This is a genomic window from Streptomyces sp. NPDC059003, from assembly GCF_042740445.1.
Taxonomy (GTDB): Bacteria; Actinomycetota; Actinomycetes; order Streptomycetales; family Streptomycetaceae; genus Streptomyces.
Window position 1 is genome coordinate 114,879 of sequence record NZ_JBHYJH010000005.1, and the last position, 57,671, is coordinate 172,549.

General features: G+C 69.3%; 51 protein-coding genes (1 of these 51 only partly in view). 16 read left to right on the forward strand and 35 right to left on the reverse strand.

What is annotated here, in order from left to right; translation table 11 throughout:
* Positions 1–139 precede the first annotated feature (139 nt).
* From ACFWZ5_RS04745 to ACFWZ5_RS04755, 3 genes are all read left to right on the forward strand, one after another.
* On the forward strand, positions 140–1,963 hold the full coding sequence (locus ACFWZ5_RS04745; RefSeq protein ID WP_384890340.1) for an albusnodin/ikarugamycin family macrolactam cyclase: 1,824 nt from the start codon (positions 140–142) through the stop codon (positions 1,961–1,963).
* A 220-nt stretch (positions 1,964–2,183) separates the two neighbouring features.
* Positions 2,184–2,687, forward strand: a complete 504-nt coding sequence (locus ACFWZ5_RS04750) for a lasso peptide biosynthesis B2 protein (protein WP_384890342.1) — start codon at positions 2,184–2,186, stop codon at positions 2,685–2,687.
* A 13-nt stretch (positions 2,688–2,700) separates the two neighbouring features.
* Complete coding sequence (locus tag ACFWZ5_RS04755; RefSeq protein ID WP_384890450.1) at positions 2,701–3,255, forward strand: GNAT family N-acetyltransferase; 555 nt, start codon at positions 2,701–2,703, stop codon at positions 3,253–3,255.
* Between the two features lie 92 nt (positions 3,256–3,347).
* On the opposite strand, the gene ACFWZ5_RS04760 is transcribed toward ACFWZ5_RS04755, so the two are convergent.
* The gene (locus tag ACFWZ5_RS04760; protein WP_384890344.1) at positions 3,348–4,244 is read right to left on the reverse strand and encodes a glycosyltransferase family 4 protein; all 897 of its coding nucleotides are present in this window, start codon (positions 4,242–4,244) and stop codon (positions 3,348–3,350) included.
* A gap of 181 nt (positions 4,245–4,425) precedes the next feature.
* On the opposite strand from ACFWZ5_RS04760, the gene ACFWZ5_RS04765 reads away from it, so the two are divergent.
* The 6 genes from ACFWZ5_RS04765 to ACFWZ5_RS04790 all read left to right on the forward strand — a co-directional run bounded on the left by ACFWZ5_RS04765 (position 4,426) and on the right by ACFWZ5_RS04790 (position 12,271).
* Positions 4,426–5,880: a hypothetical protein gene (locus tag ACFWZ5_RS04765; protein ID WP_384890346.1), complete on the forward strand. Its 1,455-nt coding sequence runs from the start codon at positions 4,426–4,428 to the stop codon at positions 5,878–5,880.
* Positions 5,877–7,793 carry a hypothetical protein gene (locus tag ACFWZ5_RS04770; RefSeq protein WP_384890348.1) on the forward strand — a complete coding sequence of 639 codons (1,917 nt, stop codon included), beginning with the start codon at positions 5,877–5,879 and terminating at the stop codon, positions 7,791–7,793. Before ACFWZ5_RS04765 ends, ACFWZ5_RS04770 begins: the two co-directional genes overlap by 4 nt.
* A complete protein-coding gene (locus ACFWZ5_RS04775) occupies positions 7,790–9,940 on the forward strand; it encodes a hypothetical protein (RefSeq protein ID WP_384890350.1) in 2,151 nt (716 codons plus the stop codon). Before ACFWZ5_RS04770 ends, ACFWZ5_RS04775 begins: the two co-directional genes overlap by 4 nt.
* On the forward strand, positions 9,940–10,434 hold the full coding sequence (locus ACFWZ5_RS04780; protein WP_384890352.1) for a hypothetical protein: 495 nt from the start codon (positions 9,940–9,942) through the stop codon (positions 10,432–10,434). The genes ACFWZ5_RS04775 and ACFWZ5_RS04780 overlap by 1 nt, the downstream gene beginning before the upstream one ends.
* A gap of 135 nt (positions 10,435–10,569) precedes the next feature.
* Positions 10,570–11,010 carry a hypothetical protein gene (locus ACFWZ5_RS04785; RefSeq protein WP_384890354.1) on the forward strand — a complete coding sequence of 147 codons (441 nt, stop codon included), beginning with the start codon at positions 10,570–10,572 and terminating at the stop codon, positions 11,008–11,010.
* A 76-nt stretch (positions 11,011–11,086) separates the two neighbouring features.
* Positions 11,087–12,271 (forward strand): MFS transporter, encoded by a 1,185-nt coding sequence (locus ACFWZ5_RS04790; RefSeq protein ID WP_384890356.1) that lies wholly within the window; start codon positions 11,087–11,089, stop codon positions 12,269–12,271.
* A gap of 110 nt (positions 12,272–12,381) precedes the next feature.
* On the opposite strand, the gene ACFWZ5_RS04795 is transcribed toward ACFWZ5_RS04790, so the two are convergent.
* The 25 genes from ACFWZ5_RS04795 to ACFWZ5_RS04915 form a co-directional block, all read right to left on the reverse strand.
* Complete coding sequence (locus tag ACFWZ5_RS04795; protein ID WP_384890358.1) at positions 12,382–12,573, reverse strand: hypothetical protein; 192 nt, start codon at positions 12,571–12,573, stop codon at positions 12,382–12,384.
* Between the two features lie 113 nt (positions 12,574–12,686).
* Entirely contained in the window at positions 12,687–14,483 is a 1,797-nt protein-coding gene (locus tag ACFWZ5_RS04800) for a hypothetical protein (protein ID WP_384890360.1), read from the reverse strand.
* A 195-nt stretch (positions 14,484–14,678) separates the two neighbouring features.
* Complete coding sequence (locus tag ACFWZ5_RS04805) at positions 14,679–14,930, reverse strand: hypothetical protein (RefSeq protein ID WP_384890361.1); 252 nt, start codon at positions 14,928–14,930, stop codon at positions 14,679–14,681.
* Positions 14,931–15,021: 91 nt separating this feature from the next.
* A complete protein-coding gene (locus ACFWZ5_RS04810; protein WP_384890363.1) occupies positions 15,022–15,681 on the reverse strand; it encodes a 2'-5' RNA ligase family protein in 660 nt (219 codons plus the stop codon).
* Positions 15,682–15,777: 96 nt separating this feature from the next.
* The gene (locus ACFWZ5_RS04815) at positions 15,778–16,773 is read right to left on the reverse strand and encodes an endonuclease/exonuclease/phosphatase family protein (protein ID WP_384890365.1); all 996 of its coding nucleotides are present in this window, start codon (positions 16,771–16,773) and stop codon (positions 15,778–15,780) included.
* A gap of 56 nt (positions 16,774–16,829) precedes the next feature.
* The gene (locus ACFWZ5_RS04820; RefSeq protein ID WP_384890367.1) at positions 16,830–17,762 is read right to left on the reverse strand and encodes a hypothetical protein; all 933 of its coding nucleotides are present in this window, start codon (positions 17,760–17,762) and stop codon (positions 16,830–16,832) included.
* Between the two features lie 95 nt (positions 17,763–17,857).
* Entirely contained in the window at positions 17,858–20,152 is a 2,295-nt protein-coding gene (fxlM, locus tag ACFWZ5_RS04825; RefSeq protein ID WP_384890369.1) for a methyltransferase, FxLD system, read from the reverse strand.
* 57 nt (positions 20,153–20,209) lie between these two features.
* Positions 20,210–20,785, reverse strand: coding sequence for an AAA family ATPase (locus tag ACFWZ5_RS04830; protein ID WP_384890371.1), 576 nt, complete (start codon positions 20,783–20,785; stop codon positions 20,210–20,212).
* Positions 20,766–21,785 (reverse strand): NUDIX domain-containing protein, encoded by a 1,020-nt coding sequence (locus ACFWZ5_RS04835; protein ID WP_384890373.1) that lies wholly within the window; start codon positions 21,783–21,785, stop codon positions 20,766–20,768. Before ACFWZ5_RS04835 ends, ACFWZ5_RS04830 begins: the two co-directional genes overlap by 20 nt.
* 64 nt (positions 21,786–21,849) lie before the next feature.
* On the reverse strand, positions 21,850–23,175 hold the full coding sequence (locus ACFWZ5_RS04840) for an MFS transporter (RefSeq protein ID WP_384890375.1): 1,326 nt from the start codon (positions 23,173–23,175) through the stop codon (positions 21,850–21,852).
* Positions 23,172–25,205 carry an ATP-binding cassette domain-containing protein gene (locus tag ACFWZ5_RS04845; protein ID WP_384890377.1) on the reverse strand — a complete coding sequence of 678 codons (2,034 nt, stop codon included), beginning with the start codon at positions 25,203–25,205 and terminating at the stop codon, positions 23,172–23,174. Before ACFWZ5_RS04845 ends, ACFWZ5_RS04840 begins: the two co-directional genes overlap by 4 nt.
* On the reverse strand, positions 25,202–26,386 hold the full coding sequence (locus ACFWZ5_RS04850) for a protein-L-isoaspartate O-methyltransferase (RefSeq protein WP_384890379.1): 1,185 nt from the start codon (positions 26,384–26,386) through the stop codon (positions 25,202–25,204). The genes ACFWZ5_RS04845 and ACFWZ5_RS04850 overlap by 4 nt, the downstream gene beginning before the upstream one ends.
* Before the next feature lie 169 nt (positions 26,387–26,555).
* Positions 26,556–27,059, reverse strand: coding sequence for an NUDIX domain-containing protein (locus tag ACFWZ5_RS04855; protein ID WP_384890381.1), 504 nt, complete (start codon positions 27,057–27,059; stop codon positions 26,556–26,558).
* Between the two features lie 36 nt (positions 27,060–27,095).
* Positions 27,096–29,009 carry an NUDIX domain-containing protein gene (locus ACFWZ5_RS04860; RefSeq protein WP_384890383.1) on the reverse strand — a complete coding sequence of 638 codons (1,914 nt, stop codon included), beginning with the start codon at positions 29,007–29,009 and terminating at the stop codon, positions 27,096–27,098.
* A gap of 89 nt (positions 29,010–29,098) precedes the next feature.
* A complete protein-coding gene (locus tag ACFWZ5_RS04865) occupies positions 29,099–29,569 on the reverse strand; it encodes an NUDIX domain-containing protein (RefSeq protein WP_384890385.1) in 471 nt (156 codons plus the stop codon).
* Positions 29,570–31,220: 1,651 nt separating this feature from the next.
* Complete coding sequence (locus ACFWZ5_RS04870; protein ID WP_384890387.1) at positions 31,221–31,865, reverse strand: PIG-L deacetylase family protein; 645 nt, start codon at positions 31,863–31,865, stop codon at positions 31,221–31,223.
* Positions 31,862–33,175 carry a phosphodiester glycosidase family protein gene (locus ACFWZ5_RS04875; protein ID WP_384890389.1) on the reverse strand — a complete coding sequence of 438 codons (1,314 nt, stop codon included), beginning with the start codon at positions 33,173–33,175 and terminating at the stop codon, positions 31,862–31,864. The genes ACFWZ5_RS04870 and ACFWZ5_RS04875 overlap by 4 nt, the downstream gene beginning before the upstream one ends.
* Positions 33,172–34,179 (reverse strand): phosphotransferase, encoded by a 1,008-nt coding sequence (locus tag ACFWZ5_RS04880; protein ID WP_384890391.1) that lies wholly within the window; start codon positions 34,177–34,179, stop codon positions 33,172–33,174. Before ACFWZ5_RS04880 ends, ACFWZ5_RS04875 begins: the two co-directional genes overlap by 4 nt.
* Positions 34,176–35,690 (reverse strand): Gfo/Idh/MocA family oxidoreductase, encoded by a 1,515-nt coding sequence (locus ACFWZ5_RS04885; protein ID WP_384890393.1) that lies wholly within the window; start codon positions 35,688–35,690, stop codon positions 34,176–34,178. Before ACFWZ5_RS04885 ends, ACFWZ5_RS04880 begins: the two co-directional genes overlap by 4 nt.
* Before the next feature lie 46 nt (positions 35,691–35,736).
* Positions 35,737–36,879 carry an LLM class flavin-dependent oxidoreductase gene (locus ACFWZ5_RS04890; protein WP_384890394.1) on the reverse strand — a complete coding sequence of 381 codons (1,143 nt, stop codon included), beginning with the start codon at positions 36,877–36,879 and terminating at the stop codon, positions 35,737–35,739.
* Between the two features lie 30 nt (positions 36,880–36,909).
* Positions 36,910–37,902 carry an Ldh family oxidoreductase gene (locus tag ACFWZ5_RS04895; protein WP_384890396.1) on the reverse strand — a complete coding sequence of 331 codons (993 nt, stop codon included), beginning with the start codon at positions 37,900–37,902 and terminating at the stop codon, positions 36,910–36,912.
* A gap of 335 nt (positions 37,903–38,237) precedes the next feature.
* The gene (locus ACFWZ5_RS04900) at positions 38,238–39,023 is read right to left on the reverse strand and encodes an aminoglycoside phosphotransferase family protein (protein WP_384890398.1); all 786 of its coding nucleotides are present in this window, start codon (positions 39,021–39,023) and stop codon (positions 38,238–38,240) included.
* 401 nt (positions 39,024–39,424) lie between these two features.
* Positions 39,425–40,603 (reverse strand): enhanced intracellular survival protein Eis, encoded by a 1,179-nt coding sequence (gene eis / locus ACFWZ5_RS04905; RefSeq protein ID WP_384890400.1) that lies wholly within the window; start codon positions 40,601–40,603, stop codon positions 39,425–39,427.
* Between the two features lie 15 nt (positions 40,604–40,618).
* Complete coding sequence (locus ACFWZ5_RS04910; RefSeq protein WP_384890402.1) at positions 40,619–41,149, reverse strand: MaoC family dehydratase; 531 nt, start codon at positions 41,147–41,149, stop codon at positions 40,619–40,621.
* A complete protein-coding gene (locus ACFWZ5_RS04915; protein WP_384890404.1) occupies positions 41,142–42,080 on the reverse strand; it encodes an HpcH/HpaI aldolase/citrate lyase family protein in 939 nt (312 codons plus the stop codon). The genes ACFWZ5_RS04910 and ACFWZ5_RS04915 overlap by 8 nt, the downstream gene beginning before the upstream one ends.
* A 306-nt stretch (positions 42,081–42,386) precedes the next feature.
* Here ACFWZ5_RS04915 and ACFWZ5_RS04920 point away from each other — a divergent pair, with 306 nt between their 5' ends.
* Together ACFWZ5_RS04920 and ACFWZ5_RS04925 are read left to right on the forward strand one after the other, a co-directional pair.
* Complete coding sequence (locus ACFWZ5_RS04920; protein ID WP_384890406.1) at positions 42,387–43,808, forward strand: Twin-arginine translocation pathway signal; 1,422 nt, start codon at positions 42,387–42,389, stop codon at positions 43,806–43,808.
* Between the two features lie 66 nt (positions 43,809–43,874).
* Positions 43,875–44,441 carry a peptide deformylase gene (locus tag ACFWZ5_RS04925; RefSeq protein ID WP_384890408.1) on the forward strand — a complete coding sequence of 189 codons (567 nt, stop codon included), beginning with the start codon at positions 43,875–43,877 and terminating at the stop codon, positions 44,439–44,441.
* Positions 44,442–45,092: 651 nt separating this feature from the next.
* On the opposite strand, the gene ACFWZ5_RS04930 is transcribed toward ACFWZ5_RS04925, so the two are convergent.
* The 8 genes from ACFWZ5_RS04930 to ACFWZ5_RS04965 form a co-directional block, all read right to left on the reverse strand.
* Entirely contained in the window at positions 45,093–45,536 is a 444-nt protein-coding gene (locus ACFWZ5_RS04930; protein ID WP_384890409.1) for a hypothetical protein, read from the reverse strand.
* 46 nt (positions 45,537–45,582) lie between these two features.
* Complete coding sequence (locus tag ACFWZ5_RS04935; protein WP_384890411.1) at positions 45,583–47,745, reverse strand: tetratricopeptide repeat protein; 2,163 nt, start codon at positions 47,743–47,745, stop codon at positions 45,583–45,585.
* Positions 47,742–49,628: a glycoside hydrolase family 15 protein gene (locus tag ACFWZ5_RS04940; protein WP_384890413.1), complete on the reverse strand. Its 1,887-nt coding sequence runs from the start codon at positions 49,626–49,628 to the stop codon at positions 47,742–47,744. The genes ACFWZ5_RS04935 and ACFWZ5_RS04940 overlap by 4 nt, the downstream gene beginning before the upstream one ends.
* Before the next feature lie 122 nt (positions 49,629–49,750).
* Positions 49,751–50,347 (reverse strand): DUF6624 domain-containing protein, encoded by a 597-nt coding sequence (locus tag ACFWZ5_RS04945; RefSeq protein ID WP_384890415.1) that lies wholly within the window; start codon positions 50,345–50,347, stop codon positions 49,751–49,753.
* Complete coding sequence (locus tag ACFWZ5_RS04950) at positions 50,344–51,096, reverse strand: DUF6624 domain-containing protein (protein ID WP_384890417.1); 753 nt, start codon at positions 51,094–51,096, stop codon at positions 50,344–50,346. Before ACFWZ5_RS04950 ends, ACFWZ5_RS04945 begins: the two co-directional genes overlap by 4 nt.
* Before the next feature lie 223 nt (positions 51,097–51,319).
* The gene (locus ACFWZ5_RS04955) at positions 51,320–51,775 is read right to left on the reverse strand and encodes a hypothetical protein (RefSeq protein ID WP_384890419.1); all 456 of its coding nucleotides are present in this window, start codon (positions 51,773–51,775) and stop codon (positions 51,320–51,322) included.
* 178 nt (positions 51,776–51,953) lie between these two features.
* Positions 51,954–52,337 carry a hypothetical protein gene (locus ACFWZ5_RS04960; RefSeq protein WP_384890420.1) on the reverse strand — a complete coding sequence of 128 codons (384 nt, stop codon included), beginning with the start codon at positions 52,335–52,337 and terminating at the stop codon, positions 51,954–51,956.
* Positions 52,334–52,942, reverse strand: a complete 609-nt coding sequence (locus ACFWZ5_RS04965) for a hypothetical protein (protein ID WP_384890422.1) — start codon at positions 52,940–52,942, stop codon at positions 52,334–52,336. Before ACFWZ5_RS04965 ends, ACFWZ5_RS04960 begins: the two co-directional genes overlap by 4 nt.
* 75 nt (positions 52,943–53,017) lie before the next feature.
* Between ACFWZ5_RS04965 and ACFWZ5_RS04970 the strand changes: the two genes are divergently transcribed.
* On the forward strand, positions 53,018–54,406 hold the full coding sequence (locus ACFWZ5_RS04970) for a Tat pathway signal protein (RefSeq protein ID WP_384890424.1): 1,389 nt from the start codon (positions 53,018–53,020) through the stop codon (positions 54,404–54,406).
* A gap of 75 nt (positions 54,407–54,481) precedes the next feature.
* Positions 54,482–54,967 (forward strand): TrmO family methyltransferase, encoded by a 486-nt coding sequence (locus ACFWZ5_RS04975; RefSeq protein ID WP_384890426.1) that lies wholly within the window; start codon positions 54,482–54,484, stop codon positions 54,965–54,967.
* 77 nt (positions 54,968–55,044) lie between these two features.
* Here ACFWZ5_RS04975 and ACFWZ5_RS04980 read toward each other — a convergent pair whose 3' ends face one another.
* Positions 55,045–55,500 (reverse strand): ATP-binding protein, encoded by a 456-nt coding sequence (locus ACFWZ5_RS04980; protein ID WP_384890428.1) that lies wholly within the window; start codon positions 55,498–55,500, stop codon positions 55,045–55,047.
* Between the two features lie 358 nt (positions 55,501–55,858).
* Between ACFWZ5_RS04980 and ACFWZ5_RS04985 the strand changes: the two genes are divergently transcribed.
* From ACFWZ5_RS04985 to ACFWZ5_RS04995, 3 genes are all read left to right on the forward strand, one after another.
* Complete coding sequence (locus ACFWZ5_RS04985) at positions 55,859–56,764, forward strand: helix-turn-helix domain-containing protein (RefSeq protein WP_384890430.1); 906 nt, start codon at positions 55,859–55,861, stop codon at positions 56,762–56,764.
* A 42-nt stretch (positions 56,765–56,806) separates the two neighbouring features.
* The gene (locus ACFWZ5_RS04990) at positions 56,807–56,992 is read left to right on the forward strand and encodes a DUF397 domain-containing protein (RefSeq protein ID WP_384890452.1); all 186 of its coding nucleotides are present in this window, start codon (positions 56,807–56,809) and stop codon (positions 56,990–56,992) included.
* A gap of 213 nt (positions 56,993–57,205) precedes the next feature.
* On the forward strand, positions 57,206–57,671 hold the 5' portion of the coding sequence (locus ACFWZ5_RS04995) for a helix-turn-helix domain-containing protein (RefSeq protein WP_384890432.1). The gene runs 932 nt beyond the window's last position; 466 of the gene's 1,398 nt are visible here — the first part of the coding sequence; its start codon is at positions 57,206–57,208; its stop codon lies beyond the right edge, outside the window.

Genomic DNA, 57,671 nt, shown 5'->3' on the forward strand with positions numbered 1-57,671 from the left:
CCTACCTCCCCCGCCCGCGCGGGGGGCGCGAACCCCCCCCCCCCCCCTCCCCCAACACCCCCGCCCCCCCCCGGTGGGGTGGGGCGGCCCCCCCCCCCCCCCCACCACCACACCCCCTGCGACCCATCTGGAGACGATCGTGATCTACGGAGGCTTCAGCACCACACGAGTCGTGCGCATGCGTCCCGTGGGCGCCGAATACGTGAGCGCCACCTCGTCGACTTGGAAGATCGGGGACTCCCCGGCTCGCTGTATGACATCGGGTGACGGACACCGGCGCGTCCTGCTCCTGGGGCACTGCGGGGCCACCGACCTCGAACTGAGTCGTCTGTCCGGCGCCGAGCTGCCGGCCAACATCACCTGGCGATGGCCCGGCGTGTACGCGGTGATCGAGGAGTACCCGGACCGAGCTGTGTTGCACACCGACCCAGCCTCCGCGTTCCCTCTCTACGCGACGCCCTGGCAGGGCAGTTGGGCCTGGTCGACCTCGGCGCGGCTCCTCGCCGGCCTCACCGGAGCGTTAGTCGACTCGCAGCGGCTCGCCTGTTCTGTCCTTACTCCCTCGGTGCTGGCCCTGGCCGATGCGAGGACCTTCTTCATGGGCATAGAGCAGCTGGCCCCGGGAAGCCGGATCGAACTCCCTGCCGACGGCAGCCGACTGCAGGCCACGGTGCGATGGCGACCCGATCCGGTCTCGGGTGCCCCGCACCACCGTCTGCGCACGGCCTTGACCGAGGCGGTGATCTTACGAGTGAACGGAGACCCGGACCTGTCGTGCGACCTGTCGGGAGGACTGGACTCCACCAGCATCGCCGTCCTGGCCGCGGTCTCCCTGCCCGCGTCCCACAGCTTGAACGCGATCACGATCCACCCCGAAGGCGACGAGAACGGGGCCGACCTGCGCTACGCCCGCCTGGCCGCCTCCGCACACCGCCGCCGGATCCACCACCATCTCCTGCCCCTGGCTACAGAACACCTGCCGTACACCGAGATCACCGCAGTCCCTCCGACCGGGGAGCCCGCTCCCTCGACTCTCACCCGCGCCCGCCTGGCCCGGCAACTGGACTGGATGCGTCAACGCCTGGGCAGCCAGAGCCATTTAACCGGAGACGGGGGCGACAGCGTCCTGTTCCAGCCGCCCGTACACCTCGCCGACCTCCTGCGCCACCGTAAGTGGCGACGCACGGTGAGCGAGAGTCTTGGCTGGGCACGGCTGCGACACATCTCCGTCATCCCGCTCCTGCGCGACGCCGCGTCCCTGGTCCGCAGCAGCCGCCTCGGCGCGCTCCAGAAGCTGGCTCACGTCGTCGCCGGAAACGGACATCGGTATGACGGCCAAGGCAACGTCGCCTGGTTCACCCCTTTGCCGCTGCCCGACTGGGCTACGCCCGCAGCCCGACAGCTGCTGCTCGACGCGACCGCCGAGGCGATCGACACCGCGGACCCATTGCCCGGCCTGGACACGTCGGTACGGGTCCTCATTGACGAGATCCGCGAGGTTGCCCGCACCGCTGCTGCCGATGCCGAACTCGCCGCCGCGCACGGCATCACCCTGCACAATCCCTTCCTCGACCCGCGCGTCATCGACACCGTCCTGCGCACTCCGATCGAGTACCGCCCGGCGGTCCATGCCTACAAGCCGGTTCTCGGCCGTGCGATGGAACACCTGCTCCCGGTCGCCGTCGCCCGCCGCAGCACCAAGGGCAGTTTCAACGCCGACCACTACGCCGGGATGCGTGCCAACCTGCCGACGCTCATGGACCTGGCCGACGGCCACCTCGCCGCCCTCGGGCTGCTTGAGCCGGACCGCTTCCGGCTCCACCTCCGCAAGGCCGCCGTCGGCGTCCCGATGTCCCTGGCGACGATGGAACAAGCGCTGAGTGCCGAGGCATGGCTGCACTCCCACCACGCCGCCGTGAACCCGGCGTGGACCACGCAGCCACCAGAGCATCCCTGTGACTGACCTGCCTCGATTCGTCACCGCTCCGTGCCACGTGCGAGCCCTGGACTTCGGGCACGTCCTGGTCCTGATCGACTACCGCTCCAACGATGTTAAATGCCTTTTCCCGGTGGCTGCAGCCCACTGGACAGCGGCTGCGCGAACCGGTCGGCTGAACCCCGCAGCCGCCACCTTGACCAGGCAGCTCCTGACCTCCGGGTTCCTGACTCCGACGGCCACTGCCATGCCCTGGGACGCCCCCATCGTGGCCTCGCCCGCGGCACCGAGCTGGGGAGGAGCCGAGCACCCGGCCGGTGTCAGCCCACCCCGGACACCACGTCGCCACAGGGCCCTCGCAGCCGCCGCTCTGGCATCCGTACTCACCATCGAGACCCTGGGGCCCGCGAGGTGCACGATGCAACGCCTCATCACCATGCTGGACGCCGCCGCGTCAGTATGCCGCCGACCAGCTACTCCCGCTGAAGCGACGGCCGCGGTCCTCGCCGTACGACATGCGTGCTGGCATTCCCCGGCCCGAACCGCCTGCCTGGAAGAGTCCACCGCCGCCGTTATCCTCCTCGCCGCGCGGCGGCTGTCCGTCACCTGGCGCCACGGCGTCGCGCCGGACCCCGTCCGCCTGCATGCCTGGGTGGAGACTGAGGACGGCGCCCCCGTCGCCGAGCCAGCCTCGACGCTCGCCTACACACCCGCCCTCACCATCGGAGACCGTCATCAGCACCAGCAATGAGCCGACCCTGTGGATCAGCACTGACACCTGCGGGCTAGGCCCCTACCGTGCCGACCTGGTCGAAACGTACTGGCGCTGGGAACAAGACCCCAGCCTCCTCGTCGGCTACGGACGACAGAGTCCCGAGTCACTCGAAGCCCGCACCGAGGGCATGGCCCACCAGCTCCGCGGAGAGAACATCCGCTTCACCATCTACGACCTGAGCACCGACACCCCGACGCCCGCTGGCGTCGCCACGCTCCTGCCGGACCACTCCGTACGGACCGCCGAGTACGTGATCATGCTTGCTTCCGAAGCCCGCGGCCACGGACTCGGTACCGCAGCGACCCGACTCACCCTCGACTACGCCTTCCACATCACCAACCTGCGGATGGTCTGGCTCAAGGTCCTCGCCCCGAACCGCGCAGGCATCCGCGCCTACGAGAAGGCTGGCTTCCGTACGGCCGGAACGTTGCGCGAGGCCGGGTACTGGCTGGGCGAGGTCTGCGACGAGATCGTCATGGACGCCCTCGCCAAGGACTTCACCGGCCCGTCCTCCGTACGGGCCGCGATGGACGATGACCGCTGATCGTCCGAGCGTCGTCAGGGCACCAACATCGCTTCATACCCACGCCCTGGGCGCTGCCTCGATCCCGTGATTCGCCATGAAGCCGTTCATCTTCAAGCACGGCAAGGGCCTGTGGCCCCAGAGCCCAGAGTTCTCCCTTCGGTGTGCCAGGGGGTGGACGGGAACGCGCGCAGCGCCGAGGCGACTTCCAAGGCGGCGGTCCGCCAGGTGGGCAGGGTGCGTTGCCGCTGCTCGGCCAGAGTTCTGAGCCGGTCGCGCAGCCGCACCTGGCACATCCACTCCTCGAGCGCTTCGGCCCAGGCAGCGCTGTTCCCCGCGGGTAGGAGCCGACCGGGTCGCTCGAGGACGGTTTCGCCGGGAAAGTGAGCGTGGCCCACCGCCTCCTGTACGCCGCCGACATCGGAGGCGTACACGGGCAAGCCGCGTGCCAAGGCTTCGGTGATCACCATGCCCCATGGTTCCTTCTCCGGTGAGTGCACCAGAAGGTCGGCCCATGCGTAGGCGGCGTCGAGTTCGGCACCGGCCAGCGGGCCGAGCATCTCGACTTGGTCGGTGAGACCCTCCTTGGTGACCAGGCTGCGGAGATGGGTGGCGTAGGAGGCATCCGGCTGAGCGCCAGCGATCTTCAAATGCCAGCGCAGATCGCGAGGGAGCGCAGCGAGCGCCGCGAGGAGCGTGGTGTGTCCCTTCCTCGGAGTCAGACTCGCCACTGACAGCAAATGACGTCCGCCGCTGGGAGTGCCGGGTGCGCTGGGGGCGAGGTGAACTCCGGGAGGGGCTACGTGGACGCGTGCTTCAGGCAGACCGTGCTGCTCGGTGATCTGGGCGGCCGTCCAGCGGCTCGTGGCGACGGTGGCGTTCGCGAAGTGCAGGGCTTGGCGCTCAGCCTGGTTGAGGTCCCGGGCCGTCTGCGGGTCCAGGCCGGTCTCGTCGGCGAGCGGCAGGTGCACGATGACCACCTGCCGCAGCCGACGCGACGCGGCCTGCACGATCTCTGGAACTCCGCAGGTTCTTTGCCCAGTCGCGTGTTGTTGGCGCGTCGTGTTGCTCGAACTCGGCGCACTGCCCCTCACTCGGTCGGGGGAACGCTGGCTGTTGTCATGGTGGCATGACGTGCGGTTCTGCAGGCTTTGTTGGGTGAGGTGGAGGGTCTTCTTTCACGGGGAACGCGTGGATCTGCCCCTTGGGTCCAACAACCCGGTCGTGTTGCGGCATTGGGATGTCCTGGAGCGAGCGATGGCACGCCCGCGACGACTCGGCCAGCCTTTCCTCCTCGATCCCCTGGGCGCCCCGGATCTTCGGGTGAACGGGTGGTTCGATAGTGACGAGATTCGTGGCCTGGGGCGAAAGACGTGGGCGAAGTACGCGTACAGCCTGGTGGTGTGGCTCAACTTCCTCTGGGCGTACGAGCGGTCCTGGTACGACGTCGAGTCGACGGTCGTGGAGGCGTTCAAGGTCTGGCGGATGCAGGACGGGCGCAACCCGAGGCCGGTCGAGAGCGGCACCTACAGCGACAACCTCACCAACATCCGCCTGTTCTACGTGTGGGCGGCGGCCGAGTTCCAGGTCCCCAATCCGATCCGGACGCGCCGAACCCGCGGGAGGCGGTGGGATGGCACGCAGGCCGAGAAGGTGGTGACCGACCCGAAGGCGAAGCGCGACCGCGATGTGAAGTGGTTCGATCCGGCCGGGTACGAGCGGTACAGGGACTGCGGCCTGCTCGGGCTGACGCTGGAGGGCGACGAGGATCCGGGCTGGCGGGGCCGTAACGGGCAGCGCAACGGGGCCTTGGGTGATCTGCTCTACGGCACGGCCCTGCGGCTGGAGGAGGGTGGATCGCTGTTGCTGGTGGAGCTTCCTCCGGATGACCCCGACCGCGGCTTCTACACCTGCCACATGGCCGAGCAGTGCGCCAAGGGGGACTATGCGCGGAAGTACTGGATGCCGCGGAACTCCTTGCTGTCGGTGCTGAGTTACGGCGAGGGTGAACGGGCGCGCGCGGTACGTCGGGCTCAGACAGGGGGACGCTATGAGCGGATGGCCGGGGCCCGGCTGCTGTCCCGGGTGCTGCCGGAGCGACGGGTCCGGCTGATCGCGCAGGACGGCAGGGTCAGCGAGGTGTCGCTGGACTCGCTGGGCCCGGAGTCGCGCCGTCTGCTGCTCAGGGAGACCCCGCAAGGTCTGGAGCCGGCGGCGCTGTGGCTGAACGAGGACGGAATGCCCCGCGATCCGCACGGCTGGGAGCACACCTTCACCGAGGCCAACAAGCGTCTGCGGCGGCTGGGGCTGGAGGGCTTCGCGGGCGCGGCGCACATGCTCCGGCACAGCTGCGCTCTGCGCTGGTTCTCAGTGGGACGGCTGCTGTTCGACAAGAAGTTCGCGCACTTGGACGGCGAGGAACTACGCGATCTTCGCCACGAGTTCGGCAGCACCTGGGACCTGATGCGGCTGCTGCTCGGCCATGCGGATCAGCGCACGACGAAGGACATCTACTTAGAGCCGTTCGAGGCGCTTGAGCTGGAGATTCTGTTGCTGCACGCGGGTAACAGCGGCATCGCGGACCTGATGGCGTCAGTCTACGGGGCCGACCCGCGGGTGCTCGGCGATCCGGTGGCACGAAGGTGAGCCGCGGACGCCCGGCGGAGATGCCGGAGGCCGGCTATCGCGCCCCGCAGCGCCTGTTCTTCGACGACGGGCAGTGCCGGGTCCGCTTCACGTCCGAGCAGGACGGCGACGTGATCGACTACGACTTCGGCCTCTTCGCCGTGGCTCGCCCGATCCAGGAAGCCTTGGCCCGCGCATTCGACGCGCACGTCGGCCCCTCCGGGGAGGTCAACAGTGTCAGCGCCGCGCAACAGACCTTCCTTCACCTCGGACGCTTCCTCGACTTCTTGGCGACGGACCAACGCGCCCCGTCGGTGCCGAGAGACCTGGTGCCGCGGCACCTGAGCGAGTACCTGCTGAGCCGAGGGGAAGCGCCCACGGCCGTGAGAGAGGCGAGTCGGCTGCGCTCCGTGCTGCGGAACGTGGAGGGGCTGACCCCGCAGTTCGCCGCCAAGTGCGCCGAGGGGGGCCTCATCCGGCGCGACGCCGGCGGCTCGCGCGGCAGTTACAGCCTCGCCGAGGAGAAGGCGATCCTCGACGTCGCGCGGAGGACGGTGCGGTCGGCGGCGGGTCGCATCCGGAAGTCCCGCGAACTGCTGGACGAGTGGCGTCAGGGCCGGATCCAGCGGGAGACGGATCCCAAGCTCTACGAATACGCCTCGATCCTGGACATGGTCGAGACGAATGGGGAGTTGCCGCGCAACAAGTGGAATGGCGCCCTGGCAACGTGGATCGCCCGGCACGGCACCGTGGCCAGCCTGACGACGCAGCTGCATCTGAGCGTGAGCGAGGCGTGCGCGATCACTATTTTGCTGGTGCGGCTGACTGGGGAGAACGGCTCGACGATCATCAAGGCGCCGGCGGCGTTCCATCGCACTGACGGAGAGGCCGGGCCGCTGTCCACGGTCCAGGTGGATCTCAGTAAGCCGCGGCGGGGCCGGCGCCGCTACATGACCGCTGCTTTGAGCGACTTGCCGCCGTGGGCCGCTGCACCGCAGGAAGATGGGGAGCTCTCGGCCCGCGACGAGCTGCACACGCCGTTCGGCCTCTACACGCTTGCGCTGGAGCTGACTGCCTCTGCCCGGCGGATCAAGGGCAGCGACCGGCTGCTGGTCTTCTGGGTGCCCACCGCGACGGCGGGACCCCGGCACAAGAGGGCGGCGGTAGTCAAACCCCGTCACCAGCCGGGCCGGGGGTTCCGTGATCAGCTCTCGGTCTCGGCGGTCGGGTACTGGGGAGCCAGGCTGAACCTGGTCGCCGAGGAGCCGGGGCCGGACGGCGAACCACAGCGGCTGATCGTGGGCACCGGGCGGATGCGACTCACGCACACGGTCCGGGAGCAGAAGCCGGTGGCTCACACCCGGCAGACGCTGGCGGATACGTATCTGCGGCGCGACAAGACGAGTCTGCGCGAGTACCAGAAGGTGGTCGCCGATGTGCTGGACAAGGAAGTGCTCAAGGCACGCACGGCGGGACGCATTCAGCGGCTGACCCCGGCAGACGTCGCACAAGCCATACGCGAACCGGAAGCGGTCGCCCGCCGGTTCGGCGTGAGCACGGAGGTGATGCGCCTGCTGGTCACGCGGGACGCCGACACCGTCCTGGCCGCCTGCACCAGCAACAGCGACAGTCCGTACAGCCAGCCCGGAGAGCCCTGCCGGGCCTCGTTCCTCAAGTGCCTGGAGTGCCCGTGCGCCCGCGCCATGCCCCATCACCTCGTGGTCCAGGTTGCCGTCCGCGACATGATCGAGGAGAGACGGGCTCACATGACGGCGCTGCGCTGGGCCGAGCGGTTCTTCCTCCCCTTCACTCAGCTGGAGGACCTGCTCCGGCGGGCTGGTGAGCGGGCGACGGCTCGGGCCCGGCGGCAGGTGGGCGAGGCGGAGCGCGAGCTGGGGCGCAGGCTGCTGGACGGGGAGTTGGACGAGCGATGAGCACGGATGACGCCGCACTCGACCGTCCGGCGGATGTTGTTCCGGGACCCGACGCGCTGGTTCTGGAACGCAGAAGACTGCGGCCCGGCACCGACCAGGCCAAGCTGTCGCTTCTGGCCGACATGCGGTGGGATCTGCGTCCGGGGATCTTCGAGGACCACATGGGCGCCGTCACCCTCAACTTCGCCCTCGTGCCCGAGCGGTTCCGCGAGATCACCAAGATTTACATCTGGCAGGAGCTGAACTGCGAGGAGGATCCGCCGAGCCTACGCCGGGCGAACGTCAGTGGGCGCCTTGCGGTCTACTCCATGATGGGCCAACTCCGGGTTCTGCGGGTGTTGTTGGACTGGCTTGAGCTGCACGGCTTCTCCGAGGTCTCACAGATGACGAGCGAGGACCTGGAGGACTTCCTCGACGCGGTCCGGGACGCGGAACTCACCCATTCCAATCGCTGCGACATCCTGCAGTGCGTCCGGCGGCTCTGGGCCTTCCGTGAGCAGTTGCCGGCCTCGGGGCGGTTGCCGCAGGCACCGCCCTGGGGCGGCAAGGACTCCCGCATCCTGCTGGGGGCAAGCAGGCGGAACCGTGAGAACTCCACCGCGCGGATCCGGGAGGCCACCATGGCGATGACCGTGCTCTGGGCGGCACGTTTCGTCGAGGACTTCGCCGAGGACGTGCTCGCCGCCCTGGAGGAGTTCCGGCCGCTGTTCGGGTTCCAGCCCGGCCGCTACAGCCCCGGCCCACACCGCCGGTCCCGCACCCCTGATCACTACGGAGCGACCCCGGAAGCCGCCGCCCTGATCGAATTGTTCCGTACGGCCGGGCGTGAGCTTCCGGGCCGGCAACGAGAGGATGGCTCGTGGGAGCCGGACTGGCCGTTTCTGGCGAAGCTGTTGAACCTTTCGCCCCGCGCGATGCAGAAGAATCAGACCTTTCGGCGCATGTTCCTCGGCTCTGGGCTCCGGGTTGCCCACGGCACCTTCCTGGCGGTGCGGCCGAAGGGCCGGCTGGACGGCGAGCCCTGGGTGGACAACATCCCCTACGCGGAGGTCAGGGTGCTGGCGCGGATGTTGTCGACCGCCTGCGCGGTGCTGGTCCTGTATCTGACCGGATGCCGCCCGGGAGAGGCACTCAGTTTGCAGCGCGGCTGCTTGCGGCGGGACAGGGTGACACAGCTGTGGGAGCTCCACGGCCGCAAGTGGAAGGGCGCCCGGGACGAGAACGGAGCCAAGATCCCCGAGGGGCAGTTCCGCGACGACCCTTGGATCGCCACCGATCTGGTCGCCACGGCCGTCCGGGTCCAGGAGCGTCTTCACGACTCCGACGTCCTCTTTCCGGCCTGGCTCGTGGTGGACGGGCGCAAGCCGCGTGACGTGGGTGTCGCCCGCACAACGGCCAAAATTAATAAGGACTTGAACAACTTCGTGACCTGGGTCAACGACTTCTGCAGTCGGCACGGCCGGACCGATGTGATCCCGCCCGACCCGAGGCGTCTGACCTCTTCGCGGCTGCGTCGCACGCTGGCGTGGTTCATCTGCCGTCGCCCGCGCGGACTGGTCGCCGCGGCAATTCAGTACGGGCATCTCCGCGTTCAGATCACCCAGGGCTACGCCGGGAACTACGCCTCTGGCTTTCCGGACGACCTCGCGTTCGAGCGGTGGCTGACCCGGCTGGATGACCTGCAGGGAGCCGACCGCCGGTTGAAGGCCGGTGAGCACGTCAGCGGCCCAGCCGCCGACGCTTACCGGTCCCGGGTGACAGGCGGGGCAACGAAGTTCGCAGGACGGGTGCTCCGGTCCGGTCGCGATGCCCGGCACGTGTTGGGGAATCCGGCGCTGCAGATCTATCCGGGCAAGGGCATGACCTGCGTCTTCGCCGCGCCCACCGCGCGATGCGAACTGGAGCCCTCTCTCGACGACGCCCATGTCACACCGGACACCGACGGCTGCCACCCGGCCTGCGTCAACCTCGCCCGCACCGAGGAAAACATCAACGAATTGCGCGCCGAGGCTGCCGAGTTACGGTCGAAGGTCGAGGACGAGGCCAGCCCGCCAATCCGCTGGAACCGAGAACGCCGTCGCCTTGCCCACCTCGACCATCTGATCGCCGAGCACGAACGAGGGCGACCCGGCCCTGGAGCGTGTTGATGACCGAGGTGGACCCGCCGCAGGAGTTGTGCCTCAAGTTGCGAGCAGCAGCAGACCGGCTGCTGGCCGGAACCCCGCTCCACTCCTCCGGCAAGCTCACCATCCTCGACCTGGCCGAGGAAGCGCAGATCAAGCGTTGGCTGCTCACGCACAAGTATCCGACCACGCTCCTGGCCCAGTACCAGGCCGAGTTCAAGGCGGCCCGGCACAAGAGCCAACCGGTCCAGCAGGCCGAGGCCACGATCGCGAAGCTCCGCGACGAACTGGCCGCAGTCCGCAAGGAGAAGCGGACGCTGACGGAGCTCGTCCGCACCTATGCCGTCATGATCGAGCAGTTGGCCGGCGAACGCGCCGAGGCACTCGACGAGCGAGACCATGCCGTTGCTGCCCGGGATGCCGCCTTGGGCGTCACCTCGTTGCCGCCCAAGGACAAGCGAGGGGACGGTGCCTCCTCACGGTCCTCGAGCCGGACCCACCGTCCTCTGCCGCGCTGACAGCCCCGGACTGCCCCAGCGGGCGGGCGCGCGGAGTGCCGCCTATCTTGCCGCAAACCCATGTCGGGACGTCGCAGGCGCCGTACCGTGGCCAGGTCGGCCGACACCAGGATCGATCGGAGCGAGGGGGATGTCGTGCACATCGGTCCCAACGTGGAGTTGGCCCGCGACATCGTCGAGCGGCTACGGGTGCTCGAACCAGGTGACGCCAAGGGATTTCAGTACGTCGCCGACACGCTCCGTCTCTGGCAGGTCGACCTTCACCTGCTCCCGGGCGGATACCCCGTCGGTGAGCCGTCGCGGGTACGGATCGAGTACGGGCTCGCCCAGACGCTGGAGACCATGGAGAACGGGCCCCGGGACGCCGAGTTGGACCGGGAGAACATCACCTTCCACATCAATGTCCTGACTGCGGAGGTGGGCCCGCGGCCGAGCCCTGCGAAGGTGGAGGAGCCCGATCTCCCGGCCATGAGCTGCAGTGGCTCCTCCCCGTGGCGACGGGAACCCGGGCTGATGCCCGTCATCACCGGCATCGACGACGCAGGACGCTTCGCCATGGACTTCCTCTGGGCGTAACGCTCGACGATCTGTTCAGTGGTGCGGCGCTGCAAGCGGCCGGCGCCGACGGCCCGATACTCAGGGAGCGGAGCGAGTGAGCAAATCCGTTGATGAGGCGCAGATCGGCGAACAGACCGAGCCGCCCGTCGCGGTGCGCCGGACGCGCTGGCTACTGACCGGCTATTTCGCGAGCCAGGGCGTAATCATGGCGACCTGGGCGACCCGCCTGCCGGCCGTGAAGGAGGCCGTGGGAATCAGCCCCGGCAGGCTGTCCATCGCACTCCTCGCAGCATCACTCGGGATGATCGTCATGCTGAGCGTCAGCGGTCGGATAGCCGAGCGCCCCCGGGGCACCTCTCGTCTGCTGGTGGGCGCCGTGCTCACCCTCGGCACGGCGCTGGTGCTGCTCGGCCAGGTCCGCGCCTTCGGCGCTCTCGTCGCCGTCGCGGTGGTCTTCGGCTGCGGGCAGGGGTTGCTGCTGGTGCCGCTGAACGCGGCCGGTGTCGCAGTCCAACGACGGTTCGGCAAGCCGGTCATGGCGAGCCTCCACGCGTCGTACTCGATCGGCGCGGTTGGTGCGGCCGGGGCCGCGACCGCCACCGCCCGCTTCTCCCACACGATCGTGTTCACCGTGGTCGGCGCCACCGTCATCATCGCGGCGCTCGTCACCGCCCCGGCCACCTTGTCCCTCGCCGAAGCGGACACACCCACATCGGTCCCGGACTCGACGTCCCGGCGCCGGGGCATGGTGTGGCTGCTGGGGGTGATGGTCGCCGCCGGCCTCATCACCGAGGGCACCGCGCTGGACTGGTCAGCGGTCCACGTCCGCTCCCTCGGGGTCTCCGCGACCACGGCGGCCGCCGCCTACTTCGCCTACGGCATCGGCATGGCCATGGGCAGGCTGACGGGCGACGCGCTCACCGTGCGCCTCGGCCCGCCAAGACTGCTTCGTACCGGCGCCCTGGTGGCCGCGGTCGGGCTCGGTGCGGGACTCGCCGCCTCGAGCACGGCCATCGCCGCACCCGCCGCGCTGATCGGCTGGGCCGTCCTGGGCGTCGGGCTCTCCCCGATCGTGCCCCTGCTCTACACCACGGCGGGTACGTACGGCCCCCGCGCCGTCGCCTCGGTGAGCACGATCGGCAACATCGGGCTGCTGGCGGGCCCGGCGGCGGTGGGCGGCATCGCCACCGCCGCCAGCCTGACGCTGGCTCTCACCGTGCCGGTCGTACTGGCCGCTGCCCTTGCCCTCGCCTCCCGCACCGTTGCGGTTCTCCGCTGATCTGTGTCCGCATGTCAGGCGGACACGCCGAGTTCCTTGCGGGTCCGCTGGACGAATTCGCACACGGCCGGCTCGCGCCGCCACGGTTTATGGGCGGCGTTGAACTGAACTCACGGGCGTAGTCCCTGGCCCGGCTCGACTGAGCGACGGCCCACCTCCAGGCCGGCGACCACGGACTTGAGCTCGACAACCGCATCGTCGACATCCTCGCCCGCGTCCTGGACGGTGGTCCAGGCGCCGAACTGCTGCTGCCGCAGCCGGTCGGGGTACAGGCCGTACCGGCCTCGAGGCGGGTACGGCACGATGAACTCCTACTTTGCTTCCGGGAGTTGTGCGCGCGTCGCGCAGCGGAGAGTTCCCGTCCACGTCATGCGGGATGCGGCATGGCGTGTGCGGTGGTCTCTCGCCCCCGGGGTCAGTCGGGCATCGTGATGCTGACGAAGCTGCTGCGGAAGTTGGTGACGTTGCTGTACTGATCGGTGTTGAACGGGGCGTCCACGGCCTCCAAGGGGGCGCGGGCGCCCGACCAGTAGCCGCCCGTCTTCTCCGCGGAGACGAGTCCCGCTCGATAACTGCGGCCTGGTTCCACGCCGGTGAAGACCTTTTCGTAGCGCCAGTAACCGGAGTCGGAGCCCGCGCCGAAGGTCATGCGGCCCAGCCATTTGCCCAGGTGGCCCTCTTCGGCCAGGAAGAAGGTGCCGCTGAGGCTGGGCCTGGAACCGTCGCGGAGGTTGTCCCGGTACCACCACCACAGCCAGTAGTACTGGGCCCACGCCTCGAAGGTGACGATGAGGCCCGGCTCGCCGTTGTTCATCGTGGCCGGGGTCAGGGTGAACTGGTGCTCAAGGCGGGACCAGTCGCGGGCACCGTAGGCGGTCAGGAGCTTCCCGGTCACCGGGGTGCCCCTCTCGGCCACGTCCTCCAGGGCGGGCGGGGCGGGCGGCACCGGCGGGGCGGGCGGCACATACCGGTTGACGCCCCGGTGGACGAGGAGCAGCACCTCGCGCTCGAGGCCCTCCGGGCCGTCCTTGAACGGCAGCAGGGCAGGCGTGTTGTTGGAGTCGTGGCCTTCCATCGCGACCGGGCGGCTCCAACTGCCGTCGCTGGTCCAGGTGGAGTGGTTCAGCCTGTCGTCGTACATGGCGGGGAAGACGGCGTGCAGCTTGCCGTCGAAGGAGGCGAGCGCGGCACCACGGCGGGACTCCGGCGTGTGGTCCTCCTGGCCCTCGGGAATCGTCTCGCCCTCATCGGCCCAGGTGGTGCCATCGAACCAGCTGTGTACCAGCGCACCCCCCTGCAATTCGGTTCCGTCCTCGTGAATGGCCCCGGCCCTCGGGGATACACGCACGAGCAGGTGCAGCTTGCCCTCGTGCACGGTCAGGGCCGCGTTGCCGGGCCACCCGTACTTGTTGAGACCTTCCCGGCTGAGCGCGTCCCGGCCCCCGCCGCAGTACGGCAGTGAGGGACGGGACGGGTCCCTCGTGTACGTGGTGGGGTCCTCGACCGTGATGACCGGCGTCCACTCGCCCTTGGAGTCACGGACGTAGTGCTGGGCGTACGCGCTGTCGGGGTCGACGAAGACCAGGTGCACGGCCCCGTTGTACACGGCCAGACCGGGCGCCAGCGGCAGCTGTGCGTTCACCCAGACCGGACGGGCTTCGGCCCACCTCGGCTTCCCGTCGGCGCCCTTCTCCAGCTGGGTCTCCCACAGCGACGTCGCCTGGAGCTGCGGTTTGCCCTCCGCGTCAAAATGCACCGAGTCGAAGTTGGTGAAGACCATCCGCAGAGTGCCGTCGTCGTTGACGATCGCCGGCGTCTCGGCACTGTCGAGCCCGTCGGCGGTGTCGTCGGGCGTCCACCTGCGGGCCTTGTCCAGAGCCTCGGCCGCGACCGTGACGCCGTCCTGCCACTGCTGCTGCTCCTCGTCACTCGCGCCCTCGGGCAACGGCACACTGGCCTGCTCCAGCACGGTGACGAACGGCAGCAGCGAGGCGGGACTGAACGAGGTCCAGTGGAGCGGGAGGTGGCTGTACCCTTCCTGCCGCGCGCCGCGGTGCACGCAGTACAGCGTGCCGTCCACCTCAGCCAGGGCGGGAGCGGCAACGCTCAGATGGTCGGCGAACGCCGTCCCCTCGCTCCACCCACGGTCGGTCGTGTAGACCGCCCGCCACAGATTCTGGTCATCTTCCTGCTGCTGAACGTCGCCAGCCACGTGCCCCTCCTCGCGCAATGCCGTGACCGCACCACCGACGACCCGTCAGGTCCGCCCGGACGCCCCACGACCCCAATGAACAGCACGGACGGTAGCGATGCGGTGACATCAGGCGAGCGGTGACTGATCAATCCGTCTGGAACCCGCGCACGCATGACCGGAACTCGCTGCCACGCAGCAACACACACAGACTGGCTAGAGAACGCAGGCGATCAGTCCGTCCCAGAGCGCCGTCGAGCCCTCGGGCAGGGCCTCCAGGATGCGGGAAAGCTCCCGTCGGTCGGCGTCCGAAGGGCGGGGCCACGTGCCGGCCACCGGCGTCAGGTTCATCCGGTATCCGAGTTCACCCAGCTCCCGCAGCAACTCCAGGTCGTACCGGTTTCCCCCGCTGGGGCGCTGCGGGTCGTCCACGCCTGCCGGAGCCAGAAAGTGCACAGGGTCGTACATCCGTTGTCTCCCTGATCAACGAGGCGCCAGCCCGGTGCACATGATGCGTCCGGCCCGGCTTGGCTGGTCAACGTCTCGACCTAGAGCGTGCTCACGACCGGCTCCCACCGAGGGGCACCTCGGCCAGCACCTCCCACATGATCTCGCGGCGGTCATGCCATTCCGCGACCAGGGTGAGCGTGGTGACCGGCACCGTCACCTCGCCGCCCGGCACGTCGGACAACAACACCTTGAGCCTGGTTCGGTCGGCCAGGTGGGCTTCGCCGCCGGCGTAGGCATGGGACAGGTGCGGATAGGCCGCCTTGGGGATCAGCGGCCACCGGTCACCGACCACGGCTTGCTGCGCCTGCCACGTCATCTCCCACAGGGCCCTGTGCGGGGCGCCCGGATATCCCTTGGACTCGATCGCCACGTTCCCGATGTCCGGCCGCGACAAAGTCACCTCGAACGGTGCGATATCGGCAGCCCGTTTGGCGACCTTGGCCACCAGCTGGTCGACTTCGGCGTCGGTCGCACTGTTCTGCGGGCCGGCGTGCAGGACCGTCAGGTGCATCCACTGCGGCTGCACTGGGCACAGGCCGGGCTCCTCGGCGAGGGCGCGATACGGCATATACAGCTGGTCCCGGGCGATGTCCGGGTCCGGGATGATCAGCCAGTGCAGGTCTTTCCGGCCGGGCGGCCAGGCGTGCTGGCGGTTCTCGACCCGGGAAAAGAAGTCCTCCACGTCAACGCCCCCCTGCCACTTGGTCACTTCGCTGCCACGCTACCGGGAGGCGATCTCCCGCACGGGCCGGTCCGGGTGAACCGCCGGAGCCCCAGGGCGGGTTCGGCGCCATGATTCGCTGCATCATTGCTCCTCGCTGATGTTGAGGGGGTCAAAGTCGGCATAGACCGGAAGATGGTCGGCCGCATCCTTTGCTGCGGGGCTCCGGTGAGTCCGGTAGCTAGTCAGAGCGGGAGCGACGGAGCGGGTGGCCAGGATCAAGTCGATACGCCGCGCACCCCAGGGGTCAGGATCACCCCGCCCGTCCTCCCAGTGCCCGGTCGTCGCCTGCCACGGGGCGCCCAGGTGGGCGGCGGCATCGACCATGAATCCCTTGCGCAGCAGCGACTGGGTTGGCTGCCGGTCGGCCAGCTGTATCCCCCCGATCGAACCGTCCTGCACCTGGAATTCGAGGTCGTCGTGGTCCATGTCGAGATACGGCTCGTCGTCGTAGTACCGGCGTCCGCCATCGCCGTCTTCGATCTCGGCTGCGGAGATCGAGTTGAAGTCGCCCACGACAAAACCGGGTTGGACTCCGCCGGTCTGCCGGAAGGTCCCCTTCAGGCGCAGCGATTCGTTGGCGCGGAAGTCCTTGCGGAACGGGTCGCCGTGGTAGCTGGCGACGAGCACCGGCTCCCGGCCTCCGACGTCGAAGCGCGCGGTCGTGCACCCGTGCCAGAAGTCCGGTGCTCCGTACGGCCGGAAGGAGTCGTCGACCAACTGGACGGTGTCGGGGTTCCACAGGATCGCGGTGAACCAGGGGCGGTGCCAGTTGGCAGCCATGGCGGCGCCATGGGGGTGGCCCGCTGTCGGCCTCACCGTAGCTGTCAGGTTGCACTCCTCGGCGAGGTCCTGGATGAGCCGGGCGGCCTCTGCTGCCCAGGAGCCGTGGGGGGTGGCGCTTTCGTCGATGACGATCTCCTGGAGCCCGAGTATGTCGGGGGCGATCTCCTGGATGGCCGTTACCCGGGCGGCCCACGAGCTGGTTCCTCGGGTACTGGGAGTGAGTTTGTAGGCGTTGAAGTTCGCGATCCTTCTTGTCCTCATGGCTTCCCTTGCTAAGCAGATGAGTTGGCGCATGCCTCGTGCGAGTGCGGGAGCTGTCGCCCGGGGCGCAGCCCGGCACAGGGGGCGGGCTACGCGGTCAGCTCGTAATGGCTGTGGTAGACCTCGACGAGCAGGTCGAGGTCGTACACTGCGGCGACGGTGTGATGGTCCGAGAGCCCCTTCATGTCGACGACCTCGACCGACACCAGCGCGGGCAGGAGCAGGCTGCCGGTGTAGATGCGATCCACTCGGTGGGCGGGCCCGTGAGTCTCGCTCGCGTCCACGGTCGGCGCCACGGGCGTCGCGTCTTGCTGGGCGAGCGCGACGTGCCGGGCGGCGTCCTCCAGCCCTGCGATCAGCATGGTCCGGTCCGGGCGGGAGTCCATGACGCGCTGCCCGTCAGCGGTTTCGTAGCTGCGGTGGGCGCGGTGCTGAAGGTCTGCGATCTGGTCCAGGCGCGGAATCGGGGTCTCGCCGGCCACCAGGCGGGCCGGATCGACGTAGCTGTTGCAGTCCATGCCTATGCCGAGCACCGGGAGCTTGCGGGCGGTCCTCTGGCCGCGGTGCTCGTACGTCACGACTCGGTCGGCGAAGCGGGTCACGTCGTCCGCCTGGATCTCGCGGAGCGCGGCGGAGTTGTACGACAGATGGCCGCAGGCCGTGACCATGTCGATGTTCTCGGTGCCGTTCACGCGCAGCGTCATGGCCGTGGGGTGCAGGAGCCAGTTGGGCCAGTGCGTTTCCCAGGTGGTGATCTCCGTGAAGACTTCGGGGTCGTAGTACAGGGCAGTGGCGCCGAGTCCGGGGCCGAGGCGGCCGGCCAGTCCGACGATGCGCTTGGACTCGTTGAAGAGGGTGGATCCGGCTCCCGACTCCGCGTGGCCTGGGTTCTCCTGGCGGCACAGGATCGTTGGCTTGATCTTGGCGAGTCGTTGGTGCATGTCGAGCCATAACGCGCGGCTTCCGAATCCGTTCTGCTCGAAGTTGCAGGTCACGATCTTTATGCGGCGAGGGTGTGGCATGGGGTCGCTTTCCGGGTGGGTGGGGCGACTGATGTCGTACTGAGAGGCTTCCGGGAGCGGCGGAGACCGCGTGCGGGGTTGTGACGGGCCCGGCATCAGAGGCTGGTGCGGTGAGGGTGCGTCCAGTCAAAGTCGAGGAGCGTGTGCTGCTTCGCGACGGTGCGGGCGCGGGTCGGTTCGGTGTCGCCGTTGAGACGAGAGCGGATCGTCAAGCGGGGAGCGTCGCGGACGTGGTGGTCGCGGTCCCAGATGATGACCTGCTGCGTCATCTCCTCAGCGAGCTGCTCGGCGGCCGGTCCGTAGGCGTGGATGACCCACTCCCACGTCGAGGCGGTGGTCTGCTGGAGCAGCAGGCGGGCGAGGGACCCGTCTCGGACCACGGCAGCTGCGTCCCAGCCCTTTGGGCGCTCGACGATCCCCGTGTCGAGTTCCGGGTCGACGGCCAGGCGGCAGAAGCCGTCCATGGTGGTGGCGAGCCACAGCATGAGCTTGTCGAAGGAGGTGTTGCCGGGCAGCGTGACGCCGGTCCGACGTTCGAGACGCGGCGCCTTAAGCGCCTGGGTGAGCAGCTCTGCGTCCGCTGTGCCGCCCTCGGGGAAGCGCACGCGGATCTCCCCGCTCCGTAGGGACACGACGTCTTCCACCCGGGCCCCGGCTCCCTGCATGGGGACGAAGCCGCACACCGTGTAGGAGCGGCTGACCAGCTCGTCGCCGCGCTTCTCGAAGGCGATGGCCCAGCTGTATCCGTGGATCCTCAGCGGGACCACCAGACGGCCGCCCTCGACGAGCGGAGTGATCCAGGTGGGAGGGATGTCGAGGGCCTGGACGGTCACGAGGATCGCGTCGAGGGAGCCTTCGTCGGTGAGGCCGGGAGCGCCGTGCTCGCCGTCTCCCAGTACGACGTGCACCCGGTCGTAACCCGCGGCGGGCAGGAATCGCGCGGTGCGCTCGACGACGTACGGGTCGATGTCCAGTGTGGTGACCTGCCCGTTGGGGCCAACGAGTTCCTGCATGAGTGCGGCGTTGGGGCCGTTGGATCCGATCTCCAGCGCGCTCTGGCCGGGGCCGAGTGCGGCCTCGCGGAGCATGACGGCCTGCAGCCAGGGCGCCGAGACTGTGCTGGTGGCCCGGCCGTTGCCGTCGCACTTGGTGGTGACGGTCGCGTCGGCTGCGGCGTACACGGTCTCCAGTGGGATGCCGGGGAGGAAGAGGTGGCGACGCACACGCCGGAAGGCAGTCTCGACGGAGGCGTCGTCGATGTAGCCCTGGTCGATCAGCTGGTCGGTCATCTTCTGGCGCAGCCGGTGGCTCTCGCGCGCCTGCTCGGGGTCCTCGGGTGGGGCGGGCTGGAGGACGCGGTTGCGGTGCACGGGCGGCAGCCCTTTGAGGAGACCGGGCCAGACGCAGTCCAGTACGTGCGCGGACGGCGTGAACAGCGCGCCCGTGAGCGCGGGGAGGTCGCTGGGCCAATGCCATTCCCAACGGTGGAACAGGTCGGGTTCGGTCACGGTGGGCATGCCGTGGTGAGCTGTGACGCGGACGGCGGCGGTCAGCCGCGGGACGTCGTGGGTGGTGTCCATCAGGACGGCGAGCACCTGCGCGTCGTCCACCGAGGCTTCGAGTCCGGTCTCCTCGGCCAGCTCGCGGACGGCCGCCTGCTCGAAGGATTCACCGGGGGTTGGCTTGCCGCCGGGCAACTCCCAGACCCCGCGTACGGATCGGCCCAGCAGCACGCGGCCCTGCTCGTCGGTGACCACGACACCCGCGCCGATGAGGCCCTGGGGTGCGGGGCGTCGCTTGTCGGCGAAGGACACCGGACCGGCTGCAGGCTCTCGGAGCACCAGCACGGCCATGCCGTCGGCGTCGAACCGCTCCGCCGCGGCCCATCCGGCCGTGGCCAGGGCGATCTCGTCTTCGTCGAGGGCGATGTCACGCCGGTCCGTGGGGACGGCGTCCGCGAGCGAGGTGATGATGCAGACCGCTCCGCCGGGGCGCAGCTGCTCACCAAGACGGTTGAGGAGCCAGGTGCGGTTGTGTAGGAATGCGTAGCTCAGCCGGAGAGTGATCAGGTCGTACGCGTCATGGGGCAGGGCGGCGAGGTCGTCGTGTTCGATGTCGTGGCGCAGGAAGCGTACGTCGGCGTCGTCCGGGGCCTGCGCGGCGGCGAGTTCGATGGCTGACTCTGCGTAGTCGACGGCGTCAACCGCGTACCCCATCTCGTTGAGGTAGAGGGCGAGTTCGCCCAGGCCGCAGCCCACGTCCAGGGCGACGGCGGGGCCGGCGGGGCGAAGGGCGGTATCCAGGACGGCGCGTTCGGAGTCGGTCAGGGCCCGGAACGTCTCGCCGCGGGCGTAGTGGTCGTGCCATTCGGCCTGTTGCGTGTATCCCACTGAGGCTGCTCCTTGTGGTCGAAGAGGGGGAGGGTCAGGCGTTGCGGGCGGGCGGACTCAGAGGTCGCGCCGGGGCAGGCCGGCGAGTCCGGTGTCGCGCATGATGAAGTCGACGGTGCCTTCGAGTGGACTGCCGGTGCCGATGACGGTCTCGACTTTTCCGGGCAGCAGGTCCCGTTCGCGATACCAGTCGCGCAGCTCCTTCTCGGTGACCTGTGCGAGGTACTCGGGATCCTGTTTGGTCGCATGACGTGCCAGGGTCTCGGCGAGAGGGATGTCGAGGTAGTAGCAACACGTGGTGCCGCGGTGGTCGTCTGCGAGGGCCTCCAGCATCTGCCCGTAGCGGTCGGCGTACAGGATGCCTTCGACGACTACGTGATAGCCCGCGTCGAGCGCGTAGCGCGCCACCGTGGAGATCAGACCGATGTTGGAGGCACCGGGCCGGTCTCTCTCGCGGAGCACGACGCGGCGGAGATTGTCCTGCCCGACCAGCGCCAAGCCGCGGCCGAATCGATCACGGATCCCTGCTGCCACCGAGGACTTGCCCGAGGCGGAGTTCCCCCGGATCACGATCAGGCGGGTCTCTTCGCTTCCCACGATCACCCCGGGCACCCTACTGACGGCCAAGGGCATCGAGGCCCTCAGCCAGTCCTGCCAGAAGAGGGGAGTCGGTCTGCGGCATCAGCCGCAATCGGGTCGGGCCGTCCACGGGGTGGGCGATGGGGTCGTCGGGCTGCTGGAAGTGGATGGCGAAGTGCCGTCCGGCGCGCAGGGTCTCCAGCCCGGCGTGTGCGTAGGCGACCATGCCTGAGGGGAGGCGGTCCAAGGGGTACCAGGCCATCCCACTGCACAGATGGGGCTCGCGGATCTGCGGCTCACCCTCCCAAGAGCGGACGACACCGACGATGCCCATGCGGACGGAGCCTTGAGGGCTGCGGTGATGGACGGTCGCGGCGATCTGGACATCCTGGGGGGCGACTACGACGCCGGTTTCCTCGGCGACCTCGCGGACGAGGGCCTCGACGACGTCCTCGTGGCTCCCGTCGACGTGGCCCGAGGGCATGTGCCACAGGCCCGAGGCATAGACATTCCCGGCCCGGCGGGTGAGCAGCACCTCCCACCCGGTCGTGCCGGGACGTACCAGGGCCGCGTGCACGTCGATGGGCGCGGCGAAGCGCTTGCTGGCCGCCGGTCCGGGATGCGGTGGCGCGGGGGCAAGGCCGCGGTGCTGTCTGAGGACGGCGGCGGTGCCCGGGTCCGTCAGGAGCCGACCGGTCATCTCGGGGGCGGCCCAGTGGCACATGACGCCCTCGGTGAGCGGCAGGGCGGAAGCGTCGCCGTCCCAGTGGCCGAGGAACACCTGGACCGCTTCCTCGGTGCCGTCGGGCGCGGTGCGCGTGGAGATGGTGAACGGCGCCAGGTCCTGGAGGGCCAGTCCGATCTCCTGGTCGAGTTCTCGGGTGATGGTCTCGTGCAGCGGCTCGTTGCCTTCGCGTTGGCCACCGATCAGGGACCACATGCCGGGGCAAGCGACGATGCCGGGCTTGTTGTCGCGCAGATGCAGCAGGTAATGGCCGGCACTGTTGACGATCAACGCTGCCGCTTGGGTGGGCTCGGGGACGTGTGGGGGCATGACGATTACCGCCTTGGAGTGATTAGTGGCAATAAAGGCCGGAAGGCAGGGTGTGCGTTGTTCTTCACGTCGTTGCCTCCCCGGTGGTGGGTGTGAGGCCGGGGGAGGAGTGGGGCATCGCGGTGAGTCTGCGTACGGGGGACCGCAGGAGCAGGACCGGTGGCGCAGTCAGGAAGAGGGTGCCGACGAGGAGGGCCCACCACACTCCGTACAGGGAGCCGATGGCGCCGGTGACGGCGGCGGCCAGCGGCCGGGAACCGGCGGTGAGCCAGGTACTCACTGCCTGCATCCGGGCCTGCATGTGCTCGTCGGTGATGACCTGCCGGATCGACCGCTGCGTGGTGCCGACCGCGCTCGCGCAGAAGAGCTGGACGACGAGCGCGGCTGCGATCATGAGCTGCCAGCCCAGGCCGGGTGCGGCCAGGAGCAGCGGGAGCTGGGTGAGGGGGAGCAGGACCAGGGCCGTGAGCATCATCGAGCCGGGCCCGACCCCGCGGGTCAGGCGGGGAGCGAGGAGCGCCCCGGCGAAGCTGCCGCAGGCGGCCACCGCCATCACGACGCCGAAGGCAGTGGAGCCGAAGCGCAGTTCGCGCAGCAGGTACAGGGCCCAGACGGTGTTCATGATGCCCAGGGCGAAGCTGATCACCGCGTTGGTGAGCGTGAGCGTGCGCAGCGTGGGGTCGGCGAACACGTACCGCAGGCCCTCGCGGATGTCGGCGAGCTGCTGCCCCCGCCGCCGGTCGGGCGGCGGCTCCGCGATGGGGATGCGGGCGATGCACCACGCGCTGACCGCGAAGGACAGAGCGTCGGCCATCACCGCGCGGGCGGCACCCAGCAGGCCGACGAGGAACGCGCCCAGGGTGCTGCCGGCGGTGGCCGCCAGGGAGAACACGGCTCCGATCCGGCTGTTGCCCTTCTGGATCAAGGAGCGGTCCAGCAGGCTCGGCAGGTAGCTGATGGCCGCCGCGTCGTGCACGACTGCGGCAGTGGCCTGGAGGAAGGCGACGCCCATCAACTGGTACAGGCTCAGCGTGCCGCAGGCCGCGGACAGGGGCAGGGTCGCCAGGACCGCGACGCACACCAGGTCCCCGCCGATCATCAGGGGACGCTTGCGGCGGCGGTCGGCCAGGGCACCTGCGTGGAGCGCGAACAGGACGTTGGGCAGCTGGGCGAGGAACGTGAGCAGGGCGACCTCGCCGGTGGTCGCATGGAGTTCGACGACGGCCAGGTAGGGGAGGGCCACGCTGCTCACCGAGCTACCGGCCACGCTGGTGGCCTCCCCGAACAGGTAGAGGCGGAAGAGCCGATGCCGCCACAGGTTGGCGCCCTGCTCGACGGCGCCGGGCGGCTGTCCGCCGGAGAGCTGCGGCCGATCACACGGGGGCGTCATGTGCCACCCCCGGCGCTGACGTCGCCGCGCGCCTCCAACTCAGGCGTGGCGGCGAGGTAGCCCGCGGCCTGCAGGGTGAACATCGAGGCGTACTCCCCGCCCAGCTCCATGAGTTCGCGGTGCGTACCGGATTCGATGATCCGGCCCTGGTCGAAGACGTAGATCATGTGGCAGTCGACGACGGACGCCAGGCGGTGCGAGATCAGCACGGTGATCCGGTCGGCACGGTGCTCGCCCCGCAGCACCGCCTGGTACACCGCATGCTCGGCCCTGGGGTCCATGCTGGCCGTCGGCTCGTCCAACAGCAGTACAGGGGCCTGCTTGTACAGGCCGCGGCCGACCGCGACCTTTGCCCACTGGCCGGCCGACAGCTCCTGCCCGTCACGGAACCGCTTGGAGAGCACCGCCCGCCAGGTGTTCGGCAGCGAGGCGATGACGGGCTCGGCACCCGAGGCCCGCGCGGCAGCCAGGGCCTGTTGCGGGTCCGCCTCGGTCAGCGTCCCGCGGGAGACGGTGATGTTCGCCAGCGCCGGGAAGGGGAAATGGACCGGATCCTGCAGCACCGTGGCGACCCGGGACTGCACGGACTCGCTGTCCATGTCCAACACGTCGACGCCGTCCCAGGAGATGGACCCTGCGCTGGGGTCGTGCAGACCCGCGATCAGACGCGATGCGGTGCTCTTGCCGGAGCCGTTGACGCCGACGAAGGCGACCGTGGTCCCTGTCCTGAGCGTCATCGACACCCCGTCCAGCGCGGGGGTATCCGAGCCCGGGTAGGTGTAGGAGACGTCGCGGAGCTGGATCTCCTTGACGGCGGCCGGTGCCTTCACGCCGGTGCGCCGGGGCAGCAGCTTGCGGCACTTGTCCTGGAAGCGCAGCAAGTCGTCGACCCACATGGCGTGTTCATAGACGAGGTGGGCGATCTGGACGGTCGAGGTCATCGAGGAGCGGCTGTTCTGGATGGCCAGCACCGCGCCCGCGCCGGCGGCGAGCGGCAGCCATTCGTTGAGCAGCATGGCGCACAGCGCGACGTAGGTGATGCCGGTGCCGATCCCGCCCACTGCCCGCCCGATCAGGGACAGCCGGGCGGAGCTGAGGCCGAGCCGGGTGTCCTCGGCCGCGATGTGCTCGGACAGGCGGCGGTGCTCGGCCAGCAGCGCGCGCTGCGCGGTGTCGGAGCGCAGTTCGGCGGCTGAGTCCCGGTCCAGCAGCAGCCAGGAGAAGACGTTCACCCGGCGCTGCAGCGCGTTCCATCGCCGGAAGCTGTGGAACCGGGCGCGGGCCGCAGAGATGGCGGCGGCCCCGACCGGCACCACGGACAGCGGCAGCAGCGCGATCAACACCGGGTGGAGGACGGTGATGACGCCGGCCGTGCCCACCAGGCCCAGGAGGGAAGAGGCCAGGGAGATGATCTGGCCGACGATCTGCCGGGCATAGAACAGGCCCCTATCGCGGGCCCGGTAAGCCTCGTCGTGCCAGTCGGCGTTGTCCACCACCTCCAGGCGGACGTGCGCGGTCAGCTCCAGGAACTCCCGCTCCAGCGCGGTACGGATCTTCGGCGTCAGCCGGGCCTGAGCCGCCGAGACGCCGTACTCCAAGAACCCCCGCAGTGACAGCACCACGACCACGACCACGAGCTGTGGCGCGGCAGCCCGGATCCGATCCGGGGTGGGCCCCTCGCCCACGACATGCTGGACCACCCCCACGGTCGCCATCAGGCCGAAGGCGAGCATGGCCGCCGAGCCCAGCTGCATCACGACCAGCCGCACGGTCGCCCACCGGTCGGTCGACCAGGCCAGACGGCCGACCTGGCGCACGATCCGCGGCAGCCGCCCCAGGATCTGCCCGACGCTGGCACTGGCCGCCGCACCGTCGTACACCGACCAGTACGCCTCCTTCAGGTCGTCGGTGATGTCGCCGTCGATGTCCGTTTCGAGGGCAGAAGGCGGCAGGCCGAGGGTCTGCTCGCGGGGACGCGGCACTGCGCTCGGCGCATCGTCAGCGGGGCTCGAGCTGACTGCGTCACTCATGCGCGCTCCCCGGCCGGTGACGGGATCTGCGCCGGGGCGTCGTGCGGCAGCGTCCACTCCAAGGCGGCGCGGCCGGTGCCGGAGGTGACGTGCTGGGTGCTGTCAGCGGCGATGTCCAGGCGGTACGAAGACGGCTTGCCCGCGGCCACCCAGCGGGCGTGCACCTCCTCGACCTGGTCCCAGATGGGCCGCTCGCCCACGGACGCGGCGATCCATCCGCCGCCAGGGGCCGGGCGGACGACGACCCACGAGTCCTCGTCGGGGGCGACGAGCGTCAAGTGCTCCGCCTTGTAGTCCCGCACCAGCCCCGGGGCCAGGTAATCCAGCGCGAGCCACATCCCGTGCCCGGTCTTCGCCGGCGGCGCCAGCGTCGTGCTCCGGCGCTGGCCGGGCTCGGCCGCGATCCGCTGTCGATGGCCCAGCACGCTGAGCCAGTTCAGCCCGTGTGCAGGGCGGTGGCCGTTGCCCACCGCACGCAGCGTGCCCTCGATCCGGCCTTTCTTGGTCCGCTCCACGATGGCCCGGCCGGGCCAGCTGGGCGACCGCGTCGTGATCGTGGTCAAGAGGCGTCCGTCACGGGCGAGTTGGTCCACCCATGAGAGCGGAACGCTCTCCACGGCGAAGCCGGACAGGATCCGCTCGTACGGTGCGTTCGCGGGGCATCCGCCGTATCCGTCTCCGGTGAGGATGTGGGGGCGGTAGCCGAGCAGCGCGAGCCGCTCTCGCAGGGCGTCGGTCAGGTGCGGGTCGCGGTCGAGGAGGGTTACCCGGTCCGGGCCGCAGATGCCGCAGGCCACCGCCCCGGTGACGCCGGAGCCGCTGCCGAGATCGAGGTACGACCGGCCGTGCTCCAGGCCCAGCTCGGCGAGCATCTCCGCGGACATGCTCATTGTGCTGGACATGGAGGTGATCCGGCCCCCGGTCACCATGCCGCGCCGCTGTTGGTCAAGGCGCTCACCGTCGTGCTGGATGCGGATGCTGTCGCCGCCGTGGAGCACCTTGATCCACTCGGCCTGGTCCTCGGGGTGGGAGCCATCCAGCAGCTGCCACACACCCGGTTCGACGTCGTCCGCGACGCGCCGTACGTAGGCGCGGGGGACGAGCAGGTCCAGGCGCAGCGCGAGCAGGGCTTCGCGGATGACCGGGTCGAGCGGCCCCCTGGCTTCCAGTCGGGCGACCATCTCCCGGCGGGCAGCCGTGGCCTGGGGACCGTGCTCGGGAGCAGGAAGGGGAGGAGGCGTTCCGTCGTGACGGGCGGCAGGAGCGGGCTGGTGCATGGCGGGCCTCCAGGGGATGTAGGCGGTGAGGGGGCGGTCGGGGCGGTCGGGGCGTTTGGGGAGGTTGGTCAGGTCAGGACTCCTTCGCCGCCGGATCGGGGCCATGGGGGAGTGCTGCGGGCTGGGGGCGCCAGCCGAGTTCGGTCAGCGGGGTGCCGGCGGCGATTCCTTCGAGGGCGGCCTTGGTGTAAGGGACGATCGGCTCCGGCAGGGCGCTCATGGGCCACCAGGCCCATTGGCTGCACTTGTCCGGTTCCATCAAGCGCGGCTCGCCCGTCCAGTGCCGCACCCGTAGGACGAGGCCAAGGCGGGGCTGCGTGCTGCTGGGGTCCAGGAGGTGCACGGTGTGCACCAAGTCCAGGTGCTCGGGTTCGAGTGGGATCCCCAGTTCTTCTTGGCTCTCGCGCACGGCGCATTGAGAGACGGACTCGAACTCACAGTGTCCGGCGGGGAAGTGCCAGGTGTCTGGTGCGTAGTCGGATTGTGGGGCGCGAAGTCCGAGCAGCACCGAGTGTTGTCCCTGTTCAATGCGCTCGAAGAGCAGGTGGACACCGATGATGTTCAAGGTGTGGGCCACGGGATCTCCCTCACGGTCGGGAACGGGAAGATGGGGTCAAGTGGTCGGTGAAGCACCGTGCGTTGGGCTCGCCGGCTTCGTCCGCACGGGTGCGTTCTGCCGCAGCCACCGGTCGACGACGGCCCGCAAGTACGGCGGCATGCGGTAGCTGTTCAGCTCTTGTGGAGGCACGAACCGCAGCTGACGGCCCTCGCCCAGCACCAGGTCCTCCGGGGCGCTGTCGCACGGCACGGCGAAGACGCTGATCAGCTGTTGCGAGCCGCTGAGGTCCCACACGCGTTCCACCAGGCGCGGCTCGCTGACCCGCAGCTTGGCTTCCTCCCATAGCTCGCGGATCACGGCCTCATCGGGGAACTCCGCGTCCTCCAACGCGCCTCCGAGCAGCGACCAGTACCCCGGCCAGCAGGGAGCCTGCTCGTCGCGCTCGTGCAGCAACAGCTCGCCGCTGTCCGGCCGGTACACGATGGCCACCGCGCCCTCGGCCAGCGCGCGGCCGTTGACCAGCTCCAACGCACCCCCGCCGACGGCACGCACCGCCAGGCAGGACCGGATACGGTCAGCAATACCGTCCGGCAGCAGGCCGGACAGGTCCTCGTCGGTGTCCGCCAGGCGCCATTGCGCCAGTTCGTGCTCCGGCAGCCGGATCGACGCCAGCTGCCGCGCGGACAGCACACCGCCGTCGTAGACGTGGACGACCTCGGCCGGGCGCTGTGGCCGCCGGACCCAGTCGGTGGCCAGCAGCGGCCCCACGGGCACGCTGATCCCCAGCTCCTCACGGACTTCGCGCACGGCAGCCTGCCGCGGTGTCTCGTCGACATCGCAGTCGATCGCGCCGCCGGGCAACAGCCAGAGCCCGTCACGGCGGTAGACGGGGCGCACGATCAGGACCCGGCCGTCGGCATCTGTGAACAACACCGCCGACGCGGTCAGCGCCTTCGGCCGCACCGCGAGATGATCAGCCGCCGCCAGGCCGCCGCCCTGCTCCAGGCGCGCCCGTTCCGCAGGCTCCAGCCCGACCGGCGACCCGCGGTGGGGAACGCCTTCCTCCAGGTGCGCGAAGCTCCCGCCGCGCAGGGCCTGCACACCGGCGAGCACGCGGCGCCCGACACGCTCAGGGAGCCGCTCGGCCGCCTCGCCCGGGAAGAGCCAGTGCGCTGCGCTGATCTCCCCGTCGGAGAAGTGGAGACCGGCGATCTGCTCCTCGGTGAGCGGTCCGACATGGAACACGTGCAAGATCACGGTGCGGCCGTAGCGGTCCGCGGGCACATGGTCGACCGCCAGTAGCCGCCCCACCGGGACGTTCTCCAGGCCCAGTTCCTCCGCGATCTCCCGGGCGGCGCCCTGCCGGGGGGACTCATGGGCCAGGACCATGCCGCCGGGCAGCCCGAAGTAGATCCCGTCATCGTGATCGTACGGGTGCTCCACCACCAGGACTCGACCCAGTTGGTCGACGACGAGGGCGGTCGCGGACACCAGGGGCGCCGGCAACAACGCGTAGTGATCACGCTGGCTGGTCTCCACCGGCCTGCCGTCACGCAGATGCGCGGTGCCCGCCCCGCCTTCGGCATCCAGCGCGGCCTGCACTCTTCGCCGCAGCAGCTCCGGAAGACGGGGAAGAGCCTCGGCCACGGACAGATACTGCGCCGCGCGCACCTCCTTGGCCTGAAGACGAAACTCCTCGCAGGGCACGGGGCGGTCGAGGTGGACTGCGTAGATGGAGGCCATCAGGGTGCGGCCGTAGACGTCCTGGGGGACCGTGTCCAGGGCCAGGAGCCGACCCACATGCGCGGGGAGCGGACCCAGCTCCTCACGGAGTTCGCGCAGCAACCCGTCGACCGGCCCTTCGTCGCCGAGCAGGCCGCCGGGTAGGTCCCAGCCGGGCTTGTAGACCGGGTCGACGATCAGCAGGCGGCCGTCCTCGTCGCGGATCAACGCGTCCACAGCGGCCACGGGGGCGGGGTGCTCTGCCAGGTACCGAGCCAGGTCTGGATCGGCCGGAGGCGGGGAGGTTTCCGGGCGAGGAGTATCGAGGAACTCGCTCATGCCGAGACTCCCTTGCCGGCGATGATGCTGATGTTGGCGCGTGGTGCACCGGTGACGAACTGCCGCAGCAGCTCACGCGTGAACGGGTGGGCATCCGCAGGCGGCTCCCCGGGCTCGACCCACGCCAGTGCGGTGTGCCGGTCCGGCTCGCAGTTGTACGGCTCTCCGGTCCAGGTCTGCGTCGTGAACAGCAGCGCGAGGCGGCGCTGCCCGCTGGGAGCGAGGAGGTGTGCGGTGCAGCTCAACTCAAGGTCTCCGGGCTCGACGCGGACGCCGACCTCCTCGCGGACCTCCCGGCATGCCCCTTCGTCGTACCACTCGTGTTCTTCGAGGTGTCCTCCGACGATGGTGAGCTGACCTTGATACTCCGGTTCGGCTCGGCGAAGCAGCAGGACGCGGCCGTCCTGCCGGTACAGCAGGACCAGGACGTCGACGATGCTCGTGTACGGCGCGGCGGGTGTGGTCATGCCTGCACCCCCAGCCCTGCTCGTGCTCGGTGGACACTTCCGCGTGCGGCGGCGCCCGAGGTGAGGCTGGGACCGCTCAGGGGCCGGGTTCCGGGAGGAAGGAGGGGACGCATAGGTCGTCCGTCAGAGCAGCCCTGTTCGAAGGTTTGCTGGACCCGGGTGCTGTGCGTGCCGTAACGCATGACGCCTCCTCGTTGACGCAAATCTCGGACAGGTGCTCGGACTAACGGCCCTCGGCGAACCACGTTCGGGGGTGATGGGGGCGAATTCTTCGAGTGGATGTGCGGATGTGGTGCTTTGAGGTTGTGCGGACTGGGTTGGGCTCGCGTTCGATCACGCAGATGGGTGTCCGACTCGGAACCGAACACGATCTAGTGATTGCGCGGGCCCCTGTGCGGGAGTGCTGACACAGGGGGCGGGCGGCCCCGGGCGGCTCGGTATGCGTACGGGGCCCTGGGGCAGCTGCCTCCGGGGGGGGGCGACCCGGGGGCGCCATGCCGGACCGCGGGCGAGCGCGCACGAGAGGGCGCGGGGTGCGGGTGTGGGTGGCCACAGCAGGCGTGCGCCGCTCAGCGTTCGGACGTCGTGAGCGCAAGCCCGAGAAGATCTTCCAGACGTTGCACAGTCCACGTCGGGCGCGTGGCATGGAACGTCGCGATGCCGAGGGTGGGCGCTCAGGGAAGATTCTGGGCCTCGGTATTTCCTCCTCGATCGGTACTTGGGGGTCACTTCGAGCTACCGGCATCTGGTCCTATCCTCTTCTCGGCAGGTGTGCCATAGCTGAGCGCGGCGTGCGAATCTCCGCCGTTGCGCCTTCTGCGGCTCTGGACACTTCTTGGCTTGCTCTTCGCGGCGGCGGACAAGGGCCTTGACGAAGGTGTCAATGGCGGATGGATCTGTTTCTCTCCACACTTCAAATGACTGGCAGGCCCAGCGTTCAGCCGCCCTGGGGAAGTGGCCCTCGCTGACGAGTGAGGAGATCATGAAGGCCGCATTCAGCCATGGGGCACCTCTTCCCGGAAGTGCCCAGTCCACCAGGACTGATTGAGTCGCCCCGATCAGTATGTTCTCCCGGTTCATATCGGTGTGTACGAGGTCATCTCCTGCCAGTAGGTGCAGGTTCAGATCGCGTCCCAGGTGAGCCCATCTCTTCTCGATGGGCAGTGATACGGAAGTGTCATGCTCCATTCCAGAAAGGAGCTTGTGTAGCGTCGACGCGATCATGGTCAAATCCGGAGATCCAGGGGCCAGGTCTGCGGGCCTGCCAGCGAATTGCTCGAAGACCAGGACGTTCCATCCACCGGCATCACAGTGGTGAAGTACGCTGGGAGAGATCCCGTGAAGGCTTGGTCCTACGCGTGCCTCATTGTTCTGCGTGAAGACGTTCCTATGGCTACTGGGTAATCCCTTGATGAATACCTTCCCTCCGGGTACACGCAGTGTGGAGGCGAGCTGCGCATTACGTCCTGCGTTGCTGGGGGTGGCGGCACTGACGTACCCCATCAATGCCTCGACGGCCGATCGTGTAGGGGTGGGTAAGTCCTCCCAGTGCATGGGCCGCACGTGAGGGGATTCTTCATTCACCGGTGAAATTCTCCAGGCTCTTGTGGGCGGTTCTTACCGGCCTGCCACAGCAGTTGCCTTGGTGTATTCAGTGGGAGAATTCAATCTCTCTTGCTGTGCGGAACAGCTCGGTGCAGTTGGCCCCCGGCGGGAAGCGCTCAACGACCCGGTGGTGCACATACTGGCGGTGGGCGACCTCGGCCAGCTGGTGGAAGACGTCCATGTCGAGTTGCCGCTGCGAGGCGAAGCACTTCAGGGCCTGGTCCTTTACGGCCAACAGTTCCTGTGTGCCTACGAAGACCTTGGTGGGCTCAAACCCGAGGCTGTATGTGGGGCGGATGTAATAGAGGTTGTTGGCTTCGCGCAGGGCGACCGTGGTGACCTCCTGCGCTGTGATGGCGTGGTCGAGGTGCTGGTCGTGGGGGGAGTGGGTGTACACGAGATCGGGGCGTTCCTCGGCGAAGAGCTGGAACAGGCTGGTGTTGATCTCGACGCGGTGCTCTACGAACTGGGTGTCGGGGATGGCGGAGAAGGTGTACTGGTCGACGCCCAGGATGGCCCCGGCGGCCAAGCACTCCTCGGTGCGTTCCGGTGTGCCGTTCGGTCCGGGTGCTCCGGTGGACAGGCAGTGGACACGGACCCGTGCGCCGGAGAGTGCGTAGGCGCGGATGCGCATGGCCATGGCGATCTCGGCGTCGTCGGGGTGGGCCACTATGACGAGTACGGAGGTCACGGGTGCTCCTCGTGGTGGTTGGCCTTCAGGACGAGGGCGCTGCGCAGGGTGCGGCCGTCCAGGCCCTGCCAGCGGAAGGGTTCGCTCGGGGTGGTCGGCCATTTCAGGTAGTGCAGGCTGCCGAGCGCACGGGTCACGGCACGGTCGCGATAGGCGATCTTGGATGAGGCTCCGCCGTCGAGGTGGTACATGCCGTGCGGATCAAGGCCCGCGGCTTGGCAGAGCGTGGCGGTCTCCTGAGGAGTGGTGCCGCGGAACGTGTCCGATTTGGGAGCGCCGTCGAGGACTTGGAGTACGAGGGTTCGCCCGCGCAGGCCGACCAGGGTGCGGGCATGGCGTGCGTCGCGGAAGGGGGACAGGCCCAGGCAGGCGTCGTAGCCCGGGGTGTGCCCGGCAGCGGCGTCGGCGACGCTGGGCCCCAGGGAGATGCCGGACTGGATCTCGCGCACGTCCCGGCCGGCGATCTGCCGGATCTGAACAGGGGTGCCGCAGGGGACGCGGCGGGCCCATGGGCGCCTTGCCCGCAGGACGAAGTTCCCGGCGAAGAGGTCAGTGCCCCCTCCGGTGCGGACCGCGACCACGCGGTGTCCTGCTCCTGAGGACGGGGCCACCACGTAGTCGATGGCTGCAGAGTCGAGCGGGGTGAGGTTGGAGTCGGGGTCGACGCGGCGCAGGAAGCCGGTGCGGGGGTGGCCGCTGTAGAGGATGCGGCAGTTGGCGGCGCCGAAAACGGTGAGCGCCCCGGGCCGGTGGTCCGCCCCTGGGCGCGCGGTCTTGGAACCGGCCCACTGGTAGAGCCGGTTCTGCAGCGCCAGCGTGCCGGTGGCGTCCATGGTGTCGATCACCGGCTGGCCGCTGCGTACCAGAAGTGCTGGCTTGGTGGCCGTGGGCAGGCTCATGACCTCTCCGCCCCGGCAGCACAAGTCGAGGCAGGGCTCGGCCGGTTGGTAGGAGGGGTCGTCGGAGATGAAGGAGAACGAGCCGGATATGGCCGCGAGTCCGGTGGTGGCCGTCACGAGATCGCGCAGGTGGAAGCCCGCGGCGCAGGAGACCGCCTCGACGTGCACCCGGTCGAGGTCGGCTTTGAGGGTGTAGATATTGGTGAAGCAGCCGCCGCCCAAGTCCACGCTGCTGCTGCGCAGTTGGAGGCCGGGGGCGATCGTGCGGTGGAGTGCGCGAGCCCGTCGGGCGAAGGGGCGTTGATCGTGTGCGAGGGACTGGATGTCGTTCACGCGGTAGCCGTGGGCCCGCAGGGCGGCCACCGCTTCCTGGTCCTGTACGTCCAGCGATGTGACGGTGCGCGGTGTCATGCGGCCGCCTCCCCCGCGCCGGTGGTGCGCACCAGGTCGCGCACGGTGAGCGGGCCGCTGTCCAGCAGACATTGCACGTGCTCGCGATACCGCTCCACCACGGCGGGCGGCTGCACCAGGGGGTAGGGCACCGGGGAGTCGGCCAGCCGGTAGACGATCACTCCGGCCGTGACCGTGGCCATGAGCCGCTCCTGACTCGGCTGAAGGGGCTGGTCGCCGAGGTAGCCCTTGAACAGGGCCGGGACCAGGACGTGCAGGTGGTGTGGTCGCTCCAGGTGGTGGATGAGCAGGTGTGCCAGGAAGAAGCCGACGTCGTACAGCGGCCAGCCACGGTGGACGTTATCGAGGTCGCACAGGGCCACGCCGCCGGCGGCCAGGCTGAGGTTCTTGGGGGACAGGTCACCGAGGACCAGCTGCCGGTCCGGCTGGGCAGCCATCTCCTCGCACGCCGCATCGAGCGCCGCGTGGCGTTGGGAGCGCAGACAGAAGTCGACGGCGTACGGCGGGAATTGCTCGTTGCTGGTAGAGCGGTGGGGCGGCCTGGCATCTCGGGTGGCCTGGTGGATGCAGCGCACAGCGCCGCCCAGCCGGGTCATCTCCGCGATGGTGGCGGGGCGTTCGTTCAGGTGATCGTGGTAGTTGCGCCGGTCGGGGAAGACGTCGCTGAGGATCATGGCGTGAGCGCTGGGGTGGAAGGAGAGGACCTGGGGGAAGACGTGCGGGACCGCGGCCCCATAGAGCTCCAGCGCGCGGCGTTCGTCGGCAATGAGAGCCGGGTCGGTGCGCAGCGTCGGGATCCGCGCGAAGCGGCTGCCGCGGATCTTGACGATGACGCTCCCGCCTTCGCCGCTGACTCGGAACACGTGGCTCACATTGCCGCCCGTGACCCGCGTGGTGGCCAGGATCGGACCCGTGTGGCGACGGCAGTCGGCAAGCACATGCGGCAGCTGGGTGTCCAGCAGTGCGGACAGCGTGGGCATCTGGTCGGTCGGGGGAGGGATCACCGCGTGGCCTCCGTCTGGTCCGCGACGGGCGGGGTCGGCGGTGCGAGCGTGGCCTGAAGGTTCAGCGTGGCCTGCGGCAAGGCGCCGGCCCATTGCTGGGCCATCGACTGGTAGGCGCCCGCCATCACGGTGGCGGCCCGGTGGTGGCTGGTGAGCTCGGAGCGCATCTGCTCGCGGCGTCGCAGTCCGTTCAGGTACTCGAGGAACTCAACGGTCGCGCGGCGCCGGGAGGACTGCTGGGTGGGCGTGGCTACGTGGGTGTTCCAGGTGGTGGTCAGTGCCTCATAGCCGAGCCGGGTGTACTCCGTCCACCTGCGCCGCAGGCGGTTGTTGCGGAAGACGTGCACCTCCACGTGGTCCTTGTGGCCCGCCGCGTGCGGGTCCGCTCCGGGGCCGGCCGCGCTCAGGGTCTGCAGCGAGTGGAAGTGCAGGGCCTGGAATGGGCCCTGTTGGATGATGTGGGTCTCCTGCCGCACCCGGCCGTTGCCCGTGTAGAGACTGGAGGCAGGAGCCAGGTTTCCGCGCTGGGAGAAGCCGTTGTGGACCAGGTTGATGCTGGCGAGGGTCATGGTGCGTCCGCGACTCTTGAAGGCCAGGGATATGAATGCGTCCACCTCCCCGAACCGGTGGGTTGCCGCGCGCAGTTCGTCCGGGGTGTACCGGTTGTAGGCGGCGAAGCCGGGGAAGAGCCGTTCGTGGTCGCTGACGTTGAGCTGCGCCATGAAGTCGCCGGGCCGGGTGACCTGGGCGTGGATGGTCACGGTGTCGAGTTCCTTGCCGCTGCGCTCCGCGCCGCCCATCAGCCACGGCACGATGTCAAAGAAGTGGTAGCCGGAGTGGGCGGCTTTGCCGTAGCCCTGGTCGAAGCCGTGATACGAGCAATCGACCAGCTCGTGGGGCAGGCGCCACTGTCCGTCGCTGTGGAACGACTGGACGGAGGTGACCGGGCAGTTGGTCTCGTCGGCGATCTCCTCAATGAGCTGCCGCATCCGCCAGAACGCCGGGTGGTAGCGGCGCTGCGACTGCACGCTCACCAGGAGGTGGGGGCGGCGCCGGCGGGCCTGCTGGTAGCGGGCCAGGATGGCGTCGAAGTCGGTGAGGATGGCTGCCGCCTGCGTGGGGTCGGTGGAGGCGTGGGGGTGCACGCTCAGCGGCTTGTCCAGGAACACGCTCAGGCCCCGCTCCAGCGCCCAGCGGACGTAGACCATGTGGTGGGCGGGCTCGGTGGACACGATGACGGCGTCGATGCTGCGGTGTTCCACCAGCGCATCCAGGGTCCGGCGCACCGGTGGGGGAAGGGTCCGCCGGCGCGCGTCGAAGGGCTCGATGAGCGTCACCGGCAGCGTGCGGGGGCCGTCGTCGGCGTCGTAGGGCAGCAGGACATCCATCGCCCCGAGGATGTCCACGCCGTAGATCGTGCCGACGAGACCGGCGGCCTGCCCGGCCGCCAGCGCCGGCAGGTGGGACCTGCGGGCGTGGAGCCCGACACCGATCACCAGGATGTTCGTCACGGTGTCCTCACGTCCTCGCACGCGGCCGTCAGGTGGTTGACGGGGCTCACCGGCGCTCCGTCCCGGTCAGGCCCCGCCGGTGCAGCTCGGGCAGGACGCCTTCGCCGACCATGTACGCCTCTTCCAGGTGCGGGAACCCGGAGAGGATGAACTCCTCGAGCCCCAGGCCGGCGTACTCGGCGATGCGGTCGGCGACGTCGCTGTGGCTGCCGACCAGGGCGGTGGCCGCGCCGCCGCGCAGCAGCCCCACCCCGGCCCAGAGACCGGGGTAGACCTCCAGGTCGGCGGCCTTCCCACTGGTCCTGAACCGTTCGAGCAGGGCGCTCATCCGGGCTTGGCCGGTGGATTGGCTGGCTGCGAGGATGCGCTGGACGCGGTCGATGTGGGCCGGGTCGATGCCCTTGATGAGCCGCTCGGCCTCCGCCCATGCCTGGTCGGAGGTGTCCCGGGTCACGACGTGGAAGCGGATTCCGAACCGTAGCTGTCGGCCGTGCTCTCGGGCGAGCCCGCGGATCCAGGTGATCTTCTCCGCGACCTGCGGGGCAGGCTCGCCCCAGGTGAGGTAGGTGTCCGCGTGGCGGGCCGCGACCGGACCCGCCTGCTGGGAGGAGCCGCCGAAGTACAGGCGTGGCAGCGGGGCGGGCGGAGCCAAGACGGTCGCACCGCGCACGTCGTAGTGCTCGCCCGTGAAGTCGAACGGCGTCCCGCTCCACGCGCCCCGCAGCACGGTCAGGAACTCGTCCGTGCGGGCGTAGCGCTGCGCTTTGTCCAGGTGGTCGCCGAAACGGGCTTGCTCGTCCTGCTCGCCCCCGGTCACCACGTTGAGGAGCAGTCGCCCTTGGGACAGGCGCTGGAAGGTGCTTGCCTGTTGGGCGGCCAGGGTCGGGCAGAGCGTGTTGGGTCGAAAGGCGACCAGGAACTTCAGTCGCTCGGTCTCCTGTGCGAGCGCGGCGCAGGTCAGCCAGGCGTCCTCGCACCAAGTGCCGGTCGGGGTGAGCACCGCATCGAAGCCCGCCTGTTCGGCGGCCTGGGCGATCTGCGTCAGATAGCCGATCGTTGGCGCGCGGAACCGGTCCGCGGTGGGGCGGGGCGATTCGGCGGCTTCGGCCTGCGGACCGTGTGTTCCTCGGGTGCCGACGGTCAGGGACCGGCCGTCGCTGGCGGTGGGAAGAAACCAGTGAACCTGCATGGCGCACTCCAGAAGAGTCGTGGGGGGAGGTCAGTCGGAGACGAAGTCGCCACTTGCGCGCACCCGCAGCCGTCGGTACACGGCGGCATCGAGGTCGACCGTGCCGGCCTGTCTCGCGTGGTGGGCGCGCTGTGTGCTGGCCTGTCCGGGCAGGCGCACCGTGCCGTCGTCGCGCAGGGCGGCGCCCTTGATCGCCTCGGCGAGCTTGGTGTTGCTCTGGGCCGATCCGTCGACCTGCCCGCCGAACGACGGGTCGAGGGCGATGAAGGTGTAGCCCGTGCTCCAGGTGTCGGCCACCTCGCAGCCCATGGGGAAGGCGAAGAGCGATCCGGTGAGGATCTGCACGAGCAGCGAGATCGCGAAGCCGCGGTGCTCTCCGAAGACCACCGCCGAGCGCGCGCTGTCGGGATCCTCGGTCAGGTGCCCGTGCTCATCGGCGAAGCAGCCGCGCGGCAGCGAGCCGTTGCTGCGCCGGGCCTCCCAGAGGACGCCCATGGGCGCCAGGGTGGTGGACATGTCCGCGACGATGGGCTCATCGAGGGTGGGGGCCGCGAAGCTGAGCGGGTTCACGCCGAGCAAGGGGGTCCGGCCGCCGCGCGGCGTCGCCTCGGCCCGCGAGGTGTTCATGGCGATGCCGATGAGGCCGTGCTCGGCGATACGCTCGCTCCACTGCGCGAGAATCCCGTATCGCTGCGTGTTGATCATCCCGACGATCCCGGCGCCCAGGGCCTTCGCCTTGCCCACGGCGACATCGACCGCGTAGGCCGCGCTGATCGGCCCGATCTCGCGGCAGGCGTCGACGACCGCCAATGCTCCGTACTCCCGCACGATCCGCGGGCATCCCTCGCGCTGGGAGAAGAACTGGGCCTCGAAGCAGAACTTGGCTACCCCGTGCGCGGCGCGACCGCGCAGCTCGCCGGTCAGGTAGTGGTCGACGACGAAGTCGGCCTTGTCTGGGGGAACGGCGGCTGCCTGGCAGACGGCGAGCATGAGCTCGCGCAGCGACTCGATCGCCACCTTCACCGCCAGCCTCCCTTCGCCACCTGGCCGAGAGGGAGGTCGATCGCGGGGGCGATCGAGGGAGGAGACGGGGTCGGAGGGGCCAAAGGCCGGTCTTCGCGAAGGCGCGGGACCAGCGCACCCCGGTGCGCTGCTGGGCGTAAGGCTCCTCGCCGGTGGCGAGGCAGGCCGTGCTGCGGGGGCATAGTGCCCTCCTGCCGTGATGAGGGTGAACGCCGTGATGGGGGGGAACGGGGTGAGGCGCGCCGCCGGACGCGTACGGAGGCCACTGCCGGCACGTTGAGCGCGTAGGGGTCAGGCCCCGGCCGCTGGTGCCGGGACTGAGTAAGGCCGTGTGGCTACTGGTACTCGTGTGCCATGCGCGTGAGGATGAGCTTGCCGCGCTCGACGAGGTCGGGGCGGTGCTTGGCGAGGCCGGAGTGCAGGTAGGACACGCCGAGCCGCGTCGTTAGCAGGCGCAGCACCCGCTCCTCGGTGGCCGACAGCGCACGGCCGTAGCCGGCGAGGTAGGCCGCCTTCAGGTCGGGGCGCGGAACCCAGAGGGCGCCGCACAGCCACACGAATTCCTCGACCGCGATGCCGTGCTGGGACATCGCGAAATCGATCAGGCCATGCCCGTGCCCACCATGGTCCGGCTGGGGATCCCACAGCCAGTTGCGGGTGGAGTAGTCCCCGTGGCGGTACACCACGGCCAGGCCCTCGGCCAGCTCCGGCAGCTCCCCGCAGACCGCGCGGACCAGGGAGCGCTGCGCGGTGTCCAGGTGCGCGCCGGTGCTCTCCAGACAGGCAGCGGCCTCGCTCGCCTGCGCCTTCATGGATGCGCGGATGGCCTCACGGTCTTGGGGCGGGGCTGGATCGGAGTGGTCGTGCCAGCGCCGAAGCACATTGCCGGCGAGGTGGTGCACGTGCCGCTCGACGGCGGGGGCCAGGGGCAGACCGCGCACGACGCGGCCCGGCAGCGGCGAACTCATGATCGCCTGCAGGCCAGGGTCCGCGGCAAGAAGGCGCGGCGCCTCGTGAGGGGCGAGGACCCGCGCGGCGTACGCGTAGCCGGTGACCTCGCGCTCGTAGTCCGTGACGCTCGGACTGAGCTTGACGAACGCGGCCGTCCCGCCTGCGGGCACCCGCCAGACCCTGGAGTCTCCCCGGGCCCAGGACACGTCCTGGGCCCCGTCCAGGTCGGCCCCCGGCAGGTGATCGGTGACCCAGCGTCGCAGGTCAGAGGGGATAGGGGCGTCCTGGGGCACGAGGGGGTTCTCTCCGAATCGCGGGCGGGCGGCTAGAGCCCGTGCCTTGAGGGTACTCACCTGAGCCCGGCCGTTGCCGCTCCTTGGGCAGCGCCCGCGGGCCGTGTGTATCAGAGACCGGCCCGCCGTCAGCTGCGTCGGTGGCGGGCTCGCCGTGATGATCATGCCGTTCCTCTCTTCTTGGCCGGTCCGTTCCCCGACCCTTTGTTGATCAAGGTGGGTACGGGACGATGCGTCGTCCGCAGGCCACCGGGCGCCTGCGGGCGGGGTGATCAGGGTCAGAAGTAGTCCGCCAGCCACGGTTCGCGCTCCGCGGTGGCCATCAGGAGCCGAGCGAGCGGGGCCGGGTCCGCGTCCACTCCGGCCAGGGCGGCGGCGGCCGTGCTGCGGTAGCCCCCGGCGTACCAGACGGCGAACTGGCCTCTGGTCAGGGTGAGTTGCCCCTCACGCGTGGTGGGCGTCAGTTCTCCCTTGCCGCCGGAGATCTGCAGCATGAACCGCTCGGTGCTCTCGCGGTCCTCGGTGACCACCTCGATCGGAAGAGCGAGATCCACCTCGTCCGGCCAGCCGCGCAGCTGCACGGCCTGGCGTACGTCCAGGACGCGCAGCATCCACGGGTGCCAGGACCGTGCCGCCAAGGAGCCGCAGCGGTGCAGATGGTGCAGCAGCATCGGGGCGGGCGGCAGGCCGGTCCGCTGGAAGGCGACGGTGGGGATCCGGCTGTTGTACCGGCCGAGGAAGGCGAACATGGCGGCGGCCACCTCCTGGTCCGCGGCCCAGAAGTCGTACACCACCAGCTGCCGCCCCTCGCTCGGGTGGCGTTCGCCGGCCACGGACAGCACACCGGTCGGCTCCCGGCCGGGCCGGTTGAACCGGTAGGTGGACATCTCCGGGTGATGTTGCTGCTGCCACTGCTCCCACCAGTCCGGCCGCTGCCACGTCCCGTTCCAGGCGGTCGCCAGCTCGTTGTGCAGCGAGCGGACCTGCGCGCTCGCGCCATGGGCGATCTCGAAGCCGGGGTCGTGGAAGCAGCGCTTGAGTTCGTCGGTGGCAACGGTCCAGGAGAACACCGGGGCCGGAGCCTGCCAGCCCAGGTGGCGGACGTAGCCGTTGGAGGCGGTCCACAGCGTCGCCAGGACAGCACCGCGTTCCCGCATGGGTTGTAGCCGCTCAGCGATGAGGCGGCCCGCGAGCTGCTCGCCGCGCTCCTCCGGGGCCACGCACCCGCACGTCATGCTGGCGCAGGGCACCGGACGGCCGCCGAAGTGCTGAGGGATGAGCAGGCCGATTCCCCCGGCGATGACCTTCCCCTCGCGCACCGCGACCCGGCGGTCGGCGTGCGGGCCCAGGAGCATGATGTCTTCCACTGGGTGTCCGTACGCGCGCTGGGCCAGCGCTTCGTACTTCCACCACAGTTCGTCGTCGGCTTCCACGGTGATCAGCGGTCGAGCGGCCATACCCGTGCCCTTCGTCTAGTAGTCGGTTGCTTCGCGCACGGCGTCCGCGTCGACGGGGACGAGGAAGGTGCGCTTGCAGCTGAAGACCCGCTCGTCGCGCTGGTTGTAGCCCTCGACCTGGCAGGTGACGATCCCGTCTCCGGGGCGGCTCTGAGAGCGGCGGGCGGTGAGGATCTTGCTGTGCGCGCGCAGGGTGTCGCCGACGTGCACGGGGTGCTCGAAGCGCACCTCGTCCAAGGCGAGGTTGGCGGAGGTCAGGCCGCTGGTATCGCGGACCGTGAGGCCCAGCACGATGTTCATGGTCAGGAGCCCGCAGACCAGCACGCTGTCGTGGCCGGTCCGCTTGCAGAACTCGACGTCGGAGTGGACCGGCGCCTCGTTCCCGCTCAGCGCGAGGATCTGGACGTGCTCGGTCTCCGTCACGGTCCGGGCCGGCCGGTGCTCAATCACTTCGCCGACGGTGAACTCCTCAAGGCCGCGGCCGACCAGCGCGCGGATCCGGTTCTCGCTGATGCGGCGGTATCCCGGCGGGAGGGCGTCAGTCACAGGGGGCCTCCGAAGATGAAGATGTGGTGACAGTGGTGGGGGTTGGCTCGTCGCCCGCGCGGGCGACGAGGGCGCGGGCGGCAGCCACGACCGGCGGGCCCACCATGCGGCCGTCGACCGTGGTGATTCCTCCGCCCGCGGCGTCAGCGGCGCTGACCACGGCTCGTGCTGCCGCCAGGTCGCACGCATCGGGCCGGAACGCCGCCTCGATGGCCGGGAGTTGCTTGGGGTGTACAGCTACCTTGCCGATGAATCCGAGCTCGACGGCTTCCTCGGTTTCCTGCCGGAGCCGGTCCAGGTCGCCCAGATCGAAAGACGGGCTGTCGATGGCGGGCAGGCCCGCAGCAGCTGCCTGTGCAGCCAGCGCCGATCTCGGATGCCACAGGGCTCTGCTGGTGAGCCCGCAGCCCGCCGTAGCGGCGTAGTCGGCCGCCCCGAACAGCACTCCCGCCAGGTGCGGGGCGCACAGGATGGCCGACAGGTCCTGGACGGCACGCGGTGTCTCGATCAGCGCCCAGATCCCGCACTCGCCTTGGCCGGTGTCCACGAGCTGCGCGACCAGTTCGATGTCGCGCGCAGCCTCGACCTTGGGGAGCAGCAGCACGGCGGGCCACCGCCCGGAGTCGGCCAGCGCCACCAGATCCTTCAAGCCGTCCACCGTGCTCGGCGAGTTCACTCGCACTCCCAGCACGGCCGGACCGCCCTCGCAGCTATGGCGCAGGTAGCCGAGTACGTCCGCACGAGCGGTGTCCTTGCCGACACCGGGAACGGAGTCCTCCAGATCCAGCAGCGCGACATCAGCGCCCGAATTCCTCGATGCCTCGAAGCGCCCGGGAGTCACGCCCGGGGTGACCAACCACGTGCGAGGGGCGAAGCGTGCGGTGGCCGAGGGGCCCGCGATCCGTACACCCGCCGGGGGAGGGCTTGTCATCGTCACTCTCCAGACCGTGGAAGTGGATGGCGCAACAACAACGAGAGCGGTGCAGGCTGGACCGTTGAGCCGCCTCGACAACGTCGCGTGGACGTAGCGGCGGCAACCCCACGCGGCGCCCGGCGTCGGCCTCGGCAGCGCGGTGCTGTCATCGTGAACCGCAAGCGACGCAACGTCGTTGAAGGCTGCACACACCCGCATTGAGAGGCAATCACCCGCAATACCAGTGAGGCCGCAGGGACTGCCGCGCTGCCCTGCTGCTGGGTACGGTGACGGGTAGTCAGCCTCGTATCCGGGGGTGCGCGCATGACCACGATCAGCCGTACGCACCGCCACGCCATCCGGTACGCCGCCGCTGAGATCCGGCAGCGCTGCCGTCTCGAGGAACTCAGCGTCGAGCAGGTGGCCGCCGCGATCCAGGCGGAACTGCCGACGGTGCACCCACTGGAAGCCTGGCGCCTCGCCCTCGGCTGGCAACGGCCTCGTACCATCGCGAGGATCGCTGCGCTCTACCTCTCCCGTGGCCTGCGGCCCCCGGGCCTCTCGGCGTCGATGCTCTGCCGGTGGGAACACGACGCCGATGCCAGGCCGAGCCTGGACTACATCGAGGCACTGTGCACGGTCTACCAGGCCCGACCCGATCAGCTCGGCCTCGACTGGAGCCGCAGTTTCGCGGTGTACCACCCGTCCGCTGGGTACAGTGCCAGCGCAGCAGATGCGTGTGCCCTTCCCGCACCGGAAAAGATGGTGACGATGACCACTGCCGCTGGCCTGCCCGCCGTCCGAGAATCCCTGCAGCTCGCGCTGCTCGCCGCCGGTACGGCGACCAGCAGCGTCGTGGACCAGGCCGACGCGGTGATAGAGCACTACGCCCTGAACTACAGCCGCCATGCCCCGCACGTGCTGTTCGAGGAGGTGTACCGGGCGCGCGGGCTGCTGACCGGCGCCCTGGCTCTCACGCTTGCCGAACCCGTGGCCGCCGGGCTGCGCCGCTCCGCGGGGTGGCTGTCCGCGCTCTTGGGTAACGCGGCGTTTCATCTCGATGACCTGAGCGGCGCACGAGTTCACCTCACGACGGCCGCCACCTGTGCAGAACGCACCGGCGATAGCTACCTGGCGGCATGGGCGTGGGGAGCGCAGGCGATGGTGGCCCGCGCCACTGGCAACCACGAGCGGGCCTTGGCTCACGCCGAGCACGGCCTCGCCCTCGTCTCGAGCGGACTGCCCCGCGCTCAGCTCCAAGCCTGGGCGCAAGTGCCTAGCCTGGCGGCCCTCGGGCGCGCCCAGGAGACCGACCGTGCCCTCGCCGACGCGGCATGTGGACTCGAAGTGCACGCCGAGGGCGCCCCGGGGCGCTTCGGCTTCGACGTAGCGGAGTATCGCCTCCACGAGGCCGAAGCACACCGGGTGTTGGGTCGCACAGACCAGGCGACGGCCGCGGCGGAAACCTCGCTGGCCGCCTGCACTCCCGGCACTCCGGGCTGGGCGGCCGCCTCGCTGGCCCTGGCGCAGGCCGAGGCCCTGGCCCGTCCCGACGATGCAGCCGAGCGTGCCCTTGCCGTCCTGGAACAGAACCCGCCCGCACGGCTGCGCTCGACAGCGCGCGCCCGCCTGACCGACCTGAACGCCAGCCTCACGTCCGTCGACACCACGACCGTGGCGGACCTGCGAGAACGCGTACGGACTCTGCCGCCTGCCATCACCACCCAGGGCACCGCTCTCGCCTAGTGCCGCACTCTGACCATCGACGTACCCAAAGCGGGGAACGCCTAAGACACGAAAGAGGAAGACCCGGTGAACACGCTCTCCGCGAGCCAGGCGATGGCCAACGCCGGCATCGTCCAAGAAGGCGACCCAGTTCTCGTCCGCCCCGCCCGCCCCTTCGAGCTGCCAGCCGAAGCCGACGAGGCCAGGTGCGTCCTGCGCGAGCTCCACGCAGCGGTCGGCCGCGTCCGCCAACTGCACACGTTCGGCAAGGGCATGGGTCTCGCCGCCCCGCAGATCGGCATCGACCGGTCCGCAGCCGTGGTCTTTCCGCCCGAGCCCGGAGCGGAGCCGATCGTGCTGCTGAACGCCACCGTCGCCGAGTCCTCCGAAGAAGAGGACGAACAGTATGAAGGCTGCCTCTCGTTCTTCGACGTACGCGGGCTCGTGCCCCGACCGCTGAGCATCGTCGTAGCCCACAGCGACCTCGACGGATCCACGCGACTGTCCCGCTATTCCCGTGGCACGGCCCGCCTCGCCAACCACGAAGTCGACCACCTGGGCGGCGTCTTGTACCGCGACCGTATGCGCCCCGGTTTGGAGGTGATTCCGGTGGACGAATACCGCGGCACCGGGCAGCGGTGGACGTACGGCTGACCTGGCATCTGGTGCTCGACTCCCGTTCACGGCTAAGTCGCCTCCTGCCCGGGGCAGTTCATGGGCGAGGTGCGATGATCTGCCCGCCGGAGAGCCGCTGGGCTGCTGGCGCCCGGCCCGGGAGGCAGCGGCGTTTTCCCGTCCCGTCCAGGACCGGAGCGAGGTACCGTTTTGGTCACCCATGGGGGGCACCGGCCTTGCTCCTCCGGTTCGTCTGGGGAGCGCGTCGAGCCGCTCGGCCAGCGAGGGACTGGCGTGGCCTACGGGGTCCGCGAGTTCGGGGATGGCCCACGTCGCGCACAGCCACGTCTTCCACGCGTCCACGCCGGAGGGGGTCGCGTCGGCGAGGTCGGGCCAGGGCGGAATCTCGATGTTGGTGCCGACTGCGGCGCGTATCCGCCAAGGGCGCGCACCGGTACCCGAGCCGCTGCCGAGTGGCACTCATCATTGCCTCCTCCATTGCGCGTTGGTAGCCCCGTGGGCGGAGGCGACCTGTCAGAGATCGCCGAAGAACGCGTCCAGAGCGTCCTCTGTGCCGGGTACGTCGACTTCGCGGATAGTCGAGGCCGAGACCGCCCAAGCGCGCGGTGCCCACAGGGGAGCCGCCGGTCGGGGACAGGGCGGATTCCGGGACGGGGCGTTCTTCGGTGTTCATGAGTCCACCTCGGCCAGCCGCCAGATGATGGCCTCGACGATGGAGTGGAGCAGCAGGGGCGGTGTGAAGATCCGCCCGTTGCGGCGCCTTCTCACCCAGCCCGAGCCCGCAGACGGATCAGTGCGGGACCAGGACGCCGGGGGGACGGTGACAGAGGTACCGGCGCCGAAGTACTGAACGGAGGATGGCCAGGCAGGCTCGTTCGATCCTTCGGGGAGGAAGAACCCCCACTGCCCGTCGATCGCGAACACGGCACCGACCGGACGCAGTTCGAGTCGGTCGAGGTGGCCGACGGCTTCTTGGGCATGCTGCTCGGGCACCAGCACGACGTCGAACCCCTGGCTGAGGAGAAGACGGTGCGGGCGGTCGCACAGCAGCGTGCTCGACAGCAGACGGACCTCGTCGCTGACGGTCGCGGTGGCGGAGAAGTGGGAGGCCACGGTGGATCTCCTTGCGGAAGGCGCGGGCACGCGACGGGAGTGCGGCTCAGGCGAGGGCGCGGAGCCGCTGGCGCAGGCGCTCGGCATCGAGGGGGTTCAGCCGCTCGTAGCGGGTGAGCGATTCGGCGTAGAGGGCGGAGGCTTCCTCGACGCGGTCGTCGCCCTCGGCGATCTCGCCGAGCCACTCGATGGTGCGCGCGGCCCAGGACGGTGCTTCCACCACGACGAATTCGTTATGCGCGGTCCGCAGCGTCGTCTCGGCCGCAGAGATGTCGCCGACGAGGGCGGTGACACGTCCCCGCCACGCCAGCGCGCGTGCTGCGTCGTGAGGATCGTCCATGTCGAGGAGCGCGTCGCGTGCGTTGGAGAACAGGCGGCAGGCTTGTTCGTGGTCATCGTTGTGCGAGGCGACCTGGCCGAGAAGGATGTTGGTCAGCGCGACTCCGCGCGTGTATCCGATGCTGAGCCGGACCTCGCTGGCTTGCTCCAGGAACGGCACGGCGTCCTGGAACCTCTGCGCCGTGACCAGCGTGGCGCCCAACTCGTGCAGCGCCTGGCCCACCATGTACTGGTCCTTCTCGCGATCGGCCATCTCGCGGGCCTGCTGGAAGCAGCCGATGGCCTCGTCCAGCTCGCCGGCGCCGCGCAGTCCTACCCCCAGCGTGCTGAGGATTCGCATCTCGGCCGCCGGATCCTGACAGCGCCGAACGGCTTCAAGGGCGAGCCGGTGAATCTCGATCCATTCGCTGTACCGCCTATCCGAACGCCACCACGGCCACAGGCTCCACGAAACGCGCCAGGTGAGGTCCCATTCCCCGGCAGCATGACCGGCTCGAATCAGCGCCAGCACGCTGTCGGCTGCGGCCTTCAGCCACGCCATGGCCGAGGCCCTGTCCGTGAAGATCGCTGGTGCATCGTGCTGAGGCCGTGCGCCGGGCAGGGACTTGCTGTGGCTGGGCGTGATCAGAGCGTCGGCCGTGGCGGTCGCAGCGAGGGCCCAGCGCAGTGCACGGCGCAGGATCTCCTGCGCTTCCCCGTCAGTGGCCTCGGCGAGCGCGCGCTCACGTCCATACTGGCGGATCTCGGCGGAGGGCCACCGGTAGACCGCGCCACGCACTTCGTGCTGCGCGGCCTGTTCCAGCAGGTGCGCGGCGGCCAGGGCGCCCAGGGCAGACGCAGCCTCTTCTTCGCCGAAACCCGACAGAGCGCTGGTCAGCGAGACGTCGATGTCGTCCAGCGGCAGCAGCGCGAGGTGACGATAGCTGCGCGCGGCGCCCCGCGGCAGGTCGGCGTAGGTGGTGTCGAGGTGGGTGGTCACGATCGCTCCAGGGAGACGAAGAGAAGGGCGCCGGGCAGCGACATTGCGCTGACTGTCGAGGAGCGCGCGGACGATGCTGGACACGGGCCGGTGGGGGTGCTGCGCGAGCTGCCCGACGGTCAGCCGCAGGGCTTGGGGGACGCCAGCCGCGAGGCTAAGGAGGCGGGACGTCGGTTCGGGCTCGGCGCGCAGCCGCTCGTCCCCGACGCAGCGGGTCAGATAGGCGCGTGCGGCGTCCGGGGGCAGCGGCCCCAGCTCGTGGAGGTCGGCGCCGTCGGCGGCGAGTTCAGCGAACCGGCTTTGACTGGTGGCCACGACCAGGTGTCCGGTTCCTCCGGGCAGCAGCCGCCGGACGACGGCTGCGTCGGCGACGTTGTCGAGGAGAACGCACAGGGGCGGCCTGCCGGCGGTCACGGATCTCCACCAGCCGACTAGTTCGTCCTCGGCCGCGGGCAGCGGGCCTGGCCACATCGCCCGCAGGAGCTGGCCCAGTGCGTTGGCGGCCGTGCGAGAGCCTTCGGGCTCCGAGCCGCGCATGTCCACATACAGCTGGCCGCCGGGGTAGCGGCCGACCAGCTCCTTAAGGATGCGGGCGGCCAGCGCGCTCTTGCCGATGCCGTGCGGGCCGTGCAGGCTGATGATCTGGATACCCGCGGTGCGCTGCGGCGGGTCGAGGAGCTGGTACAGGGAGCGAAGCTCGGCGTCGCGGTCGACCCAGGCCGGGGGAACCTGCGGACCCTGAAACGGCGGAGGCGGATCGAAGCGCGCCTCGTGAATGGTCACGCCGCCCGTGATGTGACCGGCCTGCACGCTGGTGTTCACGATGCCCTCGTGAAGGGAGTTCACCGTGGTGGTGCGATTCGATGGCGTGCTCGCCTGCGGAGACGTCATCGTGCTCTCCCCGCGAGCACCGGTTCGTCGACGAGCGTGTTCGGCTCGGTGGCCTCTGAGTTCAGGGCGTCGTCGCGCGAGGAGTCTGTGTTCGGCGAGGCGAGGCGAAGCGCCGCCCCAACCAGGGCGAAGTGGCTGAATGCCTGTGGAAAGTTGCCCAGTTGACGGCGGCGCACCGGGTCGTACTCCTCGGCCAGCAGCCCGACATCGTTGCGGAGGGCCAGGAGGCGGTCGAACAAGTCGCGTGCCTCATCGCTGCGGCCGATCATGGCCAGGGCCTCGACGAGCCAGAACGAGCAGGCCAGGAAGGCACCTTCGTCACCGACGAGGCCGTCCACGCCGGTCTCGGAGCCCGCGGTCGGATAGCGCAGGAGGAGGCCGTGCGTGGTGGACAGCTCCCGCTGGACGGCTTCGATGGTCCCGATGACCCGCTTGTCCGTGGGCGGCAGGAACCCCACCTGCGGGATGAGGAGCAGAGCGGCGTCGAGTTCCTGCGACCCGTAGAACTGTGTGAAGGTATTGCGCTCCTCGTCGTAGCCGTACGCGCAGACGTCCTTGTGGATGTCGTCGCGCAGACGGCGCCAGCGCCGGAGCGGCTTGGTGTCGCCGCGCGCCTCGGCCTGCTGGATCATGCGGTCGATGGCAACCCAGGCCATGACCTTGGAGTGCACGAAGTGCCTGTTAGGCCCCCGTACCTCCCAGATTCCGGCGTCCTCCTCGCGCCAGTGGCGCGCGATGTAGTTGAGGAGGTCGGTCTGCAGCTGGTAGGCGTCGTCGTGATCGAGACCGGACTCGTGGGCTAGGTGCAGGGTGTCCACGACTTCGCCGTATACGTCGAGCTGACGCTGGTGGGCTGCCGCATTGCCGATGCGGACAGGCCGTGACCCTTCGTATCCGGGCAGGTCGAGGACCGCTTCCGGCAGTTCCCGGCGGCCGGTGATGGTGTACATGATTTGCAGGCGCTCGGGGTCGCCGGCCACTGCCCGCAGCAGCCACTCACGCCAGGCACTGGCTTCCTCGCGGTACCCGGTGCGCAGGAAGGCGGACAGGGTGATCGCGGAGTCCCGCAGCCATGTGTAGCGGTAGTCCCAGTTCCTCGATCCGCCCAGCTCCTCCGGCAACGAGGTGGTGGGCGCCGCGACGACGGCGCCGGTCGGGTCGTAGGTGAGGGCTTTGAGCGTGATCAGAGAGCGGATCACGGGCTCCCAGTCACGGCCCTGGTAGGTGCAGCGGGCGACCCAGTTCGCCCAGAACGCCTCGGTGTCGGCGAGCGCCTGCCCGGGATGCGGGCACGGCGGAGGAGGTAAGTGAGACGCCTGCCAGGTCAACGCGAAGGAGATGCTCTCGCCCTCGTGGACGGTGAAGTCGGCGAGGGTGGTCCCGTCCGCGTGGTCCGTGGGCTCCACGGCGCTGTCGAGCCATACCGCGTCGGGACCGGCCACGGCCAGGCCGCGGGTGGTCCCAAACGGCTGCTCCTGTAGTTCGCGCCGTGGTGCGACCTGCCCGTAGTTGAAGCGCAGATGCAGCCGGGAGGCCATCCGGACAGCGCCTCGTACTCCCTGGACGATGCGGATTACCTGTGGCTGCTTCTGCGTTCCCGCGGTACGCGGCGGCATGAAGTCGATGACCCGCACCGCTCGTCCCGGCAGCGACCACACGGTCTCCGCGATGGCGGAGTCCCCACGGTAGGAGCGCTCGGGTACGGCGTCCTTGTCCTGGGGCGCGAGCTGCCAGGCCCCGTGCTTCTTGTTGCCCAGCAGGCTGGCGAACGCGGCCGGGGAGTCGAACTTGGGCAGGCAGAGCCAGTCCATGGTCCCGTTGCGGTCCATGAGGCAGGAGGTCTGCAGGTCTCCCACGAGGATGTGGTCCTCGATCAGTGGCACGGTGTGATCCTTTGGTGTTCGGACGGGCGGCTCAGTGGGCTGTGCAGGGAGCGGACACGGGGTCGCTGCGGGCGACGGGCGGCACAGGCATGGCGCCTCCAGAACGAGGAGTGGGGGCGTGGTCAGGTGCGGTGCTGGGCTGCTCCGCGCAACTGCTGGAGCTGGTCCTCCAGCGGCGGGAGCCCCACGGCACGTCGTCGCTCGTCAACGTCGTCGGGGTCCTCGATCGGGTAGGGCCGCAGCAGCGCCGGGTCGAACTTCGTGCCGTACCGCTGCTTGCGGCCTTCCAGGACGCAACAGAAGTCCTCGATGTACGCCCCGTGGATGGCCAGCGAGTCCCCCTCCTGGACGGAGGCGAGGATCAAGTCCCGGCACGTCAGCTGAAGTTCCCGGTCCTCCGCGTGCAACAGGACCTGGAGGGCCGCGGTGGAAGCCTCATCGCCCACGGCTTCGCGGGATGGCCATCCGCCTTGCTGCACGATGGCCTTCAGCGCCTGCCCGTTCTCGGCCCTGGCCTTCGTTAATGCCGTGAGGCGGGAGGTTGATTCCGGCAGTGCCATGGCTTCGTGGCTCAGGCACGCGTCCCGAGCGCGCAGCTCAAGCAGCCTCCTGGCCAGCGCCTCGGCGGCAGGCATCGGGTTCTGTGCCGTCGACTTGGCTTCGGCCTGCTGACCGCCCGCGTCGCTGGCGGGCGTCTCCTGCGGGGTTTCCAGTTTCACGACGGCCACCTTTCAGATCGCGGTGCGTACGGGCGCGGCCGAGGAGCAGGAGCAGGGTCAGCCGGGGAGTCGGGAAGCGGCGGAAGGCCCACCTCTCGCCGTCGGGCACTCAGCCCGGCCACGTCGGCGATCGGGTACCGATGGGTCTCGCCGCAGTCGGTGCGGGCCTGCGTGCCGTACGCCTGGGGCAGTCCTTCCAGCACGCAGGCGCGGTCGTACAGGCGGGCCCACTGAGCCCAGGTCGCGTCGCCCGCCTGCGCGGCGTCGCCGAGCATGCGCAGCAGCAGCCGGACGAAGGGCACGTTGGTGATCCGAAGAGCGAGATGCACAGCGGCGTCCGCTCCTTCAGCCCCGGCGAGCCTGAACCCTGGCCAGCCGTGTACGGCCACGATCCGGTGCAGGACCTGCGCGTTGGAGCGATCAAGTAGTTCGTTGGGTAACGCGACCGGAACATCAGGGAGCGTCGGCAGGCGCTGTGCCCACTGCTGCTCGGCGGCCTCGGCCCTCTCGCGCAAGTCCTTGGAGATGTCCGGGCGCTGCGCGCAGCCAGCCCCAGCGGGCGAGAGCGCGGTGGGGTCTGGATCGTTGGACGTCATGTCCTCGCCCGGCAGCGCCGGTACTGGCAGGGCGCCGTCCCGGTGGGCGCGGCGAGTCCGTATTCCCCACGCGAGCTGGTGAAAGGGTCCGAGCGCGTCGCTCGGGAGAGGGCCCGTGGCGGGCTCACTGGCGCGTTCGACGGTGACGGTCACGGGTTCTCCTCGGCAACGTGGTGGACGGGCGGGGGATCAAGGTGTGCGGGGTGGCCCTCCCGGCTCGGCGCTCACCGTGGCGGGGGCTGGACGGCTCGCTTGCGGGCCGGGAGGACCCTGGCCTTGCCCGATGCGGAGGTACACGGACAAGGCGTGCTCGGCCGCCGCTGCCCCATGCCCGCCAAGAGGCCGGGCGGCCGAGAACTCGGGGATGGCAAGGCAGTCAGGTGCCTCCGGCATCGAAGGTCACGTGCAACGGATCGTCGGCGGTGAGCACTCCGGTCTGGTGACCGCGGAGCACCGCCTGCTGCGCGCCCCCGGGTGCCTGGAGCCGGATGCACAGGAATTGGGACCGCTCCCATGCATCCGCAGCGGCAAGTCCCGCCTCGTCGGCGTAGGTCTCCAGAGACAGTCCCTTTGCCCAGGCCCGCAGCAGATCCAGCTGGAACGGGGAGAGCCAGACGCTGGGTCTTTGGCCGGCGTCGATCACTCCGTGCGCCACCGCGAGGTGAACAGTGCCGGTCCACCGGATCGGAACGCCGCCGTTCAGCATCCGCCCTAGCTCTGCCACGCCGCGAAAGGTTGCCCGCACGTTCGGAAAGTGGCCGCGGCGTAGCAACTCCCGTTCGTCGGCGCCTTCTGCGACGGCCTGCAGGACTGCGACGTTGCCCAACGTCATTCCTGTCGCCTCGGCGGGCAAAGGGCTATGGCGTACAGAGGGCCCAAGGCGCACGCTGTGGCTGGTCCCAGACGAGGCGGGACGGACGAGGGGGACTGTGGGTGACGTGAGGACGGCGGTGTTCATCAAAGCTCCGAGCGGGAGTGCAACGACTGGAGGGGAGGGGGAAGCCGCAGGCTCACGGAGGCTTCGAATGAGAGCCGACCGGCTCGAGCTGCCGGCTGCTGACGGCCGTGCTGACGCAGCGCTCGGCGAGGGGCAGGACCGACACAGGGTGGGCCGTCCACGTCCAGGTCCCGGTATCCGTCGTCAGCGTGAACACGTACGGTCGGCCCCGCCGCAGGTCGCGGATGGCCACTTCGCGGGCGGGATGGTTGCCCAGCCAGCTCCACACGCCCGCGAAGGTCTCGCGATCGAGGCCGGGGATCAGGTCCCGAACTGACTCCCGTATCCACTCGACAGCCTGGCCGGGGGCCGTCGTGCTCACCCCCTGCGGATGGGGTGCGGCCGGGACATGGCCCGGAAGATCGATGTGACACCAGTACGTACGTGGGAGCGTCATCCCGCACCTCCTGGTGTCGGGTTCGGGAGAGCCTCGGCGTCAGCGCAGTTCCCGCTTACCAGGTTGCGGAAGGTGGTGACGGCGCCGGCCAGTCGCCGGGCGAAGGGATCGGTGGGCACGAAGCCGCTGACGAGTGCTTCAGCGTCCAGACGGACGGCTAAGAGGACGATCCACTTCAGGTCGGCTTCGGGGTATCCGTTCGCCTGCCGCAGGGAGTCGGTGATCAACGACCACAGGCAGTCCCGAAGACGGGGAATGATCTTGCCGAACTCGTAGACCGTCAAGGGTTCGTCCCTTGCCTCCCCGAGCACACGCTCCAGGTAGTGGTCCAGGTCCTCGACGAGCGACCGGTTCATCGTGCCGAGAGCGTGGCGGATCTCTTCCGGCGTGGAGCGACGACGCCCACTGTGTGCAGTCCTGTCCTCGGGCAGCGAGACCGATCGGCTGACGACGAGAGTGCGGCTGGAGGAGGCAGCGCTGGCCCGGTATCCGTCGGGCGTCATCCGGCAGTGAGTGCCTTCAGCCGCCTGCTGTCGGTTCACCGGATTCCTCCCAGGGGAATGGCAGTTGGTGGTTTCGTTGACCTTGAGCGAACCGCGAATCACGCTGGGTCGATATCCCCGGGCGGCACGCAACGCCGTTAAAGCCGTTAAAGATCGTTTGTTGGACAGGGGCGGAGAATGCCGCGCGAACGAAACCAGAGGCTGGCAGGAGTCATCGCAGAAACCGGCTGGTCGCAGCCCAAGGTCGCCGCCGCGTTCGTTAGGGTCGCCGCCGAGGTCGGGGCGCAGGAGCTGCGCGCCACCACACGCACTCACATCGCGGCGTGGGTCGCGGGCTCGCAGCCCTCCGGCAAAGCGCCCCTTATCTTGTGCGAGACGTTGTCCCGTCGGCTCCAACGCCCCATCACACCCGCCGAGATCGGCCTCGCAGCGCCGCTCCCGGACGCGGTCACGGCATCCGAATGGCACGTCGATACCCTGACCGACCTGGTGGACCTTGGGAGAACGAACGTGGACCTCGAACGCCGCCAACTTCTGGCCGGCGCCGCCTACTCGGTAGGCGGTCTGGTGATACCCGGCCCAGAGTGGTGGGACGAAGCGCCCGCTCGGGGCCGCTCCCGACGTCCGGCCACCACCCGCAGGGTCGGTGCCGCAGAGATCAACGCCGTACGCGAGATGACGGACTTCTACCAGCGCCGCGATCAGCGATCTGGCGGCATGGATGGACGGACGGCCCTCTACCAGTACATGTACGACGACGTGGCGAAGTACGTCGGCGGCGTCTTCGCGTCGGAAGCAACCCGGCGCGACCTGTACTCGGCTGCCGGCGAGCTGGCGTACGTCGCTGGTTGGATGTCCTTCGACGCGTCGCAGCACGAGGCCGCACGTCGGTACTTCACCTTGGCGACGAAGTTGGCGGCCGAGGCAGCCGATGCACCGCTGGCCGGGCATGTCCTGCGTGCGATGGCCCACCAGGCGACGGACCTTGGACAGCGGCGGGAAGCGGTAGACCTCGCCATGGAATCGGTCGCCCGCAAGCAGTACACGGAGGCCACGCCGCGGGAACGAGCCCTGCTCGGTGTCGTCCAGGCGCGATGTCTCGCCGTGGACGGCCAGAAGCAAGCCGCTGCCGACGCCCTTCTGCGCGCAGAAGACGATCTCGCCGCGGCCGGGCCTGGTGACGACGAACCAAGCAGGGTCTGGTTCTTCCGCGAAGCCTCGCTCGCCCACGAGACCGCCCGGACCTTGTGGTCGCTGGGTGACCTCAATGGAGCCCTCAAGGAGTTCGAGCGAAGCGTGCTGACCAGGAAGGCCGACACGTTCAGCCGGACCCATGCCGTCACGTTGGGATACATGGGGGCAGTTCAGGCTCGTCAGGGCAACGTCGAGGCCGCATGCGCCACCTGGGGCCGGGCCCTCGATTCGATGGACGGAGTCTTTTCGGGGCGGGCACGCGAAACCGTCGTGAACATGCGCCGCGTGCTGTCGCCGTACCGGAAGCGCGGCATCGCCGTAGCCGGCGAGATCGACGAACGGGCCAGGGTAGTGCTCGGCCGCGTAGCCTGACGACGCCAGGTTGACGTGGCCGGGTGGCTCGAACCGACTGCCAGCCCGCTGCCGCAAGGGAATGAGGGGGCATCTGTGTCCGTGGAGCGCATCGAACTGCCCGTCGTCGCCGACGTCGTCGGCGGCCACGCGGGTCGCCTCGACGACTTCAAGGGAGGCGTGGAATCGATCATCCGGCTGCGGCCCGAGTACCCCTTGGAGACGCTGCAGGGGATCGAGGCGTTCTCCCACTTGGAAGTCACCTGGTACTTCAGTGAGCGCAGCGACGACGACGTCGCGCTGCATGCGCGCAGCCCCCGAGACAACCAGGACTGGCCGGCGACGGGGACCTTCATCCACCACAATCACCGGCGCCCGGCGGGCATCGCGACGAGCTTCCCCCGGTTGCTGCGCGTCGACGGGCGCGATCTCCACGTCGTCGACCTCGACGCCGACGATGGGACGCCGGTTCTCGACTTCGTGGCGTGCTTCCGGGAGATGCTGCCCCGCGGCCCCGTCACCCAGCCCTCGTGGCCCGGGGAGATGCTTCGCGACTACTGGCGTGACGCCAAGGAGCGTTGAGCCCGCTGGTGCTGAGTGGGCTGTGCACGACGGGGGCATGATCAGCTCCGAATGACAGGAGGCGAGTGAGGGCAGGGTCAGGAAACGGCACGGACGGATGGTGGCTTCTGCCTGCGTTTGCACCAGACCGTCTTGCCGGGGCCTTTGCGCTGCCATCCCCACTCGTCGGAGAACGCTCGGACGAGTAACAGGCCCTGGCCTGAGCCGCGCTCCGGGTCGGGTTCGCGTATTTCCGGCTCCGCCGGGGAAGCGTCGTTGACCTCCAGGTGCACCAGGCCGTCACAGAGCCGCAGAAGCACGGTGACCGGCTGTTTCCCATGTCGCAGGGCGTTGGTGACCAGTTCGGAGGCGAGGAGACCCAGGTCGTCGGCCAGCGCGTCGAAGCCCCAGTGGCGCAGTGCGTCGTGTACGGCCCGGCGGGTCCGTGGGATCTCCGAGTGTTCGTCCTTCAGCTCTAGAGCTATGGCTCTGGAGAACGTGGGGCGAGCCGTGGTCGGCTCCGCGCCGATTCCAGTCTCGTTCGTGCCTGCCATGCGCTCACCTCGCTGACGTCGATCGGCAGCGATCGGCCGAGCCCCCAAGGCTTGGCTTCCGTGGGGGTCGTGGAGAAGGCCGCTGCGAAGCGTGCGTCCTCGCGAGGATCCGCCGCCAGTGGCGACGGCGTCCGCGATCAGTCACTCCGTGCTTCGGTTCAACTGCCTTCTGTGGCGATCGACTTGGAGTATGGCGCCGGATCTCTCTCCATGTAACGCTCACGGCGGAAGTGTCCGCATGGGCCTCTCGGGCCGCTATGCAGCCGTAACCCTAGGGGCGTTCCGCCGTGTAACGTCCCTTGTGGCCGCTACGCGCCAGCAAGGACACTGGCTGCACTCGCACAAGAGGAGCGCCAGCATGACGAACAGGTCGACAGCGCCAGATGAGGTGCCTGATCAGGCCGAGGCCGGGCCAACTCAGCGCCGGCGCACACTGGGCCGCCGCCTCCTTGCGCTTAGGAAAGCGAGCGGCCTGTCGGCCGAGGTGGCAGGCGCACAAGCTGGGATGTCGAAGGCCACCGTCAGCCGCTATGAGCAGGCCAAAGGGAACGTGCGCTGGAACCAGGTCAAGGCACTTTGCGAGGTGTACCAAGCCTCGGAAAAGGAGACGCTTGAGCTGATCGAACTGGCCAAGAACAGCAAGATCACCGATGGGTGGTGGGTCCCGCTCGCCGGCAAGCTCTCCGACCCCATGCGGATCTTGATTCCCATCGAGAACGAGGCCCCTTGGGTTCGGCAGTACACGGCTGCGGTGATACCTGGCCTCCTGCAGACCAAGCCGTACGCCAAGGCGATCAAAGCGACCCCCGGAAACACCCTGGAGCCGGAGGCCGTGACCGAGTTCATCGACATGCGTATGCAGCGGCAGAGGATCCTCAAGCGTGATGCTCCGCCGACGTACCACGTCGTCCTGGACGAGAGCGTGCTCCGCCGCAAGGTCGGAGGGCCAGAGGTCATGGCCGAGCAGTTGGATCTCTTGCTGGACCGGAGACAGGAACGGAATATCACCATCCAGGTGCTGCCGTTTGACGAGGGTGCGTACAGCGCGGCGTTGACGAGTTTCATCGTCTACGGAGGCGCTGAGCCGTCGCTGGACGTCGTCTTCGTCGAGACCGCCGTTGGCTCCTTGTTCCTGGAAGAAGGCGAAGCACGTCAGGCATACGACAACGTCTGGACCTTCCTGCGCCAGGAGGCGCTGGACCCCGACTCCTCGGCCGAGCTGATCGCCGAGGCGCGTAAGAAGCACCTGCGAAACCAGAAGTAGCGAACGAGGGATACATCCGTGGCCGAGCAGTCCCAGCAACCCGTGTGGCGCAAGAGCAGCTACAGCGGCAGTCCCCAGGCTGAATGCGTGGAGTTCGCCGACATGCGTGGCGGCCCTTGGGTCCGTGACTCTAAGAGGCCGGACGGTCCGCACGTCGTCTTCTCAAGCAAGGCATGGGGCACGTTCACGGCGAACCTGCAACAGGGGCCGCCTCCTTCTCTGGGGTGACCCCAACGAGGCGAGAGTGCGGCCCGAGACTCGATGGAAGTCTCGGGCCGCACGCCTGCCCCCGTGTGGACGTCGGTCAACCTCCGTACCTACAAAGGCAGTCCGGGGTGGAATCTGGCGGCCCAGTCCCAAGAAAAGTCTGTGCAGCGGACCAGCGATGCGGACAATCAGAGAACGGAGCGTTGTCCGCATCAGGGCACCGAAGGGGAAGTCATGCCGCAGAAGCCCAAACCCCTGGACGAGACCCTGTCGGCGCGCGCCTGGTGGGGCAAGGAACTCCGCAACTGGCGCAGGGTTCGGGGCCTGTCGTCCAAGGCGCTGGGGGCAAAGGTGCACCTCAGCGGCAGTTCGATCGAGCGCATCGAGAAGAACGAGCGCCCGTGCAATGCCGCACTGGCCGGTGCACTGGACGTCGCGTTGGACGCGGGAGGCGCACTTGTAAGGCTGTGGCGTCATGTCGAAGAGGAGGTGGCCCGAGGGTGCGCTGATGCGGACAACCTGAGAACCGAACCTCCGCTCGACAGCTTCGGTGCACAGGGCACGGGCATCCTTGGAGTGAACCCACCCGTCCTTCTGGATAGGAGCCCGTCAGCCGTGGAGCGCCGTTCCTTCTTCGCCCTCGGCGGCATAGCCGCCCTTGCCCCCGGAACGTTCACCGATCTCCTTCCGAAGACAGGGC

Excerpts from the sequence above, each read along its gene's own strand:
- ACFWZ5_RS04750 (WP_384890342.1), top strand. The coding sequence starts at position 2,184 with ATGCCCTGGGACGCCCCCATCGTGGCCTCGCCCGCGGCACCGAGCTGG.
- ACFWZ5_RS04775 (WP_384890350.1), top strand. The coding sequence starts at position 7,790 with ATGAGCACGGATGACGCCGCACTCGACCGTCCGGCGGATGTTGTTCCG.
- ACFWZ5_RS04780 (WP_384890352.1), top strand. The coding sequence starts at position 9,940 with ATGACCGAGGTGGACCCGCCGCAGGAGTTGTGCCTCAAGTTGCGAGCA.
- ACFWZ5_RS04805 (WP_384890361.1), bottom strand. The coding sequence starts at position 14,930 with ATGTACGACCCTGTGCACTTTCTGGCTCCGGCAGGCGTGGACGACCCG.
- ACFWZ5_RS04815 (WP_384890365.1), bottom strand. The coding sequence starts at position 16,773 with ATGCGCCAACTCATCTGCTTAGCAAGGGAAGCCATGAGGACAAGAAGG.
- ACFWZ5_RS04820 (WP_384890367.1), bottom strand. The coding sequence starts at position 17,762 with ATGCCACACCCTCGCCGCATAAAGATCGTGACCTGCAACTTCGAGCAG.
- ACFWZ5_RS04830 (WP_384890371.1), bottom strand. The coding sequence starts at position 20,785 with ATGCCCTTGGCCGTCAGTAGGGTGCCCGGGGTGATCGTGGGAAGCGAA.
- ACFWZ5_RS04835 (WP_384890373.1), bottom strand. The coding sequence starts at position 21,785 with ATGCCCCCACACGTCCCCGAGCCCACCCAAGCGGCAGCGTTGATCGTC.
- ACFWZ5_RS04840 (WP_384890375.1), bottom strand. The coding sequence starts at position 23,175 with ATGACGCCCCCGTGTGATCGGCCGCAGCTCTCCGGCGGACAGCCGCCC.
- ACFWZ5_RS04845 (WP_384890377.1), bottom strand. The coding sequence starts at position 25,205 with ATGAGTGACGCAGTCAGCTCGAGCCCCGCTGACGATGCGCCGAGCGCA.
- ACFWZ5_RS04850 (WP_384890379.1), bottom strand. The coding sequence starts at position 26,386 with ATGGTCGCCCGACTGGAAGCCAGGGGGCCGCTCGACCCGGTCATCCGC.
- ACFWZ5_RS04865 (WP_384890385.1), bottom strand. The coding sequence starts at position 29,569 with ATGACCACACCCGCCGCGCCGTACACGAGCATCGTCGACGTCCTGGTC.
- ACFWZ5_RS04875 (WP_384890389.1), bottom strand. The coding sequence starts at position 33,175 with ATGACACCGCGCACCGTCACATCGCTGGACGTACAGGACCAGGAAGCG.
- ACFWZ5_RS04890 (WP_384890394.1), bottom strand. The coding sequence starts at position 36,879 with ATGCAGGTTCACTGGTTTCTTCCCACCGCCAGCGACGGCCGGTCCCTG.
- eis (WP_384890400.1), bottom strand. The coding sequence starts at position 40,603 with ATGGCCGCTCGACCGCTGATCACCGTGGAAGCCGACGACGAACTGTGG.
- ACFWZ5_RS04915 (WP_384890404.1), bottom strand. The coding sequence starts at position 42,080 with ATGACAAGCCCTCCCCCGGCGGGTGTACGGATCGCGGGCCCCTCGGCC.
- ACFWZ5_RS04920 (WP_384890406.1), top strand. The coding sequence starts at position 42,387 with ATGACCACGATCAGCCGTACGCACCGCCACGCCATCCGGTACGCCGCC.
- ACFWZ5_RS04935 (WP_384890411.1), bottom strand. The coding sequence starts at position 47,745 with ATGACGTCTCCGCAGGCGAGCACGCCATCGAATCGCACCACCACGGTG.
- ACFWZ5_RS04955 (WP_384890419.1), bottom strand. The coding sequence starts at position 51,775 with ATGACGTTGGGCAACGTCGCAGTCCTGCAGGCCGTCGCAGAAGGCGCC.
- ACFWZ5_RS04960 (WP_384890420.1), bottom strand. The coding sequence starts at position 52,337 with ATGACGCTCCCACGTACGTACTGGTGTCACATCGATCTTCCGGGCCAT.
- ACFWZ5_RS04970 (WP_384890424.1), top strand. The coding sequence starts at position 53,018 with ATGCCGCGCGAACGAAACCAGAGGCTGGCAGGAGTCATCGCAGAAACC.
- ACFWZ5_RS04980 (WP_384890428.1), bottom strand. The coding sequence starts at position 55,500 with ATGGCAGGCACGAACGAGACTGGAATCGGCGCGGAGCCGACCACGGCT.
- ACFWZ5_RS04985 (WP_384890430.1), top strand. The coding sequence starts at position 55,859 with ATGACGAACAGGTCGACAGCGCCAGATGAGGTGCCTGATCAGGCCGAG.